Here is a 55,386-nt window from a genome sequence, read left to right as displayed (position 1 = left end):
CGCCGGTAGTGTTCGAGCCGCACCCGACCTACGACAATCTGTTCGGTCGCATTGAATACAGCACCGACCAGGGCGCGCTGTACACCTCCTACCGCCAGTTGCGTCCAGGTGCCTTGCACCGGGCCAATGGCGGCTTCCTGATCCTTGAAGCAGAGAAGATGCTCGGCGAGCCGTACGTCTGGGACGGCCTCAAGCGTGCGTTGCAGTCGCGCAAGCTGAAGATGGAATCGCCGCTGGGTGAGCTGGGCCGCGTAGCCACGGTCAGCCTCGCGCCGCAGATGATCCCGCTCAACGTCAAGTTGGTGATCATTGGCTCGCGTCAGCTGTACTACGCGCTGCAAGACCATGATTCGGACTTCCAGGAGATGTTCCGGGTGCTGGTCGACTTCGACGAAGACATGCCCATGGTCGACGAGAACCTTGAGCAGTTCGCCCAGTTGCTGCGTACCCGCACCAACGAAGAGGGCATGGCGCCGTTGACCAGCGACGCGGTTGCGCGTCTGGCCACCTACAGCGCTCGCCTGGCAGAAAACCAGTCACGCCTCTCGGCGCGCATCGGCGACCTGTTCCAGTTGGTCAGTGAGGCGGACTTCATCCGCCAGTTGGCCAACGGCGAAATGACTGATGCCGGGCACATCGAACGAGCCCTGAAAGCCAAGGCGACTCGTACCGGGCGCGTCTCGCAGCGGGTGCTCGACGACATGCTGGCCGGGATCATCCTGATCGACACAGAAGGTGCGGCGATCGGCAAGTGCAACGGCCTGACCGTGCTTGAGGTGGGTGATTCGGCGTTCGGTATGCCGGCGCGGATCTCGGCCACGGTGTATCCGGGGGGGAGCGGTATCGTCGACATCGAGCGTGAGGTCAATCTGGGCCAGCCGATTCACTCCAAGGGGGTGATGATCCTAACCGGGTATCTGGGCAGCCGGTACGCCCAGGAATTCCCTCTGGCGATCTCGGCGAGCATCGCCCTTGAGCAGTCCTACGGCTATGTCGATGGCGACAGTGCGTCGCTGGGCGAGGCCTGTACGCTGATCTCGGCGCTGTCGCGCACGCCGCTCAAGCAGTGTTTCGCCATCACCGGCTCGATCAACCAGTTTGGCGAGGTGCAGGCGGTTGGCGGGGTCAACGAGAAGATCGAGGGCTTCTTCCGCCTGTGCGAAGCGCGCGGCCTGACCGGCGAGCAAGGGGTGATCATCCCGCGCGCCAACGTCGCCACGTTGATGCTCGATGAGCGTGTGTTGCAGGCAGTGGAGGCGGGTCAGTTCAACGTCTACGCGGTCAGCCAGGCGGATGAAGCGTTGAGCCTGCTGGTCGGCACCGATGCCGGTACGCCGGATGAGAACGGTGAATTCCCCGAGGGCAGTGTCAACGCCCGAGTGGTCGAGCGGCTCAGCGAGATTGCCGAAATGATCAGCGAGGAAGACATCAAGGACGCTGAGAAGGAGCGTATGGAGGAGATGATCGCTCAAGCTAAACCGGCGTAAGTCAAAAAAACGGCGCTGAAGGCAATGTGCTACCGTTCGGCGCCGGTTTTCCATCTTTTTCCGTTGATCTTCTATGCTGGAACTTAGGGAGAGCAACAGCGTTCAGGATGGAAACAGCCTGCAGTGATTGGCTGAAATGGTTACCTCGGAGGGGACGCCGCCATGCGCAACCTCAGCCTCACCCGCCAGTGCCTTGGCCTGGTGACTCGTATTGAATGCAGCATTCGTCCGCTGTCTGGCGACAACGGCATGTGGACGCTGCTGTTTGCGGCCGGCATGGCCGGTGAACAGCCCTCGGCGATCAAGGCCCAGGGGCCGTTCCATGGACCGCTGGTGGCCGAGTCGGTGCTCAACGCGATTGTCGACAGCCTGACCTTGCATGGTTATCACGTCGCTGAAGACCCGCAGATCTGGTGTGTGCACCTGCAAGGGCAACTGCGCAAGATCAACGGCGAACGCTGCCGCAATCTGGGCGACTATCAGTTTCATCCTGAAACCTGACCCGCCCGCTTGAGCGATTTGTACCCTGCGGCAACCGACCGCAGGCTTTTGCTGTAACAGGTGGGTGGCTATACTCGCGATCGCTTTCCGCTCACCTGACGAGTTTTATCCTCCATGGAACGTTTTCTCGAGAACGCGATGTACGCATCGCGTTGGTTGCTTGCCCCGATCTACTTCGGCCTGTCGCTTGGCCTGCTGGCGCTGGCGCTGAAGTTCTTCCAAGAAGTCCTGCATGTACTGCCCAATGTGTTCGCTCTCAGCGAGGCCGACCTGATCCTGGTCATCCTGTCGCTGATCGACATGTCGCTGGTTGGCGGCCTGCTGGTGATGGTGATGATCTCTGGCTACGAGAACTTCGTCTCGCAGCTGGACATCGACGACAGCAAGGAAAAGCTCAGCTGGCTGGGCAAGATGGACTCGACCTCGCTGAAGATGAAAGTCGCCGCGTCGATCGTGGCAATTTCTTCGATTCATCTGCTGCGGGTGTTCATGGATGCGCAGAACATCTCCACCGACAAGCTGATGTGGTACGTGATCATCCACATGACCTTTGTCATTTCGGCATTTGTCATGGGTTATCTGGACAAGCTGACCAAGCACTAAGCATTGCTCTGCCGCATTGCCCATGCCGCCCGACCGTTGCCCAACGGCCGGGCGGTTGTGTATCTGCGGTGCGCAGTGGCCCGGTAGCTGATCTGCTGCGCTGCAGTGTGCTAGGCTGCTCGCCCTTTTGATCAAGGGCGCGGCTGCACTGCGCCCTGCTGCGGAGCAAGTCAATGTCCGAACTCATTCTGTCCACCGACGAAACCCGCGTCAGCTACGGCATTGGCCGTCAGCTCGGCGGTCAGCTGCGTGACAACCCGCCACCAGGCGTCAGCCTGGAAGCCATCGTCGCCGGCCTGACCGACGCCTTCAATGGCGTTGAAAGCCGCGTCAACGAGGCCGACCTGTCGGCTGCGTTCAAGACCATCCGCGACATCATGCAAGCCGAAGCCGCTGCCAAGGCTGAAGTCGCTGCTGCTGTGGGCGTCGAGTTCCTGGCTGAAAACGCCAAGCGCGAAGGCATCACCACCCTGGCTTCGGGCCTGCAGTTCGAAGTGCTGACCGCCGGTGTTGGCGCCAAGCCAAGCCGCGACGACACTGTACGCACCCACTACCACGGCACCCTGATCGACGGCACTGTATTCGACAGTTCCTACGATCGTGGTCAGCCTGCTGAATTCCCGGTTGGTGGCGTGATCGCCGGCTGGACCGAAGCTCTGCAGCTGATGAATGCCGGCAGCAAATGGCGCCTGTATGTGCCGAGCGAGCTGGCTTACGGCGCTCAAGGCGTTGGCAGCATCCCGCCGCACAGCGTTCTGGTGTTCGACGTCGAGCTGCTCGACGTTCTGTAAGACCGTCTGGGCCGCCTGGTGCGGCCCTTTCGCTTGACCTTCAGTTCCAGTCCGTCCCGCCAGGGCGCAATGCCCGTGCATAGCAGAACAGAAACAAATTGCGTACCAGCTCCTTGAGCACCACCGGCTCGCTTGAATTAAGCCCATGCAGGTCCAGGTCACCCTGGTCGCGTAGCTCGTTGAGGGCGTCCTGTTCAAGTACCGCGCACACTTCACCGGTCTCGCGGTGGAGGATTCTCAGGTAGGGATGGGGGCGGTCCAGCCAGGCGTCGATCAGATAAGTCATGGCTATTCTCCTTGGATAGCGGTTTCCAATGAGAATAATTCTTATTATCAAAATAGCAAGTAACTATTGGTTTTTTTCGCCAATGGTCGGTCGATCCTGTTGCAGGATCTGTCGGGGCCACCGAGGGCAGCCCCAGACCAGAGCAAGTCAGACCTTGCGCACGAACTCGGACTTGAGCTTCATCGGGCCGATGCCGTCGATCTTGCAGTCGATGTCATGGTCGCCGTCGCACAGGCGGATGTTCTTGACCTTGGTGCCGACCTTGACCACCAGCGAGGTGCCCTTGACCTTGAGGTCCTTGATCACGGTGATGGTATCGCCGTCCTGCAGGACGTTACCGACCGAATCCTTCTTCACCACGTCATCGCTGGCTGCTTCGGCATCGCCGCTGGCCGACCACTCGTGGGCGCATTCAGGGCAGATCAGCTGGGTGCCGTCTTCGTAGGTATATTCGGAATTGCATTTGGGGCAGGCAGGCAGAGTGCTCACTACGGGTCCTTTGGCAGGGCTGGAAAAGCCTACATTGTATAAGGTTTTGCCGGTGAGCGGGGCGGTGAGATTCGCTCTCATCGCCCTCTGCTGGCGCGATCCGTGTTGGAGCGCCCGATTAGTGAGTACGGGCTACCGCAAACTCGCTGAGTTCGACCAGTGCATCGCGGTATTCGCTGGCTGGCAGTACTTCCAGGCAGGCGATGGCGCGGGCGACGTAGTCGCGGGCCATCTGCGCGGTGTAGGCGAGGGCGCCTGAGTCGTGCACGGCAGCGCGAATCTGCTCGAGATCTTCCAGGCCACCCTTCTGGATCGCCTTGCGCACCAGTGCGGCCTGCTCGGGCGAGCCTTCGCGCATGGTGTAGATCAGCGGCAGGGTCGGCTTGCCTTCGGCCAGATCGTCGCCGACGTTCTTGCCAAGTGTCTCCGAGTCGCCCTGATAGTCGAGCAGGTCGTCGACCAGCTGGAAGGCCACGCCAAGGTGATCACCAAAGGTGCGCAGCGCTTCACGTTGCTCGTCGCTGGCACCGGCCAGCGCAGCGGCGCTGTGGGTCGAGGCTTCGAAGAGCATCGCGGTCTTGCCGCGGATGACTTCCATGTACACCTCTTCGCTGGTGCTCGCGTCACGCACCCGCGACAGCTGCAGCACTTCGCCTTCGGCGATCACGCGAGTGGCCTTGGCGAGGATCTGCATCACCGACATCGAACCCAGTTCGACCATCATTTCGAACGAGCGCGAATAAAGGAAGTCGCCCACCAGCACGCTCGGCGCGTTGCCCCACAGCGCGTTGGCGGTGGAGCGGCCACGGCGCATGCCGGACATGTCGACCACATCGTCGTGCAGCAGGGTGGCGGTGTGGAGGAACTCGATGGTCGCTGCCAGCAGGCGCAGGTCGTCGCTTTCGCGACCCAGCGCCTTGCCGCAGAGCAGTACCAGCAAGGGCCGCAGGCGTTTGCCGCCGGCCGACGTGATATAGTCGCCGATCTTCGATACCAGCGGCACGCGCGAGGTCAGCTGCTTCTTGATGATCTCGTCGACGGCGCTGAAATCATCAGCTACCGCGCGGTAGAAGGTTTGGGGTTGCATCGGCTGCTCCATTGGGGTTGCGCGGCATGCTAGGTCGAGGGTTGCGGTGTGTCAAGGCACGCTGCCTGCCGCGCCGGGGCGGGACTTGCAAGGCCATCCTGGGTTGCGTACAATCGCGCACCCTAACTTTCCTGGGCAGCACCTGCCTTACGCAATTGCGCCGGGCCGTTCCAGCCTTGTGCAGCCATGCCAGCCAATACTCAATATATAAAGAGCTGGGTGAGCAGGATTATCGGAGAAATACCATGTCTTACGCAGTAATTGTTACCGGCGGCAAGCAGTACAAAGTCGCTGAAGGTGAATACCTGAAGATCGAGAAACTGGAAATCGCCACTGGCGAATCCGTGACCTTCGATCGCGTCCTGCTGGTTGCCAATGGCGACGCAGTCACCATCGGTGCTCCAGTTGTTGCTGGCGCTACCGTGGTTGCCGAGGTCATCTCGCAAGGCCGTCACGACAAGGTTCGCATCATCAAGTTCCGTCGTCGTAAGCACCACATGAAGCGTATGGGCCACCGCCAGTGGTTCACCGAGATCAAAATCACCGGCATCCAGGCTTAATTTCCTAGATCCCCTGAATTTATTTGGAGAATTGAACCATGGCTCACAAGAAGGCTGGTGGTAGTACTCGTAACGGTCGCGACTCAGAATCGAAACGCCTTGGCGTGAAGATGTATGGCGGCCAGGTCATCAAGGCCGGCAACATCATCGTCCGTCAGCGTGGCACCCAGTTCCACGCCGGCTACGGCGTTGGCATGGGCAAGGATCACACCTTGTTCGCCAAGATCGAAGGCGTGATCAAGTTCGAGAAGAAAGGCGAATTCAACCGCCGTTACGTGAGCGTCGTCGCGGGCTAATCGCGCTGTCGCTGGAGAAGCCCCGTCACGCGACGGGGCTTTTTCGTTTGTGGTGAGCCTCTTGCAAAGCTGTTTGTCTGGGCTGCCGGCGTCGGTCTCTGCGTCTCGGGGTCGCCGCGCTCATTTTTGCAAGAGCCTCATGTTTTTGAGTCATTTCAACTCGTCTGCTGACGAGAGGCGGTTTCTATGAAGTTTGTTGACGAAGTATCGATCCGGGTCAAAGCCGGTGATGGCGGTAACGGTTGCATGAGCTTCCGCCGCGAGAAGTTCATCGAGAACGGTGGCCCCAACGGTGGTGATGGCGGCGACGGTGGCTCGGTGTACATGATTGCCGACGAAAACCTCAACACCCTGGTCGACTATCGCTACACCCGTCACTTCGACGCCCAGCGCGGCGCCAACGGCGGCAGCACCGACTGCACCGGCAAGAAGGGCGAAGACATGATCCTGCGGGTGCCGGTTGGCACCACCGTGATCGATGCCTCGACCCAGGAAGTGATCGGCGACCTGGTCAAGGCCGGGCAAAAGCTGATGGTCGCCCAAGGCGGCTGGCACGGCCTGGGCAACACCCGTTTCAAGTCCAGCACCAACCGTGCGCCACGCCAGACCACCCCAGGCAAGCCGGGTGATCAGCGTGACCTGAAACTGGAAATGAAAGTCCTCGCTGACGTCGGCCTGCTCGGCCTGCCCAACGCTGGCAAAAGTACCTTCATCCGTTCGGTATCGGCCGCCAAGCCGAAAGTCGCCGACTACCCGTTCACCACCCTGGTGCCAAACCTGGGCGTGGTCAGCGTCGACCGCTGGAAGAGCTTCGTCATCGCCGACATCCCCGGCCTGATCGAAGGCGCCTCGGAAGGTGCCGGCCTGGGTATCCGCTTCCTCAAGCACCTGGCGCGTACTCGCATCCTGCTGCATCTGGTTGACCTGGCGCCGCTGGACGAGACCAACTCGGCCGACGCTGCCGAAGTCATCGTCAACGAGCTGACCCGCTTCAGCCCGTCGCTGGCCGAGCGTGAGCGCTGGCTGGTGCTGAACAAGTCGGACATGCTGATGGACGACGAGCGTGACGAGCGGGTCAAGGAAGTGGTCGAGCGCCTGCAGTGGAAGGGCCCGGTCTATGTGATCTCGGCAATCTCCAAGCAGGGTACCGAAGCCCTCAGCCGCGACATCATGCGCTACCTCGAAGACCGCGCCGACCGCCTGGCCGCCGACCCGGCCTACGCCGCGCAGCTGGCCAGCCTCGATCAGCGCATCGAAGACGAAGCACGTGCTCAGTTGCAGGCCCTGGACGATGCCCGTACCTTGCGCCGCACTGGCGTCAAGAGCGTGCACAGCGTTGGCGAAGACGATGTCTGGGATGATGATTTCGAGGACGACGAAGACGGCCCGGAAATCATTTACGTGCGCGACTGACCGCTTGCAGTACACTAAACGCCGCTCTCAGGAGCGGCGTTTTAGTATCTACGAATCGACATGGGTTGGATGAAGATGCGAAGCAAGGTGACGGGCGCGAAGCGCTGGGTCGTGAAGATCGGCAGCGCCCTGCTGACCGCCGATGGCAAGGGCCTGGACCGCGGTGCCATGGGCGTTTGGGTCGAGCAGATGGTGGCCCTGCGTGAAGCAGGGGTGGAGTTGGTGCTGGTCTCTTCCGGGGCCGTAGCAGCGGGCATGAGCCAGCTTGGCTGGAACAAGCGACCGAGTGCCATGAACGAGCTGCAGGCCGCCGCCTCGCTGGGCCAGATGCGCCTGGTGCAGGCGTGGGAGTCGAGCTTTGGTGAGCACGGCAAGCACACCGCGCAGATCCTCCTGACCCACGACGATCTGTCTGACCGCAAGCGTTACCTGAATGCCCGCAGCACCCTGCGCACTCTGGTCGATCTGGGTGTGGTGCCGGTGATCAACGAGAACGACACGGTGGTCACCGACGAGATCCGTTTCGGCGACAACGACACCCTTGCAGCGCTGGTGGCCAACTTGGTCGAGGCGGACCTGCTGGTGATCCTCACCGACCGCGATGGCATGTTCGATGCCGACCCACGGCACAACCCCGACGCCCAGCTGATCTTCGAAGCGCGCGCCGATGACCCGGCGCTCGACGCCGTGGCCGGCAGCACCGGCGGTGCGCTGGGGCGCGGCGGCATGCAGACCAAACTGCGTGCGGCGCGCCTGGCGGCGCGTTCCGGTGCGCACACCATCATCATTGGCGGGCGCATCGAGCGCGTGCTGGATCGGCTCAAGGCCGGTGAGCGCCTCGGCACGCTGCTGTCGCCAGAGCGCGGCATGCTCGCGGCGCGCAAGCAGTGGCTGGCAGGCCACCTGCAGACCCGCGGCACGCTGGTGCTCGACGAGGGTGCCGTGCAGGCACTGCGCCAGGCCAACAAGAGCCTGCTGCCGGTTGGGGTCAAGACTGTTCAGGGCAGCTTCCGTCGCGGCGAGATGGTGATCTGCGTCGGCCCGGACGGCCATGAAGTGGCCCGCGGGCTGGCCAATTACAGTGCATTGGAAGCGCAGAAGATCATCGGCCAACCGTCCGATGCAATCGAAGCGTTGCTTGGCTACAGCGCGGAGCCCGAGCTGGTGCACCGCGACAACCTGGTTCTGGTGTAAGGGGATGACTGTGCTGAAAAAGCTGTTTGCCGTGGCGGTGTTGATGCTGCCGATGGTTGCGGGCGCTGAAGAAATCGGCCAGGTCTCGACCGTGTTCAAGTTTGTCGGGCCGAATGACCGGATCGTCGTCGAAGCCTTCGATGACCCCAAGGTCGAGGGTGTGACCTGCTACCTGTCGCGGGCCAAGACCGGCGGCGTCAAGGGTGGCCTGGGCCTGGCCGAGGACCGTGCAGAAGCATCGATCGCCTGCCGTCAGGTTGGGCCGATCAACTTCAAGGGTGAACTCAAGGACGGTGACGAGGTGTTCAAGGAGCGTACCTCGCTGGTGTTCAAGACCATGCAGGTGGTGCGTTTTCTCGACAAGAAGCGCAACACCCTGGTGTACCTGGTCTACAGCGATCGCATGATCGAAGGCAGCCCGCAGAACGCGGTGACCGCGATTCCAATCCTGCCTTGGGCGCAGTAGCAGGTAGTACTTATTTTGGGGCTGCTTTGCAGCCCTTTCGCGACACAAGGCCGCTCCTACAACAGCAGATCGCTGCTTTCCTGTAGGAGCGGCCTTGTGTCGCGAAAGGGCCGCGCAGCGGCCCCACTAGCGCAGATCACAGATCAGGCCAACTCTTCGGCCACATCCTCACGCACAATCGCCTTCTCTGCATCGATCCGGCTGATGTACTTCCAGTCCGATTCGTCGATGTAGATGCCATTCGGTCCGCTACCACCTTCCAGATCGATCGCCACGTGCGCCGACACCTGTGGCTTGACGCTGGCCAGAATCGGCACGAAGCCCAGCTGCTGGCTGGTCTCGAGCAGCGCCGCCTGGTTGCGTTCGTCGATGTCGGCGGCCTCGTCGAGGTAGTACGGCAAGCGAATGCGCCCGGCCAGGTCGCGGTCCATCAGGTGCAGCAACAAGTACATGTTGGTCAGCGCCTTGATGGTCATGGTGGTGCCGTTGGAGGCAGCGCCATCGATGTCGGCGTGGATCACCGGCTGGCTGTTGATCTTGGTGATCTCGAACGCCAGCTCGAACAGGTCCTTGAGGCCCAGTTGGTTGTGGTTGGCTGCCACCAGCCGGGCCAGGTACTCCTTGGCCTCTTCGTTCTTGTGATCCTGGTCGCTGTTTTGGGTCAGGTCGAACACCGACAGGGTCTCGCCTTCTTCGTACTGGCCGGCGCTGTGGATGATCTGGTCGATGTGCTTGAGCGCTTCCTTGTTCGGCGCCAGCACCACGCGGAAGCTTTCCAGGTTGGACACCTGGCGCTTGTTGATCTCGCGGTTGAACAGCGCCAGCTGGTGCTCGAGGCTGTCGTAGTCGCTACGGATGTTGCGCAGGGTCCGGGCGATGTCGGTAACCGCCGCACGGCGCGCCTTGGCCAGGGTCAGGGCTTCTTCGGTGCGGTGCGAGTAGGCGTTGATCAGCAGCTGCAGGCGGCGCTCCATGTCGTCTTCGCTGTCGAACTTGGCCACCCCTTTGAGGCGTACCTGGGCGTACAGCGCCTCGATCTGGTTATCCGCCCGTTGCAGCGCCTGCCAGCTGTCCTGGTAGTCATTGAGCAGCGGCAGCAGGTTGTCCATCGAGTCGTCCACCGCTTCCATGAACGGCGTGCCGAACGGCATATCGTTGGGTAGCAGCTGACGGCGGCGCAGTGCGTCTTCGAGGGTGCGCTGCTTGGCTTCGAGGTCGGCCAACTGACGGCCGACCAGTTGCAGCTTGGCCGACAGTTGCTGGACGCGCTCGGTGAAAGCGTCGCTGGAGCGCTTGAGCTCGTCCTGGGCCGCTTCAAGCTGGGCCAGTTGCTCAAGCTTTTCTGGCTCTTCGGCGGCCAGGGTTTCGCTGCGGCGGAAGTCTTCCAGGGCCTTTTGCGCATCCAGTACCTGCTGGTACAGGGCTTCGGTCTGGGCCTTGCTGGCGGTGCGGTCGGCGGCGACCGCCTGCTGGGTCTTGAGCTGCTTGAGCTCGCGGTCGAGGCGGTCTTTCTGGTCGCGCAGAGCCGCGCGGTCAGCCAACGCTTGCAGCGCCGGCGGCTCGATGTGCGAGAGGTCGATGGACAGGCCCGGGGCTTCGAAACGCTCGCCCTTGAAGCTGTCGAGCACCGCTTCCAGTGACTTGACCCAGAGGTCGCTGTCATCCAGTTCGATGCCGCGCTCGCCCAGCGGCAGGCTGAACAGTGCGCCGTTGAACAGGCGCATCAGGCGGTCGACGTCGCCTTGCGAGAACTCTTCGCGCAGGCGTGCGTAGCTGTTGTTGTCGGCATGATCGAGCTGCTGCTTGACCACCTTGACCCGCTTCTCCAGATCCCGCACACGTTCGTCGAGGTCTTCGGCGGAGAACTGCCGCGATTGCGCCAGGGCGCCGGCAAGTTCGTCGTGGGCGTCCTTGGCGGCAAGCAACTGCTGCTCGAGGACGCGTACATCATCGACCAGCGCAAAGCGATTCTTCAGCACCGACAGTTCGCCCAGCCAGCGCTGGATACCGCTGATCTCGCGCTCCAGGCGCATCAGCTCCTGGGTACCGCCGCGTTGGTCGTTCTGCAGGCGGTCCTGCTCACTGCGGTAATGCTCGGACTGGATCACCAGTTCTTCTTTACGCGCCATGGCATATTCCTGCCAGGTGCCGAGCAGGTTATCCAGCAGCGGCGACAGGCGATGCAGCTTGCCACGCAGGATGTCGCGCTGGGCGACGCCGCCGGCCAGGGCTTCGACCAACGGCCCGGCGGCGACCAGGGCGTTGTAATCGCCTTCCATGCGGCGTACGTCGCGGAAGGCCTCTTCGCAGGCAGCGATGTAGTCGACGCTGCCCGAGCGCAGGCTGTGCTCGAAGGCATCGAGGAACAGCTGCTTGAGCTTGGCTGCAGTGATTTCGCGCATGTGCAGCAGGTTGATGAACAGGGCGCGGAAGGTCTTCAGGCTCTGCTCGCTGGTCGAGCGCAGCGGGATCAGGGTCAGGTCCAGTGGCACCGAAGTATGGCCACCGACCAGCAGACGGCGCAGTTCGTCGGGCTTCAGCTCGTAAGCCTTGAGGCCATTGCGCTCAAGGTTGGTGAACAGCTCCTTTTGGCGAAGGCAGGTGTCGTCTTTCTGGTAGTGAGCCAGGTCCAGCTGGCCTTGGTAGGCAAAGAACTGGTGACCGAAGCCGCCGCCCGGGCCGCGGCCGACCACGCCGATCACGTGCGGGCCATGGGGCAGGTCCAGCTCGCAGAGGATGTAGCTGGTGTCGCTGGCGAAGTAGAAGCGGCGTGACTGCTCGAGGCTGTACTTGCCGAAGCTCATGTCCGACATGCGCGCCAGAATCGGGAACTGCAGGGCGTTGATCGACGCCGACTTACCCAGGTTGTTGGCGCCATAGACCGACAGCGGGTGCTCCAGCGGGAACAGGCCGAGGCTGTAGCCGGCGGTGTTGAGCAAGGCGAAGCGGCGGATGCCGTAGCGTTGCTGGCTCATGCGTCAATCTCCTGTTGCTCTTCGCGGATGGCGCGGGCAAGGGCGTCTTCTTCGCTCTCGTCGCCGGCAAACGGGCTGAGGTCGAGCGGGTCGTCGGTTTCCAGTTGCTCGGCGCTGTCGTCGTCGGCCAGCACCGGTACCGGCAGCGGCAGGGCGCTGTGCAGGGTCGCGGCCAGGTCGCGGTCCTGCTGCACCGACAGGCACACATCGATGAAGCGGTGCATCGGCGGCAGGAAGCGGTAGATGCCGCCTTCTTCATGGGCGAAGCCCAGTTGGGTCATGCGCCGGAGGATCTTTTCTTCAAGCTCGTCGACGGTCTGTACTTCGGCCTGGATGAACAGGTCGCGGTACTTTTCCAGCAGCGACGGCAGCTCATCGCGGCCGATGCTGCCGCCATCGAGCACGGCGATCGGGTCGCGGCCCTGGTCAGCCAGGTGCTCGACCAGGATGAAGGTGAACAGCGAAAGGCGCTGGGCGGTCTTGTTGACCTGCGCAGCGGCCAGCTCTGGCACGAAGTAATAGAAACCGCGGGTATCGCACACCAGCTCGAAGCCAAGCGCCTTGAACAGGGTGCGGTACTGGTCCTGGAAGTTCGACAGCTGGGCGTACAACTCGGGGTCGCGGCGGCTGACGTGGAAACCTTTGAACAGCTCGCGGAAGATCGGCGCGAGCTGGGACAGTTCGGAGAGATCAAGATGCATTGGCTGGGCTCGCAGTGGATGCAGGCGATGATTCGGTCAGGGCGAAGGAGCGCAGACTCACCCGGTGTTCGGCGGTGAGATAGTCGCGCCGTTCGAGGCGCTCGCGGCTGAAGCGCTTCTCGCGCGACAGGCGCGAGAACCAGTACAGCAGCTCGTCGGTGGCGCCTTCGGGCTCCTGCTCCAGCAGCCAGACCATCAGGTCGGGCAGCGGCAGGGCGCTGGCACAGCGTTCGAGCATCTCCTTGACCGTGCGCGGGGCACGTGGCGTCGGGCCCTTGTCGGTGCGGTGGGCCTTGGGGAAGCGCGCCGGCTTGGGCTCGAAGCGGGCCAGCGCGTAAACGTAGGCCTCGACCTGGCTGGCGCTGCCGAGAAAGGTGCTTTGCGGTCGAGTGAACATCGGCATGGCCGCGTGCGGCACGGCATCGATGCCCTTGCGCCGGATCACCGACAGGGCCAGCGCCGCGCCGCGGGTCACGGCGTTGTGCCGGCGCGCTTCTTCGCGCAGCGGCAGCAGCAGTTCGCGGGCATGGCGCAGGGTCAGCTGGGCGCTGGTCTGCATCTCGAGGATGCGCGCATGGGTGCGCAGGAGCATGTCGTCGTCGACCAGGTGGCCGAGCCGCGCCTGCTCGCCGAGCAGGCGCAGCAGCACTGTCTCGACCTTGCGCACGCCTTGCTCGAAGGCGCCGTCGGCGTTGACCAGCTGGATCATCGGCTCGACGTACTCGTCCCAGGTTGCCAGTACTTCGGCGTAGCGCTGGCGCAGCGGGATCTGCCGGTTGCTGGTCTTGGCCCGTTCGGCTACCGCGACCAGCGCCTGCTCGTCGTTGTCGAGTTTCTTCAACACGTCGCGCACGCGCATGTCGAGCAAGCGCAGCTGGCGCGCCAGGTCATCGCTGTCGCGGTTGTCGAAAGCGTCCTGAATATGCCCGGCCAGGCGCTCCAGGTGGCGCAGATAGGCTTCGATTTCCAGGCACAGGCCGAGCCGGTGCTCGCGGCGCAGGTAGGCCAGGAAGTCGTGGATCTGCGCATTCAGCTCGAAGCGGTTCGGGCTTTTTGCCACCGGTACCAGAATATCCAGGCGGATCCACACATCGAGCAGCTGGGTGATGTCCTGCGGGGTGCTTTCTACCTGCTGGCGGCCGAGTTGCTGGCGCAGTTCGATCAGGCTCAATGTGCCCTGGTCGAAACGCTCGCACAGCGGCTCGATCAATGCCCAGTGTTCAGCGAGGGCGCGCAGGACGCGCTTGGGTTCGATCATTGGCGGGTCGACTCGTTGCCAAATTAAAGCCGGCGATTGTACTGCATCCGGGGGGGAGGAATTCACCCCTTGGTCTGTAATGAGATTGCGTCAGGGATTTACCGGATTGGCTCAGGGTTTTGCCGGCTGGCAAATTTCCGCCAACCTGTAGCGGCGCGGGGCGGTCAACGGCGTTAGAATGCGCGACTGACTTTTCCCGGATGACCGTGCTGTGCTGATCGAGTCCCGCCGCCGCGCTTACCTGTCCGCCATGCAAGTGGTGCACTGGCTGCCGCGTGCCGAACTGCCGTTCGCCGCGCCGTCGCGCCCCGAGCTGCTGCTGCCGCAGGCGCCGGTCGAGGAGGTCGAACTCGAAGCCCTGGCGCCAGCGCCCGCCGCCGCACCGATCGCGCCGCAGGCACGCAGCATCGAACGGCCGAAAATCGAGATTCCGCGCCCAGCCAGCAGCGTCAAGCCAGCGGTCAAGCCGACCGAGACCGAGGCTGAGCCAGTGGTGGCCCGTGCGGCGCCGGTGCCACCGCCACGGTTTGCCCTGCAGTTGCTGCGCGCCGGCAGTTGCCTGGTGCTGGTCGAGCTGGCCACCGGGCAGCCGTTCCAGAGCCGCGACCCATCCTACCTGCTGCTCAAGGACATGCTCCGCGCCGCCGGCCTGCCGGATGCGCCGCAGATCATCGGCGAGCCGATCCGTTGGCCGCTGCTGGTGCGCGGCAACATGGACCAAGGCCCCGAGGCTGCGCGTGACTTCGTCCAAGGCTTTATCCAGGCACGCCTGGAAGAATCAGCCTGCACCTGCCTGTGGCTGATCGGCCTGCCGGCGCTGCGCTTTGCCGCCCAGGCCGAGGCACCGGCCTATTACCAAGAACTGCAGGTCGAAGCGCTGGGCACTGCCTGGGCGCTGCCTGGCCTGGAACTGTTGATGGACGAGCCGCAGCGCAAGGCGGACGTCTGGCAAGCGATGCGCCAGCTGATGGCGCGCTGGAAGAGCGTTGAATGAGTGATTCGATCAGTTTCCGCCCGATGACCGAGGCGGACCTGGATGCGGTGCTGAAGATCGAGTACGCCGCGTTCAGCCATCCCTGGACCCGCGGGATTTTTCTGGATGCGCTCAAGTCATACCAGATCTGGTTGATGTTCGATGGCGCCCAGCAGGTGGGTCATGGTGTGATCAACGTGATCATCGACGAAGCGCACCTGCTCAACATCACCGTAAAACCGGAAAACCAGGGCCGCGGCCTGGGCCTGCGCCTGCTGGAAAAACTCATGGCCGAGGCCTACAAGCTCAATGGCCGCGAGTGCTTCCTCGAGCTGCGCGCGAGCAACCAGTCGGCCTATCGTCTGTATGAACGCTTCGGCTTCAACGAGATTGGCCGGCGCCGCGACTACTATCCAATGGCTGGTGGCCGCGAAGATGCCCTGGTAATGGCCTGCACCCTGTTCGACGAGTGACCTTGCGCCGTCAGGTCCAGTCACACAGGCATAACCTGATGAGGCAAGACCATGCACGACCTGCAGGAACTGATCGACAACAACGAGCGCTGGGCTGACGCGATCACCCAGCGTGACCCGGACTTCTTCGCCAAGCTGGCCCGTCAGCAGACGCCGGAGTTTCTCTGGATCGGCTGCTCCGACGCACGCGTGCCGGCCAACGAGATCGTCGGCATGCTACCGGGCGATCTGTTCGTCCACCGCAACGTCGCCAACGTGGTGCTGCACACCGACCTTAACTGCCTGTCGGTGATTCAGTACGCGGTCGAAGTGCTCAAGGTCAAACACATCCTGGTCACTGGCCACTATGGCTGCGGCGGCGTGCGCGCGGCCATGCAGGACCGTCAACTCGGACTGATCGACGGCTGGCTGCGCTCGATTCGTGACCTCTACTACGAAAAACGCGGTGAGCTGGCCAAGCTCGACACGGACGAGGCGCGGGTCGACCGCATGTGCGAGCTGAACGTGATCCAGCAGGTGGCCAACGTTGCCCACACCAGCATCATCCAGAACGCCTGGCATCGCGGTCAGGAGCTGTCTATCCATGGTTGCATCTATGGCATCAAGGATGGCCGCTGGAAGAGCCTGGACACCACCATAAGCGGCTTTGCCCAATTGCCGCCGCAATACCGCCTGCGCCCGCAGGAGTAGGCTTAACTCTAAACCAGTAGCGGCCAACTGGCTGAAGGGGTGAGCAATGAAAACAGCAAGGATGCTGCTCTGTGCAGCTGGCTTGAGCATCGCCAGTGTTGCTCAGGCCGACCCGCGCGACCTGTGGATGTTCGCCCAGTGGGCCGGCGACCATCAGACTCGGCCGTTTCGCGAAATGCTGGTCGAGGCACGGCTGTATGGTGTGGTGCCGATCCATCAACTACTACGCTCGGCATCGGACTGGCGCCAGTGTCGTGCCTCGCCGTTCGCGGTGCCGCCACAGGCGCAATGGCCGGCGGTGCGCTCGACCCTGGCATTGCTGAAAACCTTGGGTGGGCAGGGCGCCCTGGGTCAGTTCGAGGTGGTCTCGGCATACCGCGATCCGCAACTCAACGCCTGCGCTGGCGGCGCGGTGGACAGTGCCCACATGCGCGCCTTTGCCGTTGATCTGTTGCTGCCGGTATGGGCCGACCCCAATCCGCTGTGCCGCTTCTGGCAGCAGCATGGTCAGGCTTGGAACATGGGCCTGGGCCGCTACCCGTCGGGGCGCATCCATATCGACACGGCCGGCTATCGCACCTGGGGCGGTGATGGCCGCTCGGGTTCGTCGTTTTGTGCCAAACCCAGCTGAGCCAGGCAGGCCTGAGATTGGCAGCGCACCCAGTCGGCAAAGCGCTGGCGCTTGCAGCCGGGCAGAAACGCCTGCGGGCTGAGCAGGTGATACGCCGAGCCATCCGCGATAAACCCGGCGGGCGCGTGCAATTGGCCGCTGGCAATCTCGTCGCTGACCATCAAGGCTGACGCCATGGCCAGCCCAAGGCCGGCGCTGGCCGCCTGGATCGACAGATAGAAGTGCTCATACTCGCTGCCTGCGCGGTGCCGTACCCCTTCGCCGCGCAACCGATGCCAGTCAGACCAAGCCTTGGGACGGGTGCGGCTGTGCAGCAAACGAGGGTTTTGCGCCGCTTGCTGGCTGCTCGCTCGACAGACCGGCCCCATCCATTCATCGCAGATCTTCACGCTGTGCAGCGTGCGTTCCCAGTGAAAATCGTCACGCCGCAAGGCCAGGTCAATGCCGCTACGGGCAAAGTCCACCGCTCCGCCAGCTGCGACCAGTTGCAGCTGGATATCCGGGTGCGCGGCATGAAAGTCCGGCAGCCGTGGGATCAGCCAGCGCATGGCGATGGTCGGCTCGCAGGACAGCACCAGCACGTTGTCCTGAAGCGGTTGTTGCAAGCGCTGCACGGTGTCTTCGATCTGCTCGAAGATGGCCTGGGTGGTGCTCTGCAGGGCGCGCCCGGCGGCTGTCAAAAACAGCGCCCGGTTGCGCCGCTCGAACAGTTCGACCCCCAGACTTTGCTCTAGCAAGCGTACTTGCCGGCTAACCGCGCCATGGGTGACGTGCAGGCGCTCGGCCGCGCGCACAAAGCTCTCGGTCTGGGCGGCAACGTCGAAAAAACGCAGGGTGTTGAGCGGCGGCAGTTTCATTGAAAATCTCGGCGCAAGTGAACGCTGCATATCTGTGAGAAAAACTAGCGGATCTGCACGACTATAAATCGATTTTGACCTGTGGATAAGCCCTCGATAATCGACGATCTGTGGATTTTCATCGTCTATCGAGGTTGCCTGAGTGAATGAACTGATTGCCGTCGCCGTGTTTACCGTACTTGCCGTGATCAGCCCCGGCGCTGACTTTGCCATGGTCACCCGCAGCAGTTATGCACAGGGGCGCAAGGCCGGCCTGGCCGCTGCGGTCGGCATTGCCTTGGGTGTGCAGGTGCATGTGCTGTACACGGTGCTGGGCATTGCCGTGATCATCAGCCGAAGCCCGGCGCTGTTCATGGCAATGAAGGTGCTGGGCGCGGGCTACCTGATTTATCTGGGCTACCAGTCGCTGACCAATACCAAGCGGATCCACCTCGATGACGTCGGCCAAGGGCAGGGCAGGGGTAGCCTGAGGGCGTTACGCACCGGCTTTTTCACCAACGCGCTGAACCCCAAGACCATGCTGTTTGTGATCAGCGCCTACACCCAGGTGGTGCAGCCGGGCAGCTCGCTGGCGCAGGACTTTGCCTACGGCGCGTTCATGTCCTTCGCCCATTGGCTGTGGTTCAGCCTGGTGGCGGTGTTTTTTTCCAGCGCAGCGCTGCGCCTGGCCATGATCGAGCGCCAGCGAGTGGTTGATCGGCTGATCGGCGTGGCGCTGATCAGCCTGGGTCTGACCGTGCTGGTGGCGGGCGTGCGCTGAGCTCAGCTGGCGCGCGCCTGGCTCAGCGTCAGTTCGGCGCAGAGCCCGCCTTGGCGCAGGTTGTACAGACGCAAGTCGCAGCCGATCTTGTCGACAATCATTTCCACGATCGCCAGGCCCAGCCCGGCGCCATTGGCGTTGCCCCGGCTGTAGAAGCGTTCGAACAGGCGCTCCATGTCTGCCTCGTCAATACCCGGGCCCTGATCCTCGACGCTGAGGCGGTTGTCGCCGATCACTACCTTCACTTCGCTGCCCGGCGGGGAGAAGTTGAGTGCGTTGGTCACCAGGTTCTGCAGGGCGATGGCCAGTGCCACCGGCTCGGTCTCGACCCAGCACTCTTCGTCACCTTCGAGGACCAGGTCGACACCCTTGTTCAGCGCCAGCGGGGTCAACTCGGCCAACTCTTCACGCACCAGCTCGGTCAATTGCACGCGGCTGCGCTGGGGGTCGCTCAGTTGCGGCTCGATACGGGCCATGGTCAGCAACTGGCTGCCGATGCGGGTAGCGCGGTCGACGCCGCTGACCAGAAAATCCAACGCTTCGTGGCGTTGCTCGGCGGTGGCGGCGTTGCGTGCGTTTTGTGCGTGAATGCGCAGAATCGCCAGCGGCGTGCGCAGTTCGTGGGCGGCGTCGGCGATAAAACGGCGCTCGCGTGCGAGCAGCTCTTCGACTTGCAGCAACAGCCGGTTGAGCGCGGTCTGCATCGGTTCCAGATCGCTCGGCAGCGGCTTGAGGCGCAGTGGATGGAGGCTGCCGGTCTGCCGCACGCGGAGCTTACGGGCCATGCTGCGCAAGGGCTTGAGGCCCCAGCCGATCACCAGCCAGATCACCAGCGTCAGCAACGGCACGCCGATCAGGGTTGGCCACAGAGTGTGACGCATGATGCGCTGGATCAGGTCCTGACGAATGTCGTCGCGCTCGCCCACCCAGATCAGCAAGCCTTGCTGCGAGTCGGCGAGGAGAAACGCGCACCACTCGTTGCCGTTATCGAGCAAGTCATGGGCACCGAGGGTCGCGGGCGGCGCCGCCAGCACCGGCGCCTCGGCCGAGCGCACCAGCAACTCGCCATCGCTGCGCCAGACCTGGAAGGTGAGGCGGGTTTCGTAAGGGTGGGCGACGCCGTCGACACCGACCCGGCTCATGGCCTGGTCGAAGGCCTGATACAAGCGCTCCCAGTCGGCCTCGCCAGCATCGCCCTGGCGCAGTACACCCTGCAGCAGACGGGCGCTCTGGGCGAGCTGGGCGTCGTAGACTTCTTCGATTTCGTGATGGCTGTCGCGCAGCACCAGCCAGCTGATCAACGCGTCGCCGAGCAGGATCATCACCAGTACCGGGACCAGAATGCGCGCGCGGACCGAGATCATGCCTGCACCGCCAGCACATAACCGACACCGCGTACGGTGCGGATCAGCTCGCTGCAGAGCTTTTTGCGCAGGTTATGAATCAGCACTTCGAGGGTATTGCTCTCGACCCGATCCTGCCAGCCATACAGCGCACGGGACAGGCGCTCGCGGGTGACGACCTTGCCGGGGCGCACCATCAGTTGATGCAGCAATTGGTACTCCATGGGCGTGACGATGACCTCGGCGTGCAGGTAGTGCACTTGTTGTGTGGCTGGGTCGAGGCTGATCCCGGCGTGCTCCAGCAGCGGTTGCGCACGGCCCTGACTGCGGCGCAGCAGGGCGCGCACGCGGGCCTTGAGTTCGTCGACGTCGAACGGTTTGATCAGGTAGTCGTCGGCGCCGGCATCCAGCCCGGCGATACGCGCGGCGGTGCCATCGCGGGCGGTCAGGATCAGCACCGGCAGGTCCTGCTGCTCGGCGCGCAATTGCTGCAACAGGTCGAGGCCGTCCAGGCGTGGCAGGCCGAGGTCGAGCAACAACAGATCGAAGCTCTCGGTGCGTAAAGCGTGCAAGGCGGCCACCCCATCCTGCAGCCAGTCGAGGGTATAGCCTTCGGCGCCCAAGGCCACGCGAATACCCTGGCCGAGGGCTCGATCATCTTCGACGAGGAGTAGGCGCATGGTGCAGTCTCTGAAGTAATCGGCGGCATCATGCCGGGTTCTGCACAGGCGGATTTCAGCAAAGATGTAACTGCTCGTTACCGGCTAAGGTTGGCCTAAGGTTGCTTTTGCATTGTGGGCCCACCCACATCTGCCGAGAGCTTTTCCATGCGCAAAATTCTTCTGCTGTCCCTGATCATCGCCAGCCCCCTGGCCGTCGCCGGCCCGCAGTGCACCACCGCCGAACGCTCGCAGTGGCAGGACCAAACTGCCTTCCAGGAAAAGCTCAAAGCCGAGGGTTACCAGATCAGCAAGTTCAAGGTCACCGACGGCAACTGCTACGAGATCTACGGCTTCGACAAGGACAAGCGCAAGGTCGAAATCTACCATGACCCGGTCACCGGCAAGGCAATCAAGACCGAGATCAAAGACTGATGCAGGGCGAATCCCTGCGCCTGTGGGACCCTTTGGTAAGGCTGTTTCATCTGTCTATCGCTGGGGTCTTCGTCGCCAACTACTTCTTCAATGAAGCCGGCGACGACTGGCATGTCTGGCTCGGCTACTACGCCACGGCCTGGCTGCTGGTACGCAGCGTGTGGGGATTCGTCGGGCCGCGCAGTGCGCGCTGGGCAGACTTCTGGCCGACCCCGCAACGGCTCGCCGCGCACCTGCGCTCACTGCTCAAGGGCAAGCCGCAACACCGTCTTGGCCATTCGCCTATTGGCGCGCTGGTGATGTTGTTAATGCTGCTGGCGCTGCTGGTGATTGGCAGCAGCGGGTTCCTGATGCGAGAAGTCGATGCCCTGTGGGGCGCCGATTGGCCGCTGCAAGTCCACGAGACTGCCGCCGATGTGTTGTTGGCGCTGGTCTGTGTGCATGTGCTGGCCGCAGTGTTTGAAAGTATCCAGGTGCGGGACAACCTGCCGCTCTCCATGCTCACCGGCCGCAGGAAGCGCCTGCCGGACGAGCGTGCGCAGTAATACTCCCATCGACAGGTTCTCTATGCGCTCTGCCTTAATGATCTGCGGCGTGCTGGCGGTGTTTTTTGCTGCCTGGCAAAGCCATCCGCCCCATGTGCTGGCGCCGTTTGCCCAGCTCAGCTCGAACGACACAGGCACGCCGGCCCCGGCGCAATTCAGTAGCCGCTTCGTCTCCAGCCAGCTGACTGACTTTGTCCATTCATCCTCGGTCACAGCCATGCCCGATGGTGGCTTGATGGCCGTGTGGTTTGCCGGTTCGCGCGAAGGTGCGGCCGATGTTCAGGTGCGCACGGCGCGCTTTGATCCGCGCACTGACGAGTGGGGCGCCGAACAGGTGCTGGCTACCCGTGAAAGCACCCGCGACGGCACCCAGCGCTATATCCGCAAGCTCGGCAATCCGGTGATCGCGCTCGGCCCGGACAACCGCTTGTGGATGTTTTATGTCTCGGTTTCCGTGGGTGGCTGGGCCACCAGTGCGATCAACCTGATGGTCTCCGATGACCTCGGAAGCAGCTGGTCGGCGCCACGGCAACTGGTGACTTCGCCGTTTTTCAATATCAGCACCCTGGTGCGCGCCGCGCCGGTGTTTCACGCCGATGGCTCGATCGGCCTGCCGGTGTACCACGAGTTCATGGGCAAGTTTGCCGAGTACCTGTACTTGAGCGCCGAGGGTGAGGTGGTCGACAAATTCCGCATAAGCCGCGGCAAGCACTCGCTGCAACCGACCATCGTCCCGCTCGATGGCCAGCGCGCCGTGGCGATGTTGCGCTATGCCGGCGAAACCCATCACCGCGTGCTGGCCAGCCGTACCGAAGACGCCGGCCAGACCTGGAGCGAACCGTACCCGCTGGAACCGGCCAACCCCAATTCGTCGCTGGCCGCAGTCGGCACTGACGACGACGGTCTGCTGGTAGCCCTGAACGACCTGCAGGATGGCCGCTTCAAGCTCAGCCTGTACGGCACTGATGCCGACCTCAACGAGTGGCGCAGTGTGGTGGAGCTGGACCAGTCGCCGGATCCGCTTGGCCAGCCGTTCTCGCCCGAGGCCTATAAAGCGATCATTGGTGAGGGCTTTCGCGCCTCCAGCGGTGCGCGCCGGCTGCCGCTCGAACAGCGCTTCCTGAGTAACCTCGACTACCGCGTATGCAAACCGCGTGGCTGCGATTTCGAGTACGAGTACCCGTACTTCAGCCGCAGTGCAGATGGCATGTACCACCTGGTCTACTCGTGGAACAACACCTTCATCAAACATGTCAGCTTCAACCAAGCCTGGCTGGCGGGGCGCCTGTGATGGTTTCGGTATGGCAGGCCCACTTGAGTTTCGTCCTGATCGGCTTTGTCGCGTTCAGCGCGCTGCGTTTTACCGCGCCGTGGCGGCCCTGGCTGCTGCCGCTGTTGGTGGTGGCCAGCTTCATTCCGCTCAGCCAATTGTCGCTGGCGATCTATGTGCGCAGCTTTACCGATGATCTGGCGTTCAGCACGCTGGTCCTGCTGGCCTGGGTGAGCCTGACCCGCCTGGGTCTGCTGCAACCACTCGAGCGCGCGCAGCGGATGCAGTTGCTGCTGGCGTTCACGCTGCTGAGCCTGCTGCTGTACCCGGCCACGCTGGGGCTGACCTATTTTGATCCGTACCGCTGGGGTTTCAATCCGCGGCCAATGATTGTGCTGGTGGCAGGGCTGGCGCTGCTGATGCTGTGGCTGCGCAACACGCTGGCCGTCGCGATGCTGGCACTGGGCACCCTGGCGTTCGCCCTGCGCCTGAAACCTTCGGAAAACTACTGGGATTACCTGCTCGACCCGTTGCTGACGGGGTACTGCCTGATCGCCGCAACCGCGCTGCTGATCGGCAGTGCATGGCGGCCCCTGATGAAATGGCATAGAGGTCAATGATGGGAGTGTTGCAGTCTCGCCGCCTGCGCTACGGCGTGGGCGCAATCGGTTTGGTGTTCGCGTTGCTGGTGGCCTTGCGGCTGGTGTTTCTGCTGGGTTTTTCCGGGCTTGAACTGACCACCCCGGCGCTGCTGGAGACCCTGGGCATCGGCCTGCGCTTCGACCTGCGCCTGGCGCTGCTGATCCTGCTGCCGCTGGCCGTGCTGGCGTGGCTGCCACGCTGGAACCTGACTACCCTGCCGGCCATGCGCTGGCTGGCGCGGGTTTATCTGGCCGTGGTGCTGGCCGCGGTGGGCCTGGTCTATATCATCGACTTCGGCCACTACGCATACCTCGGCGTGCGGATCAACGCGACGGTGCTGCGCTATCTGCAGGACGCGCAAATCTCGCAGCAGATGGTCTGGGAAACCTATCCGGTGCTGTGGATAACTGCCTGTTGGCTGGCAGCAGTCGGCTTGTGGGTATGGGCCTTGGTTTGCCTGGAACGGCTGACCCTGGACGCTGTGCGCAAGCCGATCAAGCGCTGGGCGCTGGCCTCGGTTTCGTTGATTGGGGTAGTTGCAGTGCTGCTGGCCCTGCTCGGGCGGGTTGCCAACCTCAACCTGGAAAACCCGGTGCCTTTGCGCTGGAGCGATGCATTCTTCTCCGGCAACAGTCAGGTTGCAGCGGTGGGTCTGAACCCGGTGCTGTTCCTCTATGACACGCTTAAGGCCGGCCAGGCTCAGTACGATGAAGCCAAAGTGCGTGAGTACTATCCGCAGATCGCCCAGTACCTGAGCGTGGATCAACCAGACGCTGGCCGTCTCGACTTCATCCGCAAGCAGCCGGTGCAGCCCTACAAGATGGCCGGCGAGCGCCCGCCGAATGTCATCTTCGTCATGCTCGAATCACTCGGCACCAGCGCCGTCGGCGCCTACGGCAACCCGCTCAATCCAACGCCGAACCTGGACAAGCTGGCCAGCCAGAGCTGGTTCTTCAAACACTTCTATGTGCCCGTCACCGGCACTGCAAAAACGGTGTGGGCGAGCATTACTGGCGTGCCTGACGTCACCCGGCAAGAGACGGCCACGCGCAATCCGCTGATCACTCGGCAACACACCTTGATCAACGCCTTCGAGGGTTATCAGAAGTTCTACATGATCGGCGGCAATGCCGGCTGGGCCAACATCAACGCGCTGATCCGCCAGAGCATCGACGGCGTGCAGTTGTATGAAGAGAGCGACTGGCAATCGCCGCGGGTCGACGTCTGGGGGATTTCCGATCTGGATCTGTTCAAGGAAAGCGACGCGCTGTTGCGTGCCGTGCCCAAGGACCAGCCGTTCTTCGCCTATCTGCAGACCTCCGGCAACCACCGGCCCTTCACCATCCCCAGGCACAACGACGGTTTCCAGGTGGTCGACGTAACCCTTGAGCAAGTCAATGCTGCCGGCTCGCGCAGTGTCGAGCAGTACAACGCCGTGCGCCTGCTCGACTACAACATTGGCCGCCTGATGGAGATAGCCAAGGCCGGTGGTTACTACGACAACAGCATCTTTGTGTTCTTCGGTGACCACAACACGCGCATCAGCCAGATCCCGCACATGGCGCCGGCGTTTGAACAGCTGGGCCTGGAAAGCAACAATGTGCCGTTGCTGATTCATGCCCCAGGTCTTGAGCCGCGGGTGATCGAACAAGCGGTGGGCCTGGTTGACCTGTTGCCGACCGTAGCCGGCATGGCCGGCGTGCCCTTCGTCAACGGCGCGCTGGGCCGCGACATCCAGCAGCCAGCGCCGGAAGGCGAGCGGGTGGTGCCGCTGGTATTGCGCGAGGGCACCTTCCCGATCATCGGCGGCGTGACCAGGGACTTCCTGCTGCAGATGCAGCACGACGGCAGCGCACCGACCCTGCACGATCTGGCCTCGGCAACGCCGCGTGATGATGTCGCCGCGCAGTATCCCGAGGAATTCCAGCGTCTGCGCACGCTCACCCATGGGCTGCATGAAAGCGCGCGGTTGATGCTCCATCGAAATGTCCGCTAGCTGCGCCCAGCGCTGTACCGGCCGCTCCAGGCAGATCGGCGCTGCGCCGGGCAAGCGCTGTCAGAACTTGGCCCGCACATCGCCAGCGTGCTTCTGACTCAAAGGGACCACTTCACGGTCAATGCGGCATTGCGCGGTTCGCCATAAACGTTGAAACCGTTCCAGGTATTGCTGTTGATGCTCTGGTAGTACTTCTTGTCGAAGACGTTATTGACATTCAAGCGCAGGTCGACGTTGTCCGAGACTTTGTAGCCGGCCATCAGGTCGAGCACCTGGTAGGCCTTCTGCTCGATGCGGTAGCCGCTGCCCTGGTTGTAGATGGTGTTCTGCGCGCTGATGGCGCCGCCGACACGCCAGCGTTCGAGCGTGCCAGGCAGTTGGTAGGTAGTGCTGGCCTTGAACAAATGGCGGGGCAGGTCGCTGGCGAACAGCCGGCCTTCGTTGTCCGGGTTGGCATCCTTGCGGTACTTGGCGGCGTTGTAGGTGTAGCCAGCCGCCATTTGCCAGCGCTCGTTCAGTGCGCCGCTGACTTCGAGTTCCAGGCCTTGGCTGCGCACTTCGCCGGAGGCCTGGTAGCAGGCGACACCGGCGGGTGTCTGGCACATGCCTGGGGTATTGATTACCGAGGCGCGGTTTTGCTGGTCGATCCGGAAGACCGCGGCGCTGGCGTTCAAGGCTCCGTCGAAGTATTCGGCCTTGATGCCGGCTTCATAGTTCTTGCCAACGATGGGTTGGATGGCCTTGTTCTGGCTATCGACCACACCTTGCGGGGTGAAGATATCGGTGTAGCTGACGTACACCGAGTAAGTGTCGTCGAGGTCGTAGATGAGCCCGGCGTACTTGGTCAGGTTACGGCTGACGTCGTATTGGCTGGAGGTCGGCTGGACTCCGGCAATATTGCTCGAGTTGTCGATCTGGTAGTCGTACCAGTCCAGGCGTGCACCCAGAATCAGGTGCAGCGGTTCGGCCAGGCTGAAGCGGCCAGTGAGGTACGCGCCGGTTTGTTCGGTTTCGCTTTGTTGCTGCCAGGCGCCCATGTTGAACGCTGGAATCGCGGTTACGTGGGGGTTCCAGTTGTAAATGTTGATATCGGCAGCCGACAAGACTGTGGTGCCGTTGCCGTGGAAGGTTTCCTTGCGGCGGCTGGCGCCGATCACCAGTTCATGTTCGCGCTCGAACAAGCTGAACGGGCCGCTGGCAAATGCGTCATAGCTGCTCTGCTCATTGCTGTATTTGAACTTGCCGGTCATCTGGTTGAAGCTGCCGTCGACTGCACCGGCACTGACGTAGGACGCCAGCAGATCAAGCTTGGACCACATCCTGGTCGCTGCCAGGCGCAGCTTCCAGCCATTGTCGAAGCGCTGTTCGAGCTCACTGAAGAGGCTGTTGTTGTCCTGATCCCAGCGGCCCCAGTCATTGCCCAGATAGGTCGAGCGCGACAGCTTGAGGTCGCCGCCATCGCTGGCGGTGGGCACGCCGCCCCAGGCGGTGTTGTTGTTCAGGTTCTGATTCGAGGCGCCTACGGTCAGGGTAGTGCTGTCGCTCAGGTCTGCCTCGGCGATGCCGTAGAACAGTGCGTGCTCTTTGTTGACCACGTCCTGGAAGCTGTCCTTGACCTGATAGCTGGTGACCGCCCGGCCGCGCAGGCTGGCGCTGTCGTTGAGGGCGCTGGAGGCATCCAGCTCGCCGCGATAGTTGTCCCAGCTGCCGGCACTGGCAGTCACGCTGACCTGAGCGTCCTTGGTCGGGCGCTTGCGCACCAGGTTGATTGCCGCAGAGGGACTGCCGGAACCACTCATCAAGCCGGTGGCGCCGCGTACCACTTCGACCCGATCGAGCATGGCGGTGTCGGCGGCGGCGATGGTGTCCCGGGCGGTGTAGCTGGACACGGTGGTCGGCAGGCCGTCGTACATGATGTTGTCGACCTGAAAACCACGGGCGTAGTAGGTCGGGCGCTCGGGGCCGTCCTTTTCCACGGTGACCCCGGGGACGTCCTTGATCACGTCGTGCAGGTCCTGCATGCCACGGTCATCCATGCGCTGGCGGGTAACTACCGAGACCGACTGTGGCGTCTGGCGCATGCTCAAGGCCAGCTTGGTGGCGGTCTGCATAGGGCCGGTCGTATAGGAGCCGGTATGTTCGCTGGTGGCGCCAAGAGTCGCGCCGGTGATGGTGGTGGCACCAAGTTCCAGCGCTGCATCGCTTGGCGCGCTGACCAGGGTGTAGCGTTGCGGCCCTTCCTGGCGTGCCTGTAATCCACTGTTGGCTAGCAGCCGGGCAATACCCTCGGCAAACGTGTGACGACCGTTCAGACCGGGGCTGAACAAGCCTTCGGTTTGAGTCGACGCGAACGATAACGTCACCCCGTTGCTGGCGGCAAAGTGGCTGAGCGCGGTATCCAGAGGCCCGGCTGCAATTGCATATTCACGTTGTTCCGCAGCTTGTTGCGACCAGGCCGGAGTGGCTACCGCGCCAGCACAAAGCGCACCGCCGAGGCTGATGCGCAGCAGTGTGGAGTTGAGGCGAAAGCGCAAAGCTGCGAGAGGGGTGGGGGGGCTCATGCGTGACTTCCTATGCCGTTGCAGTAATGGCGGCTGAATGACCGCTCTACTGATGAGCCGAACGAAACTCGCAATCGGCAAGCTGCAACGGGTGAAATCTGTTTACGCTTCTATCCGTACCCAGTACCGCGAAAGCTGGCGCACCTTCACCGGCAACGAAACCTGCAGGTTGGCCAGTACTCCATCGATATCATCCAGGCGAAACGCGCCGGATATTCTCAAGTCCGCGACCTGCTCGGCGCAGCCCAGATAGCCCGCACGGTAGCGCGACAGCTCGCCAATGAAGTCCGCCAGGCGCCAGTCAATCGCCACCAGCACGCCTTGGGTCCAGGCGCTGTTGCCGGCAGAGCCAAGGCGTAGATTGCCCATGTGGGCCGCGCCAAAGGTTAGCGCCTGGCCGTGCTCGACCCGTTGCACCTGACGGGGCGCGTCGCGGCTGCTGACCTCGACTGCATGCTGCTCCACCTCAACCGTGCTGAAACCTGACAGCACGCGGACATCAAAGCGGGTTCCTAGCGCAAGAACCCTTCCGTGAGGTGTCTGCACTGCAAGCGGTCGCGCGGGCGCCTGCTCGGACGCAGTCGTCACAAAGATTTCGCCCTGACGTAGAACGATCAATCGCTGCTGTGCGCTGTAGGCGATATCAACCTGAGTGTCGGTGTTCAAATCCAGGCGGCTGCCATCAGGCAACTTCACGTGCCGGCGCTGGCCAGTACCAGTGGCGAAGTCGGCGCTGTAGGGCGAGCTGCGATAACCGGCGAAAGTTGCGGCGCCAGTGGCCAGCAGGAGTAGCAGCTTGAGACCTTGGCGGCGCTGCACGCCCATCTGCGACAACACCGGCAAGGCCAGCTCACCAGGCACGCCGCGCAATTGTTGCTGGAGCTTTTCTATCCGCGCCCAGGCATTGACGTGTGCAGGGTCAGCATCGAGCCAGCGTTGCCAGGCCTGATGCTGGTCTGGCGTGACCTCGTTGTCATTGAGCGCGAGATACCACGCTACTGCCGCCTGCAGATGATTTTTGTCGGGCACAGAGGCGGGTGCGCTGGTCATGCGTCCATCAACACAATGCACTGCATCAATGCCTTGCTCAGGTGGTTCTTGACCGTTGTCACCGAGAGGCCAAGACGCTTGCCCACCTCGACATAGCTCAGGCCTTCGAGTTGCACCATGAGGAAGATCTGCCGGGTGCGCTGGCCCAGGCCATCGAGCAGGGTGTCGATGGCCAGCAGCGATTCGATGATCAGGTGGTAGGTTTCCGGCGAAACCTCAAGCGGCTCCGGTCGCGCCGCCAATACCTCCAGGTACGCCCGCTCAAGGGTTTGCCGACGGGCTTTGTCGATCAGCAGGCCTCGAGCGATAGTTACCAGGTAATGACGGGGTTCGCGCAGAGCAGGCATTTGCCGCAAAGTCAGCATACGCATGAAGGTATCCTGAGCCAGGTCGGCTGCATCGGCGCTGTTGCAAGTGCGCGTGCGCAGCCAGCCTTTGAGCCAGCCATGGTGCTCGCCATAAAGGTGGCCGATATTCAGTGAGTTTGAAGCCTTGAGCCCTGCGTCCATGACTGATCGCTACGGATGATAATATATCTCATTATTATCCAGGCGAGGGTGCATGACAATCTGCTATTGGCACTGGAGCGGTGGTGAGCCCACATCAGCATTTGCAGCCCTGTGCTCAGCTAGGCATATACCGAGCGCCAGCAGCAGGGCAATAGTTGCGAACCCAGCCGCCAGCCAAAGATTCCCTGTAAGGCCTACCTTGTCCAAAACCAGGCCACCGGCCCATGCCCCCAATGCGATGGCAACATTGAAAACCCCTACATAAAGCGCCGTAGCGACTTCCACGGCACCTGGTGCGGCCTTCATCATCCACGTCATCAGGCCTACCGACACACCGCCATAGGCCAGCCCCCAGACCAGCAACAGCATGCCGCCGCCGAGGTTGGAATTGCCGATGAGCAGGAACAGCACCGGCGTCAGCAACAGCCCGGTCGAGATCGCCAGCAACGTGCGTGCTGTGCGCCGCGCGGCGATGACGCCGGCAAGGAAGTTGCCGACGATGCCGGCGAAGCCATAGGCGAACAGCAGTGCGCTGACCCATTGGCTATCGAAGCCTGACACCGACATCAGCAATGGCCGCACGTAGGTGAACAGCATGAAGTGCCCGGCGACCAGTGCCAGCGTCAGCAGCAACCCCACTTGCAGTTTGCGGCTACCCAGCTGCTGGGCAAACTGGCGCATGGTCACCGAACTGGTTACCGGTAGCCCGGGGATCACCGCAAGGTGCAGCGCCAGCACCAATGCGCTGAACAGGGCCATGCCGGCAAAGGCCCAGCGCCACCCGGCATAGTCGCCGATCAACGCACCCAGCGGCACGCCCAGCACCGAAGCAGCGGCCACCCCGCCGAAGATGATCGAGGTCGCCAGGCCAACCGAGTGCGCCGCCACCAGCCGCCCCGCCAGCCCCCCGGCGATCGCCCAGATCCCCCCCATGCAAAAGCCGACCAGTACACGCGCGGCCAGCATCCAGGCCATGCTCGGGGCCAACGCCGAGGCGATGTTGACGATCACCAACAGCCCCAGCAAGCCGCAGAGGATCCTGCGCCGATCAATGCCGCCGGATGCGATGACCACCAGCGGGGCAAAAAACGCTGCCAGTAGTGCAGGCAGTGAGATCATCAGCCCTGCCGTGCCGGTGGAAGTATTCAGCGATTCGGCAATCGGTGGCAGCAGCCCGACCGGGAGCATTTCAGTGGTGACCACGGAAAATGTCGCAAGGCCGACTGCGCTGACGGCCAGCCAGGGGTGCTGCGCGGAGGTTGCTGTGAGTTCGGATGAAGACGTGCTCATGGTTCAGGTCCTTTGAATTTTCAAGCAAGCCTTGTCGTCTGGCAGTGTTACCTGGAGCAGAACATACGCGGCGTATGAAAGGGACCCTATATTGATACGTGCTGAATGTAAATAATCATACGCACTGAATGTAAGTGCGTTGACTTCTCGCGGCATCGGCACTGAGAGGGCAGGCGGGGAAATTTGCCCAGAGGAATACGCAGAGGAGTTGCAGGGCGATTCAAGGACAGAACGCCAGAAACAAGAAAGCCCGCACTAGGCGGGCTTCTTGTTAGATCTACAGACCTCGTGAGAAATCTGTAGATCTGAAGGGTGGTGGCTACACAGGGACTTGAACCCCGGACCCCAGCATTATGAATGCTATGCTCTAACCAACTGAGCTATGTAGCCAACTGGCGCGCATTATTCGCTTCAGACGCCCCTCTGTCAACACCCGGATCAAAAAAAATTTACACGGTTTCAACCGCTTAGCCTGCACGTGCGGTTTCAGCGGGCGATCAGCCACTGGCCGAACAGGCTATACAGCTGCAATTGCTGCTCGGCGGCGAGCTGATCGAGGCTGGCCTGGGCGCGGTCGAGGTTGAAATCACCGCTGACCCGGCGATAAGCGGTTTGCTCATCCATCAGCCAGACGCGCTGGCCTTGATAGCCGGCCAGGCGCTCGAGCACGCTGGCCAGGGGCTGATCCTTGACCTGCAAGTGCCCGCTGCGCCAGGCCTCGACGCGCTGCACGTCGATTTTTTGCACAGGGTCGATGCGCTGTTCAGTGAAGGTTACCCGTTCGCCGGCCGAGAGCAGGCGTTGATCGCCGCCTTGAATGATCATGGCTTTGCCGTTGAGCACGACCAGTTCGTCACGCTGGCTGCTGCGGGCGATCATCAGGCGAGTGCCATAGACCTGAATGCGCGCCTGGCCGACCTGCACTTCCAGGGCGCGGCCATCAAGCACCACTTCGAGCGAAACCTGACCTTGCACCAGTTGCAACTGGCGGGTGCGCCCACGCAGGTCGGCGTTCATCGCGCTGGCGCTGTCCAGGTGCATCGTTGAACCGTCGGCCAGACGCACACTGCGGCGCTCGCCGCTGGCGGTGTGCAGTTCACTGGCCAGGCGCTGCATCAATGGCCAATACAGATAGGCAAGGGCGGCGAGGATCAACAGAAACAGCGCGGCGAGGGTTTTGCCGAGATAGCTGCGGCGGGTTTTCAACTGACGCGGGCGCGGCCTTGCCGGGGGAGGCGTGAGTTGCTGCCAGTAGGCTTCCAGTTCAGCGTAGGCGCGGGCGTTGGCTGGGTCCTGCTGCTGCCACGTGGCGAACGCCTGCCGCTGCTGCTCATCGCAACCTGGCTGACGGAGCATGGAAAACCACTCCAGTGCCTCGCGATCGGCGTCGGGCGTGGGCTGCTGGGCGGGCATTGGGTTCATTGATCGGTCTGCTCGCAGGTGAGGCGGAAGCGGCGAAAGGGAGTGGGGCAATGTGCCATGGATGCTAATTATATTGAGAACCATTTACAAGCACGTGTCGGACCGATGGTAAAAAAGCTAGCTATGTATCGATTTGTTTCCCGATAATCGGATCCCAAACCCGCGGACGGATGTCGAGCCCATGGCCATCAGCAGTTCTCAAACCACCTCCAGCGCAACTACGGCTTCAGGTGCCAACCCTCTGGTGATGCGCATCATCGGCTTCTGTGCGCTGGCGCACCTGATCAATGACCTGATCCAGGCCGTGCTGCCGGCGATCTACCCAATGCTCAAGGCCAATTACAACTTGAGCTTCGCCCAGATCGGCCTGATCACTCTGACGTTCCAGATCACTGCGTCACTGTTGCAGCCGTGGGTGGGCTTTTTCACCGACAAGCGGCCGACGCCGAATCTGCTACCGCTAGGCACCCTGTGCACCTTGGTCGGGATCGTGATGCTGGCATTTGTTGGCAGCTTCCCGATGATTCTGGTGGCTTCGGCGCTGGTCGGCATCGGTTCGTCAGCATTCCACCCCGAGACATCGCGGATTGCCCGGCTGGCTTCGGGTGGGCGCTTTGGCCTGGCCCAGTCGACCTTCCAGGTCGGCGGTAATGCCGGCTCGGCGCTGGGCCCGCTGCTGGCAGCAGCGATCGTCATTCCGTTCGGCCAGACCCATGTCGCCTGGTTCGGCCTGGCTGGCTTGTTCTTCTTCGGCGTAACCCTGCTGCTGCGCCGCTGGTACAAGGAGCACCTCAACCAGGCCAAGGCGCGCAAGGCGGTAGAAGCGACCCATGGCCTGTCGCGCCAGCGCGTGATTGGCGCATTGGTGGTGTTGGGCTTGCTGGTGTTTTCCAAGTACTTCTACATGGCCAGCTTCACCAGCTATTTCACCTTCTACCTGATCGAAAAGTTCGACGTTTCGGTGGCCAGCTCGCAGTTGCACCTGTTCCTTTTCCTTGGCGCGGTGGCGGCGGGGACGTTCTTTGGTGGGCCGATTGGCGACCGCTTCGGGCGCAAGGCGGTGATCTGGTTCTCGATTCTCGGAGTAGCGCCGTTCACCCTGGCGCTGCCGTACGCCGATCAGTTCTGGACCACCATCCTCAGTGTGGTGATCGGCTTTATCCTCGCTTCGGCATTCTCGGCCATCGTCGTTTACGCCCAGGAGCTGGTGCCGGGCAATGTTGGCATGATCGCCGGGATCTTCTTCGGCCTGATGTTCGGCTTTGGCGGCATCGGCGCGGCGCTGCTGGGCTATGTGGCCGACCTGCGCGGGATCGAATACGTGTATGCGCTTTGTTCGTATCTGCCGCTGTTTGGCCTGCTGGCAATATTGCTGCCGTCTACCGGCAAACGCTGACAAGTGCAGTGGGGTCGCAATGCGGCCTCACTGCAAGTTAATAAGAGTCATTATCAATCTTATTCCTATAACGCTCACTTTCACTTAGAATCCGCCCCGCTGGCCGCAACGAGCAGTGGGCCTGCGCAAAACAACAATATCTGGCGTAGTGGAGCGGGTCGTGAATTTCAAGAAGAATACGCTTGCCCTGGCTGTGGGCGCTGCCGCGTGCCTGGCTAATAGCGGCTGGGCCGCTGAAACATCGAACGCTGCATCACCAAACGTGGTCGAGATGGCGCCAATCACGGTGACCGGCGAGAAGATCGACCGCACCCTCGAGCAGACCCAGTCCAGCGTTGTGGTCGTCACCGAGCAGCAACTGCGCGACAAGGCCGATCACAGCCTGGTTGATGTGTTTGCGCGAACGCCTGGGGTATACAGCCAGGCCGGCAACGAGAACTGGGGCATCCGTGGTGTGCCGGTGTCCGGTTTCGATGACCAGGGGCCGTCGACCATGAACGGTGCCGTGTCGGTCTATATCGATGGCGCTGTGCAGCCCAACCGGGCGCTGACCTTGAGCCCGAACCCGCTGTGGGATACCGAGCAGGTCGAGGTGTTTCTCGGCCCGCAGTCCACCACTCAAGGGCGCAACTCGCTGGCCGGTGCAGTGGTGATCAAGACCAAGGATCCGACCTTCGCCCCAAGCTTCTCTGCCCAGACCAACGTTGGCAACTACGGTGAAAAAGGCCTGGCCGTTGCTGGTGGTGGCGCCATTGTCGAGGGCAAGGTCGCCGGGCGTATCGCTGTGGACCGCCAGGACGGCGACGGCTATATCGACAATATCGCACTGGGCAAGGATGCCAACCCGCATCGCACCAGCAATGCCCGCGGCAAGTTGCTGATCCTGCCCAATGACGACCTCGATGTACTGCTGACTTATGCCCACAGCGAGCACCGTCAGGGCGACAACTCGGTCATGCGCGAGAACGACAAAGTCCGCTACTACAAGGTGTCGTCCAATACCCAGGCCTTTGACAACCTCAAGCAGGACACCGTCAGCGCCAAGGTCGACTATCGCCTGAGTGATGCCTGGTCGCTGACCAGCATGACCGTCAACACCCGCTCCGATTACAGCAACCGCCTGGACTTCGACCAGACCGCCGAGAGCAACGACGTCATCCTCCGTGCACACGATGGCAATTTATTCAGCCAGGAACTGCGGCTGAACTACAGCTCGGATGACGTGAAGAGTTTCATCGGCGCCTATTACGGCCACAGCACCAACAAATTCCATGACCGCCTGTTGTTCGATGACACCTTGTTCGCCACCGTCAAAGGCGACACGACAATCGATAACAAGGCTGTATTCGGTGAGGTTAACTGGACCTTCGCGCCGCGCTGGACGTTGATCACCGGCCTGCGTTACGACCACGAAACCAATGACACCGACGTCAAGCAGGATGACCTGTCCAGTCCGGGGCAAGTCAGCGAATCGTTTAACGCCCTGTTGCCCAAGCTGGGTCTGAACTATGAACTGGCGGCCAATCAGTTCCTCGGCTTCATGGTGCAGAAAGGCTATCGCGGCGGCGGCGTCAACGTGCGCTCCGGCAGTGGTCACGAGTCGTATGACCCGGAATACACCACCAACTATGAGCTGTCCTATCGCGGGACGTTCATGGAAGGCAGCCTGCGCACTCGCGCCAACCTCTACTACACGGACTGGAAAGACCAGCAGGTCAGCGTACGCCAGGACAACAGCAACGTAATCAATGTGTATAACGCCGGTCGCAGCACCATCAAAGGCCTGGAAGTGTTTGTCGAAAAAGACCTCAGCGAGCAACTGACGCTGACCTTGGGTGGCTCGGTCACCGATGGCAAGTACAAGGACTTCGTTGCCGGCAACGGCCAGGACCGCAGTGGCGAGGCGTTCCTCTATGCGCCCAAGTACAAGATGTCGCTGGGCGCGCTGTATCGGGTCAATGAACGCCTTACCTTCAACACCGACCTGACTTACCAAAGCACGGCGCCGTCGCAATACGACTTCAATACCGCGGGCCAGGTTATCGGTGAGCGCAGAAGCGACAACTACGTGCTGGCCAACTTCAGCAGCGAGTACAAGCTCACCAAGAACATCGCGGTGTCCGGCTTTGTCAAAAACGCCTTCGACAAGGAGTACGTGACCAACAACCGTAGCGGCGACATCATCGATGCCGGTGCGCCACGTACCTTTGGCCTGGCGCTGCGTTACGACATGTAAGCCTGGAGGCGGTGAAGCGCACGGTTCGCTTCACCGCCCTTGCATGCCCCGGATTGACGCGCTCGCCAGCCTTGGCCTAGAGTTCTGCTTCCTCTTTACCTGCGTAGTCGATGCAATGCGCCGTAGTCAGCGTCTCCTCCAAGCCCTTCAGCCTGCAGCCCAGGCCTGTCGGCGTGCCTGGCCGAGCGACACGGTGCTCAAGCGGCGGCGCAGCGTGCTGTTTGCCTTCACCTTCTCGCCACACCTTGCCCTGAACTGATTCGCGCCGCTGCGACCAGCGCCCTTTGCGCCTGGCCATGGGCGCCTGTGTGCAGTCATTTTTCAGGGTTATCAGCCGACGCGGCCGCAGGTGCCGCCGTGCCGGCATGCAAGGAGTGGGTAATGAACATGCGTTTGCTGGCGGGCCTTCTGTTCGCCGTATCGGTCGTGGGTTTCAGCCTCGGGGCGAGCCTGCCGCTGGTGTCGTTGCGGCTGCAGGACAGCGGTGCCAACACCCTGCAGATCGGCATCATGGCGGCGATACCGGCGGCGGGGATGATGCTCTCGGCGTTTCTGGTCGATGCCTGCTGCCGCTACCTGACCCGACGCACCATCTATTTGCTGTGCTTCAGCCTGTGCGCGCTGTCCATCGGCCTGTTGGAGTGGGCGTTCTCATCGATCTGGCTGCTGGCCTTGTTGCGACTGGGGCTTGGCCTGGGCATGGGGATCGCCATCATTCTGGGTGAATCGTGGGTCAACGAGCTTTGCCCGGAGCACAACCGCGGCAAGATCATGGCGCTGTACGCCACCAGTTTTACCGGCTTTCAGGTGCTTGGCCCGGCGATGCTGGCGCTGGTCGGCGCGCATAGCCCGTGGATCACCGGGGTGGTCACGGCCTGTTATGGCCTGGCCCTGCTGTGCATCGTGCTGACCGTACCCAACGACCACGTCGAACACGCTGAAGAAGACGACAAGAGCTTTACCCTGGCGGGTTTCTTCCGGGTCGCGCCGGCGCTGTGTGTGGCGGTGCTGTTCTTCTCGTTCTTCGATGCGGTGGTGCTGTCGTTGCTGCCGGTGTATGCCACCACTCATGGCTTTGCCGTGGCCGTAGCGGCGCTGATGGTGACCGTGGTGTTTGCCGGGGACATGCTGTTCCAGCTGCCGCTGGGCTGGTTGGCGGATCGGGTCGAGCGCACCGGCCTGCATTTGCTGTGCGGGGTGGTAGCAATGCTGATCGGTATTGGCTTGCCGTGGTTGCTGCAGATGAGCTGGCTGTTATGGCCGATGCTGGTGCTGCTGGGCGCAGTGGCTGGCGGCATCTACACCTTGGCGCTGGTGCTGATCGGCCAGCGCTTCAGGGGCCGCGACCTGGTCACGGCCAATGCCAGCGTCGGCCTGCTGTGGGGCGTCGGCAGCCTGATCGGGCCGCTGCTCAGCGGCGCCGCGATGGGCGCCGCACCGCATGGCCTGCCGATGGCGCTGGCACTGATGGCAGGGCTGTTCGTGTGCTTTGCCCGGCAGTCATACCGCCGCGCCGGCAAGCTCAAGGCAGCCGCCGAGTAAGCCCTCGGCGAAGGCTCAGAAGCTGCCGCGCAGGGTCACCGAGACGTTGCGCGGATCACCCCAGTAATAGCCGGTTGGCGTCGGCGCGACCTGGCGGTAGTACTTCTTGTCGAAGATGTTGTTGGCGTTGAGCTGCAGCGAGTACTGCTGGTTGAAGCGGTAGTTGACCATGCCGTTGTACACCGCATAGCCCGCCTGTGACGCTTCGGCAGTGCCATTGCGGTTGTAGATATCGCTCTGCGCCTGCACCCCGCCGCCAATGGTCCACGCCTCCAGCTCGCCCGGCAGGCGGTAGCTGGTGAACAGGCGCAACATGCGCTTGGGGTCGGTGGTGCGGATCGGGTTGCCGGTGCTGTTGCTGGTGTCCTTCAGGTACTCGGTGGTGTTGTAGGTGTAGCCACCGCCAACGTTCCAGCCCGGCAGCACTTCACCGGAAATCTCCAGCTCGAAGCCCTGGCTGCGGTTCTTGCCGGCAGCGACCTTGCAGTAGCCGCTGGTGTAGTTAGGCAGGCACGGGTTAGGGCCGCTGATGTCATCCAGGGCGTTGCCGACCTGATAGATGCGGAAGAACGCCAGCGAGGTATTCAACCGCCCTTCGTAGAACTCTCCCTTGATCCCGGTTTCGTAGGCTTCACCAGTAGTCGGCTCGAGCACCGCGCCGCTGACCCCGGTGGCGGTCTGCGGGTTGAAGATCTCGGTGTAGCTGGCGTAGGTACTGAAGTTGTCGTTGATGTCATAGATCAGCGCGGCATACGGCACGATCTTGTTGTCGACGGCGAACTTGCCGTTGGATTTGACGTTGTTTTCCTGCTCGTAGTCGTACCAGTTGTTGCGCGCACCGATGATCGCCGTCAGCGGCTCGGCCAGCGAAATGCGCCAGGTGGCATAGGCCGCCTGCTGGGTGGTACGGGTGCGCACCGGGTGCGCGAAGATGGTGATATCCGGCTCCGGCAGGCTGGTCTTCGGGTCCCAGTCGCGCAGATCGAACTGCCCCGAGGCGACGTTGTTGGTGGCCGAAGCGTATGAGTCGTTGCGGATGCGTTCGACGCCGAGCATCAATTCATGGGTGCGACCGAGCAGCTCGAACGGGCCGTTGAGGGTGGCGCTGAGGTTGTTCTGGATGCTCTCGCCGCCATCCCCTTCGGTGACCTGGTAATTCATCAGGTAGGGATTGCTGGTGCCAGCGGGCCGGCTGAAGAAGGTCTGCTTGAAGCCGTGGTCGTCAAGCTCGAAATGCGTACGCTGAGCCATCAGCTTGAGCTTCCAGTCGTTGTCGAAGCGGTGCTCCAGCTCGGCGAAAGTCTGCAGATTGCTGCGGTCCCAGCGGTTCCAGTCCGAACCCAGATAGGTGCTGCGGCCAAACGGCAGCGGCTTGCCGTCGAAGTCGGCGGGCAGGTTGCCCCAGGCGCCGGTGGCGTCGAGCTTGGTCCATTCCAGGCCGGTGGTCAGCGTTGTGCTGTCGCTGAGGTCGAAGGCGAGTACGCCGTACAGCACCTCTTTGCGCTCCATGCGCGAGTTCTGGAAGTGATCCTTGTCGTCGTGCACGGCAATCATCCGCCCACGTACGTTGCCGGTTTCGGTCAGCGGGCCGGACACATCGGCCACATAGCGCTGGGCATCCCAGCTGCCCAGGGTCACGCTGCCTTCACCCTGAAACTCGGCAGTAGGGCGCTTGCGCACCAGGTTGACCGTACCGGACGGGTTGCCGGCACCGCGCAGCATGCCGGTGGCGCCGCGCAGGATCTCGGCGCGGTCGATGATCGCCGAGTCGCTCTGGATGAACGAGCCACCGCCGCTGCCTTGCACCACGGTGGCGCCGTCGTACTGAATGGCGTCGATCGCGTAGCCGCGGGAGTAGTACTGCACGCGCTCGCTGTCGGTCATGTTGACCACCACACCCGGGGTCTGCTCGAGCAGGTTGGTCAGGTTGGTGATGTTCTGGTCGTCGATCCGCTGGCGAGTGACCACGGTGACCGATTGCGGGGTGCGGCGGATGCTCTGGGCGGTTTTGCCGATGGTCACCGCGCCGGTGGTGTAGGAGCCGGAATGCTCGGTGGTCTCGCCCAGGCGGTCGCTGGAGATGCTGGTCGCGCCCAGCTCGAGCGCGCCGCCGGCGTCGATTGCCGGGATCAGCAGGAAGCTGCTGGGGCTCTCCTGCTGGACCTGCACGTCACTGCCCTGCAGTACGATCGACAAGGCCTGGGCACTGTCATACCGGCCTTGCACGCCTCGGGTGGTCTTGCCTTGCAGGCTGTTGGCGTCGAACGACAGACTCAGGCCGCCTTGCCGGGCCAACTGGTCCAGTGCGCTGGCCAGCGGGCCGGCGGCGATGTCCCAGTCACGTTGCTGGTTCTGACTGACGGGGGCGGCCTGGACCAGCACGGGCAGAGCGGCGGCGCTCAGGCCGAGGCCGAGCAGGGCGGCCTGGACGGCATGCCGCAGGCGATCGGGGCGGTGGGGACGGCGGTGAATCATGCAGCGCTCCTGAAGATGATCAAGTCCACTTTTCGGGCTTTGTTCCTTCAGGCCGAGCGAGAATGAGATTCCACCTCATTTATTTTGAGTTTTTTCAGGCCGCACCGATGCTGACCCAGTAGCGTGTGCGGTAGTCGATCCGCACCGGCAGGGTGCGCGCCAGCAGCAACAGAATTTGTTCGGTATCGGCCAATTGGTAGGTACCGGACACCCTCAACCGAGCAACCTCATCTGCACAGCGCAACAGCCCTGGCCGGTAGCGCGACAGCTCGCTGATGAACTCGCCAAGGGGCATCTGCTGCACGCTGAGCACGCCGTCGGTCCAGGCCCAGGGATCGCCATGCAGTTGCACCGCTGACGCGGCGCCAGACATCGACAATTGCACTACCTGGCCCGCCTGCACCTGTCGCAACGGGTTGCTCTGCGAGTCAACAGTGACTGAGCCACGACGCACCGCCAGCAACAAGCCGGCATCGTTTTCGCGCAACAACAATTGCCCGTTCTGCGTGCTCAGCTGACCCACCCGAGTACTGACGATGAAAGGCCGGTTATCGGCGCCATTGCTGTCCAGCGTCAGCTCGCCACGCAGCAGGCTCAACTGGCGCTGATCGCTGCTGTAGCGCAGGTCGATGGCGCTGGCGGTGTTGAGCTGGATTGTGCTGCCGTCGCTGCCTTGCACCTGGCGTTGCTCGCCGGTGCCGGTACTGCTGTCGGCGAGCAATGCCTGCAGGCCGAGGGGTTCACGCGCCGCCCAGCCGAGGCTGCCGCCAACCGCCAGCACGGCCATCAGCTTGAGCTGATCGCGGCGGCTGATGCGCTGCCGGCGGCTGCCATCGAGGGTGCGCCGGCTCAAGTCGCTGGGCAGGCCGGCCAGCTCTTCGCTCAGCTCGCTGACCCGTTGCCAGGCCAGGGCATTATGCGGATGGCTGGCAAGCCATTGCTGGAACTGGCGCTGGGTGCGTGCACTCGGCTCGTCGAAACGCAGCTTGACCAGCCAGTCGATGGCCTGATCGACCTGGGCCTGCGCCGGCGTGCGCTCAGAGGTCGGCATAGCGCAACCGGTAGCAGACGCCAAGTGCCTTGGCCAGGTCGCGTTCGATGGTGGCGCGGGAAACCTCCAGGCGCAGGGCGATTTGGGTAATGCTCAGGCCATCCAGCTGCGCCAGCAAAAACGCCTGGCGCACCCGCGGCTTGAGTTGCTGCAGGGCGCGATCCAGGCGTTCGAGGGTATCGAGAATGATTAGCCGGTACTCTTCGCTGGGCGCTTCGCCCTCGGGCAGGCAGGCCAGGCTGTCCTGATAGGCCCGCTCCAGTGCACGGCGGCGAAACTGATCGATCATCAGGCCACGGGCGATGCTGCTCAGATAAGCGCGGGGTTCCTTCAGCGGTGATACCTGGCGTGCCCGCAACAGGCGGACGAAGGTGTCCTGGGCCAGGTCGGCAGCGTTTTCCATGCAGCCGACTCTAGTCCGCAGCCAGCCACGCAGCCAGGCGTGGTGGGTTTGATAGAGCAGATCGACCTCGGACGGCTTGAGCGTGTCGTTCATCTGCATCTGATCAATCGCCCTGAACTAGAGTTATATGCGTTTGTTAATGGTTCTCAATTCTATGGGTGAAGTAGGGTTCAGGTAAAGGCCTGGGCTAAGATGGGCGATCAGGCTCAACACAGGTTTTTGCCAATGATTGTGTCCGACCTCAGCGCGGCGGGGCTGCAGCAGGCCAGCGTTCATCTGGCCAGCATTGATGCTGACTGGGCCCGTCATGTTGCGACGATAGGCCCTTGCCTGCATCGCGCTACGCCCGGGCGTGAGCCCTATGAGGCGTTGGTGCGGGCGATTGCCTACCAGCAGTTGCACGCGCGCGCGGCCGAGGCGATCTTGCAGCGGATGCTCGCGTTATATCCGGAGGCGGCGTTTCCCAGCCCTCAGCAGTTGCTGGCGACCACTCCGTTGGCGCTGCGCGGGTGTGGTTTTTCGGCGAACAAGTTGGCCACTGTGCAGGGCATTGCCCAGGCCCGCCTCGACGGCCTGGTGCCAAGCCGGGCCGAGGCGCTGGGTATGGCCGATGACGAATTGATCGAGCGGCTGGTGACGTTGCGTGGGGTCGGCCGCTGGACGGTAGAGATGCTGCTGATCTACTGCCTGGAGCGCTCGGATATCCTTCCGGTCGATGATTTTGGTGTGCGCGAGGGTTATCGGCGCATCAAGGGTCTGGACAAGGCGCCGACGCCTGCGCAGATGCGCGCGTTGGCACTACCCTTGAGCCCCTATCGGACCGCTGCGGCGTGGTATCTGTGGCGTGCAGTAGGCTGACCAGTGGAACAAGCGCAAGAATCGGAGTGAACGCTGGCTGAGGCTCTGCCACGCTTTGCCCATCCCAGCCAGGAGACTGCGACATGCAGCCTGTCGACACTACCAGCGCCCGGCGTACCGCATTGATTGCGCGCGCCTGCCGCCTGATCGAAACCAGTGAGAGCCTGCCCAGCCTTGACCAACTGGCGGCCGAGCTCGCGGTCAGCCGGTTTCATCTGCACCGCCTGTTCAAGGCCGAGACCGGCCTTACCCCCAAGGCCTATGCCTCGGCATTTCGCGCCCAGCGCCTGCGCGAGCGCTTGCAAGGCGAGGCGGCGACCGTGACCGAAGCGCTGTTCGATGCCGGCTACAACTCCAACAGCCGCTTCTACGAAGGCGCCGGCCAACGCCTGGGCATGTTGCCCAAGCAGTACCGCGCACGTGGTGCAGGCGCGACCATCTACTTTGCCGTTGGGCAGTGCGCGCTGGGCGCGATTCTGGTGGCGCAGAGTGCGCGTGGGGTCTGCGCGATATTTCTTGGCGATGACCCTGCGCAGTTGCTGAATGACCTGCAGGATCAGTTCGCCAACGCCGAACTGATCGGTGCAGACAGCCGCTTCGAGCAGTTGATCGCGCAGGTAGTGGGCTTTGTTGAACAACCCGCACTGGGCCTTAACCTGCCGCTGGATGTGCAGGGCACGGCGTTTCAGGAGCGGGTCTGGCAGGCCTTGCGTGAAGTCCCGGCAGGCCAGCGCGTCAGCTATACCGATATCGCCGAGCGCATCGGTGCGCCAAAAGCCGTGCGGGCAGTAGCACTCGCTTGTGCAGCCAACCGCATCGCCGTGGCCATCCCCTGTCATCGGGTCGTTCGCCGTGACGGTGATCTGAGCGGCTACCGCTGGGGAGTTGAGCGTAAACGGCAGTTGCTGGAGCGAGAAACGGCACTTCCCTAAGCCGGCAAGCGGCGTAGAATTCGCCGCCAGCAGAGTCTGTCTATAGGTGATTTCGATGAGGCGTGTAAGCCTTGACCGTTTGTGTGTGGGGTTACTGGCCCTGCTTATGTGGGTGGCGACTCCGGCCTGGTCGGCGGGCGCTACGCCGGTATCGCAACTGCTGGCCGGGGAAATGCCGGCGCTGGAAGAAAACGCCAGCCTGGAGCAGTTGACCGATCGGCTCGACCAGATCCGCCAGGGCGTTACCAGCAATGCCAATGACGACCAGCTGTCACAGCTGCGTCAGGCGGCCATGCAGGTGCAGCGCCAGGCCGATGCGCTGACCACCGTGCGCACCACCGACATTACTCGCCTGGATGATCAGCTCAAGGTGCTTGGCGATGTGCTGCCCGACGAGGGCGAAAGCATCACCCGCCAGCGTCAGCAGCTCACCAGTGACAAGAAGAAGCTACTGGCCGAGCAGAAGAACGCCACCCAGCTGACTCAGTCAGCGCGTGACTTGTCGACCCAGATCGTCAACCTGCGCCGCAGCCAGTTCAACTCGCAGGTCACCAGCCGCGCCGCCAGCCCGCTGAGCCCGGCGTTCTGGTCAAGCATGATTCGCCCGACCGACGATGACGTCGCCCGCTTGCAGGCCTTGAAGACCGAGGCCAGTGATGCCCTGGCCAGCGCGCTCAGCCCTGAACACCGCTGGCTGTTCATCGCCAGCCTGGTCGCCGCGCTGCTGGTATGGACATTGGCGCGTTTGCTGGTCGAGCGTCTGCTGGCCGATGCGATGGTCCGTTGGCTGCCTGAAGGCCGCCTGCGCCGCAGCGCCCTGGCGCTGGGCGTCAGCCTGGCCACGCTGGCGACCATTGCCGGTTCGGTGTCGCTGGTGCGCTGGGGGCTGGAGACCAGCGCCGAGCTGGGCGCCGATATCGCCAGCCTGATCAACCACGTGCTGACGCTGGTGGTGTTCAGTGCCTTCATCACCGGCCTGGGCCGGGCCATGCTGATGCTGCAGCGGCCGTCCTGGCGGCTGCCGCCGATTCCCGACGAAGTGGCCAGCGCGCTGGGCTGGTTCCCCAAGGTGCTGGCCGTAGCGCTGATGGTGCTGTTGACCCAGGAGCGGATCAACAGTGTGATTGGCACCAGCCTGGCGTTGACCGTTGCCACCAATGGCCTGACCGCTTTGGTGGTGTCGCTGGTGTTCTTCGCCGCCCTGGTGCGCTACCGCCGCACCCGACGCAAGCACCAGATCGAGCGACCAAGCGGCCTCGCCGGGCTGATCCCGTTCGTGATCGTGGTCTGGGTGTTGCTGATCCTGCTGGCATTGCTGGCGGGCTACCTGACCCTGGCGTACTTCCTCGCGGCGAAAATGCTCTGGATCAGCGTGGTCGTCACCTGCGCGTACCTGCTGGTGACGGTATTCGGCGACCTCTGCGAAACCCTGCTCTCGCCACGCCAGCCTGGTGGCCTGGCGTTGGCTTCGACGCTCGGCTTGAAGCCGCGTCATCAAGCCCAGGCCAGCACTGTTCTGGCTGGCATCGGTCGCACCCTGTTGCTGTTCCTCGCCGCGCTGCTGGCGCTGATGCCGTCCGGCACCAGCCCTAGCGAGCTGCTGATGAGCCTGGCTGATTGGGACGGCAGCGGCGGCAAGGTGCTCGGCAATCTGAACATCGTGCCGCAGGATATTTTCATCGCTGTGGCGATGTTCCTCGGTGGGCTGTTTGCCATTCGTGTGGTCAAGCGCTGGCTGAGCGAGCGTCTGCTGCCCGAGACCGATATGGACGCCGGCATGCGTGCCTCGCTGGTGACCCTGGTCGGCTATCTGGGCTTCCTGTTCCTGGCGATGCTGGTGATGACGACCCTGCGCATCAACCTGACCAGCCTGACCTGGGTGGTCAGTGCGTTGTCGGTGGGTATCGGTTTCGGCCTGCAGCAGATCGTGCAGAACTTCATCTCCGGCCTGATCCTGCTCACCGAGCGCCCGGTCAAGGTCGGCGACTGGGTCAGCCTGGCTGGCGTCGAAGGCGATATCCGCCGGATCAACGTGCGCGCCACCGAGATCCAGATGTCCGACCGTTCGACGGTGATCGTGCCGAATTCGCAGTTCATCTCGCAGAACGTGCGCAACGTGACCATGGGCAATGCGCTGGGTGTGGTGGGTATCACCCTGACCCTGCCGCTGGAAACCGACCCTGATCAGGTGCGCGACCTGCTGATGGCGGCGTACCACGAGCACGAGGCGATTCTGGATGCGCCGGCGCCCTCGGTGACCTTCAAGGACCTTACCGCCAGTGGCATGACGCTGAGCGTCAGCGGCTATGTGGCCAGCCCGCGGCAGGTCTCCGGCACCCGCAGCGACCTGCTGTTCACCGTGCTCGGCCGCTTGCGCGATGCCGACATTCCGCTGTCTTCGCCGCAGAGCATGGTGCTGGTGCAGGAAGCGCCCAAGCCCGCCGACGAACCCGCCTGATCGTGGTAGCGGCGCGCCCCTTGCTGGCCAAGGGGCGCGTCGGCTAGCCCAGGCAGCGGGTCACATGCTTGACTGCCTGATAGGCCGACAACCCCCATGGCCCCAGCTCGCGGCCAATGCCGCTGGCCTTGGTACCGCCCCAGGACGTTTCGACGAACACCGCTTGCACCGAGTTGATCCAGACATGGCCGACTTCAAGGCTGTCGGTGACCCGTTCGGCGCGCTGCAGGTCGCTGGAGCATACCGTGGCTACGAGGCCGAAGCGGCTGTCATTGGCTAGCTCGATTGCCTGCTGTTCGGTGCTGAAACGCCGCGCGCAGAGTACCGGGCCGAAGATCTCTTCCTGCCACAGGCGGCTGCTCGCGGGCACATCGACATACAGCGTCGGGCTGACAAACCAGCCGTCGCGGTCCAGCGCCTTGCCGCCGGCCAGGCAGCGCAGGCCTTCATCGCGCGCGCTGGCAAAGTAACCTGCCACTTTCAGCCACTGCGCCTGGCTGGTCAGCGGGCCCATGTCGACTTCTTCGCGTGACGGATTCCCCACCCGCAGTTGAGTCAAAGCACGCTGCAAGTTGCTGAGCAGCGCGTCGGCGATGCCTTCCTGCACCAGCAAACGCGAGGTCGCCGAGCACATCTGGCCGGCGTTCCAGGTGATGCCGGCGATTATCCAGTCAACTGCCTGCTGCACGTCGCAATCGTCGAACACAATGATTGCCGACTTGCCGCCCAGCTCCAGTGTCAGCGGCCGGCAGTGCACTGCCGAAGCGCGCATGACCTGGCTGCCAACGCCATTGCTGCCGGTGAATGACAGCTTGTCCAGGCCGGGGTGGCCGCTCAGTGCGGCACCAGTCTCGGCCTTGCCATTGACGATGTTCAGCACGCCTGCGGGCAGGCCGATCTGACTGGCGATTTCGCCGTAGGCCAGCTCCACCAGTGGCGTGACTTCGGAGGGCTTGAGCACCACCGTGCAGCCTGCCGCCAGGGCCGGGGCGAGCTTCCAGGCGCTGGTGACCAGCGGGAAGTTCCACGGCACGACCAGGCCAACCACACCGATCGGTTCCAGCCGCGTACGCGAGGTGAAGCCTGGCACTGCCAAGGGTACTTCGCGGTTGCTCGCCGGCGATTGCTCGGCCAGCGCTGCGTAATAGGTGAAAGTCGCAACGGCGTCATCGAGGTCGACTTCAGCCTCGTGGCGGGGCTTGCCGTTGTTGCGCATCTGCAGGGCGACCAACGCTTCACGACGCGCCGTCAGCTGCTCGGCGAAGCCGTGCAAGAGGCGGGCGCGCTCACTTGCCGGGGTGGCTTTCCAGGCCGGCAGCGCCTGTCGCGCGGCGGTAACCGCCAGGTCAACCTGGGCCGTGCTGGCGGCCATCAGCTCGGCGAATGGCACGCCCAGCGCGGGGTCGTGGACGGTGATGCAGTCAGTGCCTTGGCCTTCGACCCAGCAGCCATCGATGTAGTTGAACGTGTTCATGGGCAGATTCCAGTCAGGCCATTTCGGCGGCAGAAGTTACCGGTTGCGGCGCGCTGTTTTTGCAGCGCACCCAGCGTGGGCCGTTCGGCCCATACACGCCCGCGGGTTCGGGGAACAGCCGGAGCAGGCTGAGGTAGAGCAGGGCGGCCACGCCCAGGGTTACCGGCAGGCTGACGTCGATGCCGCCTGCCAGTTCACCCAGCGGGCCGACAAATTGCCCCGGCAGATTGACGAAGCACAGGCCCAGCGCCGCGCTGGGCAGCCAGGCGCCCATGCCGCGCCAGTTCCAGCCATGCAGAAACCAGTAGTGGCCGCCGCGCTGGCCGCGGGTGAACACTTGCAGGTCGTCGGCATGGTAGAAGCCACGGCGGGTGATCAGGCCAAGAATCATGATCACCATCCATGGGCTGGTGCAGGTGATGATCAGCACGGCGAAGGTCGACACACTTTGCACCAGGTTGAAGGTGAAGCGGCCAAGGAAGATAAAGCCGATCGCCGCCACGCCAATCAGCAGCGTGGCCGCCGCGCGGCTGAGCAGCCGCGGGAACACGCTGGACATGTCCAGCCCGGTGCCATACAGCGCGGTGGTACCGGTCGACATGCCGCCGATTACCGCAATCAGGCACACCGGCAAGAAGAACCAGCTCGGCGAGATCGCCAGCAGGCCGCCGACATAGTTGTTGGCAGCGATGTAGTCAGGCGCCTGGCTGGCGACCAGTGTGGCCGTGCACAGGCCGAACAGAAACGGGATCAAGGTGGCGGCCTGGGCGCCAATCACGGCCAGCATGATCCGCGCTTTTGGCGTTTCGCGCGGGATGTAGCGTGACCAGTCGCCGAGAAACGCACCGAACGACACCGGGTTGCTCATGGCCAGGATCGCCGCGCCGACAAACGCCGCCCAGAAGCCCGCCTGGCCGACATTGACGCTACCCGCGTAGCCCGCGTCGAAGGGCCCGGCGAAGGCGAAGATGCCCAGCAGAAACAGCAGGCTCGAGGCCCACACGGCGATCTTGTTGACCCACAGCATGAAGCGAAAACCGTAGATGCACACCACCAGCACCAGCACCGCGAACAGGCCATAGGCAAGGCCCAGAGTCAGGTCGGTTTCCGGCAGCCCGATCAGCCTTTTGGCGCCACCGACCAAGGCATCGCCGGAGCTCCACACCGACAGGGAAAAGAACGCGACGGCGGTCAGCAATGACAGAAATGAGCCGACAATGCGCCCGTGTACGCCAAAGTGTGCACCGGACGATACAGCGTTGTTGGTGCCATTGAGTGCTCCGAACAGGCCCATGGGCGCAAGGATCACGGCACCGATGCCAACGCCCAGCAGAATCGCCCAGACGCCGGCCTGGAATGACAGCCCGAACAGCACCGGGAAGCTGCCGAGCACGGCAGTGGCAAAGGTATTGGCGCCGCCGAAGATCAGGCGGAACAGGTCCAGCGGGGTGGCATGGCGTTGCTCGTCGGGGATTTGCTCGACGCCATTGCTCTCGATACCGGTCGAGTGGCTCATGTTGATGCTCCAGCGCGGTTGTTGTTGGTCGGCGCAAGGCGCGGACGCTTTTGTGGGTGCGTTGGCAGAAGCGGCAGGGCCGCAAGGTGTGCTGCTGGGTCAGGCTGGCGAAACGACCGAGAGATGCTCATGGCACGCCAGCCAGCGGCAGTCGTGACGGCGGAACAGGATGGTCTCGCGCTCGGCCAGTTGTTGTTCTTCACCGTTCAGGCTGATGCGCGTGTCGACATCGTGGATGAAGATTGCCAGGTCGCCCTGAAGGGTGATGCTGGCGTTGCTCGATTGGCAATCGAGCACTTTGAAGCCATCGGCCTGCCACTGCTGCCAGAGGGTTTGGTATTGCTGACGCGAGAACAGAGGCTGGGGGAGGGTGTGGAAGACGAAACTGGCGTCTTCGCTGAAGCAGGCGAAGTAGCGCTGGGTGTCGTTGCTGGCAAAGGCGGCTACCAGCTCGGCGGCGGCCTGGCTTACCTGGAGGGTCTGGTCCACTGCGGTGGCCTCACGGTTATTGTGATTATGGTGGGCGGATTTTGCGCAGGGTTTGCGGGGCGAAGAATCTGCTGGGAGAAATAATTAGTTCAGGGATTTGTGAACTGATGCGGTGGGCTGATCGCCGTCTGGTCAGCCGGCTGATGATCAGCCTTTATGCGTGCTGCTCCAGATGACCGAGAAATGGGGGCCAAAATTGTACCGATCTGCTGCTGTCAGGGTTCAATCCGCTGAATTGATAATGCGCCTGCACGATTTAGGAATTGTCTTATTCGAGAGTGGCCTGCAACTAAATAAAGTAGTGGTCCGTGTTGTGGAAGTCTCCAGGAAATGCCCGTCCTTCGACAGTGTCTTGTTCAAACTGGAGGTAGTGTGCGGAGTCAACCGCTTCGCAGTTAACGACGTTTAAATGAGAGTGAGTGATGCTAAGGAAACTTACATTATATGTGTTGTTGGGTGCGGTACTGTCCGGGTGCGGCACCATCAATACGGTATTTAGTTCGGATGCCGACACGATAAACTCGCTGAGAAAAGCAAAGACCCGGTGCGAGACTGTTCCGCGTGTTTATAGTGGGCTGTCGTATGACTTGTGTGTGATGCATGGCCCACCGCAGGTGACTGAGCGGGACCCTGCCGCGCCGGCCATGATTCCCCTCCAGATCATCGACTTGATCCCATCCGGGGTTATCGACACCCTGTTGCTGCCCTATACAATTTATCTGCAAAGCTCGCAGGGTAGCCTCGACTTATGAGGGGCGCGTGCCGGGCTGAGTGGCCCCGTGGGATGACAGTCAGAGAGATCCGGGCTTTTCTTTCCGAGCAGTACGGAACAGAGGTCTCGCCCGACTTCATCAGCTCCGTGACCGATGAGGTCATGGAAGAAATTGGCGCATGGCACCAGCGGCCACTGGAGCCGATGTATCCGGTGATTTTCTTTGATGCTTTGCGGGTCAAAATTCGGATAAGCCCCCACAACAACCGTAAGCAAAAACTACTCAGCTGCGGCGATACACCACAGCACTCCAATACCGACTATCACCGGACGCCTGCAGCACCCAGCCTGCAGCCCGCAACCGCTTGCCAATCAACCGATTCATGATGCCGTGCCCAACCAACAACACCGGCCCACCCTCAGCCATCGACTGCAACCGCCGAGCCCCGTCATCCGCCCGCGCCCCGGCTGCCTTGGCCGACTCAACCCCCGCCGAATAGCCGCACAACCACAGCACTCGCAGCACAGCCGCCCAGGTAAACGGCGAAAGCTTCGCCAACCGCCCACGGCCACCCGGCAACTGCGCCTCGCAGAACACCGCATCAACCACAGCAGGCTCGACCCCCAGCGCCTGCGCCGAGCTCAGCGCACGCGGCGCGCTGCTGCAGGCAATTACCTGCGCACCAGCCGCCAACTGCACGCTGGCAGCAGGTGCAGGGTCTTGGGTGATGACTGAGCGATCATAGTCTTCGATCCAACCCCGCATGTCACCGAGGGCAACTCGACTGGTCACAGCCAGTTGCGGCTGGCCATGACGCATAAGAATAATCTGCTGTTCCATGCTGCTCTGCTTCCTTGTTGAATTCGCCACAAAAAAAATCCGACGCCAAGGCATCGGATTTTTCACATCAACCTGAAACCAATCAGACGTTGAAGCGGAAGTGCATCACATCGCCGTCTTTGACGATGTAATCCTTACCTTCCAGGCGCCACTTGCCTGCTTCCTTGGCGCCGCTCTCACCTTTGAACTGAATGAAGTCGTCATAGGCGACTACTTCAGCACGGATGAAGCCTTTCTCGAAGTCGGTGTGGATCACGCCAGCCGCCTGCGGTGCGGTAGCACCGATGCGCACAGTCCAGGCGCGTACTTCCTGCACACCGGCGGTGAAGTAGGTCTGCAGGTTGAGCAGCTCGTAACCGGCGCGAATCACCCGGTTCAGGCCAGGCTCTTCCAGGCCCAGGGCTTCGAGGAACATGTCCTTCTCTTCGCCGTCATCGAGCTCGGCAATCTCGGCCTCGATCTTGTTGCATACCGGCACCACCACCGCGCCTTCTTCTTCAGCAATCGCGCGCACTACATCCAGGTGCGGATTGTTGTCGAAGCCGTCTTCAGCAACGTTGGCGATGTACATCACCGGCTTGCTGGTCAGCAGATGGAAGCCACGGATCACGGCCTTCTCGTCGTCACCCATGGTCTTCATCAGGCTGCGCGCTGGTTTGCCTTCAGTGAAGTGCGGGATCAGCTTCTCGAGGATGGCCTTCTGCGCGAGGGCCTCCTTGTCACCGCCCTTGGCATTGCGGGTGACTTTCTGCAGTTGCTTCTCGCAGCTGTCGAGGTCGGCGAAGATCAGCTCGAGGTCGATGATCTCGATGTCACGCTTGGGGTCGACGCTGTTGGAGACGTGAATCACGTTCTCGTCTTCGAAGCAGCGCACCACGTGGGCGATGGCGTCGGTCTCGCGGATGTTGGCGAGGAACTTGTTGCCCAGGCCTTCACCTTTGGAGGCACCAGCAACCAGGCCGGCGATGTCGACGAACTCCATGGTGGTCGGCAGGATGCGGTTCGGCTTGACGATTTCAGCCAGAGCCGCGAGGCGCGCATCCGGCATCGGCACGATACCGCTGTTCGGCTCGATGGTGCAGAAGGGGAAGTTCTCAGCCGCGATGCCGGACTTGGTCAGCGCGTTGAACAGGGTGGACTTGCCGACGTTGGGCAGGCCGACGATGCCGCAATTGAAACCCATGGAAATTCCCCTCTTGGTGAGATCAGGCCTTCTGGCAGTGCAGCTCGCGCATGGCCTTGGCGAAGTCGCCGGCGAGCACGTCCGGCAGCACGCCGAGGGCAAAGTCGATGCTGGCGTCGAGCTTGTCCTGTTCGGCGCGCGGTGCGCGGCCAAGGACGAAGTTGGAGACCAGCTTGGCGTCACCTGGGTGGCCGATGCCAAGCCGCAGGCGATGGAAGTCGTTCTGGTTGCCGAGTTGCGCGATGATGTCGCGCAGCCCGTTGTGCCCACCGTGGCCGCCACCTCGTTTGAGTTTGGCGACGCCCGGAGGCAAGTCGAGTTCGTCGTGAGCCACCAGAATGGCCTCCGGTTTGATCCGGAAGAAATTGGCCAAGGCCGCCACGGACTGGCCGCTGCGGTTCATGTAGGTGGTGGGGATCAACAGACGAACGTCGTTGCCCTGATGGCTGAATTTTGCCGTCAGGCCGAAATATTTGCGGTCAGCAGTGAGTGAAACCCGCTGGGCGCTGGCAATGCGTTCAACGAAAAGAGCCCCTGCGTTATGCCGGGTCTGTTCGTATTCGGGGCCGGGGTTACCCAGGCCGACGATCAACTGGATGGCGGTCACGTAGGGGCTCTTCCTTGGAGTTGGTGGGTCACAGTGCTGGGCACTGTAACCCGGTCAACACCGGCGCGCCGAGTAGATTACTCAGCAGCGCCTTCTTCAGCGTCAGCAACAACGCGCGGAGCGTGAACGTTGGCAACAGCTTTGTCATCACCGTGGGCCAGAGCTACGAACTCTACGCCTTTAGGAGCTTTCAGGTCCGACAGGTGGATGATGGTGCCGATTTCAGCGTTAGCCAGGTCAACTTCGATGAACTCTGGCAGGTCTTTGGCTTCGCAGGAAACTTCGATCTGAGCTTCAACGTGCGAGATCTCGCCGCCTTTCTTGATCGGTGCTTCTTCGTTGATGAAGTGCACTGGAACCTGAGCGGTCAGTTTCTGGCCAGCGACAACACGGATGAAGTCGGCGTGCATGATGAACTGCTTGACCGGGTGACGCTGCAGAGCCTTGACGATGACGTTCTGCTTGGCGCCGTCAACGTTCAGCTCGATCACGTGGCTGAAGGCAGCTTCGTTTTCGAACAGCTTGGCGATTTCCTTCAGAACGAAGGTCACGGACTCAGCTTCTTTGTTGCCACCGTAGATGACGGCAGGGATGCTCTGCGTGTGACGCAGGCGGCGGCTCGCACCTTTCCCCAGGTCAGTACGCTTGATTGCGTTCAGGGTAAAATCAGTCATTTTGTTTCTCCAAAATAGCCAGCACCCGCAGGCGTTTGCGACCAGCGCCAAACGGGGTGGGCAAAAAAGCCCCGCCCCGACATAAGGGTCGGGGCGGGGCGCTTTTCGTCAACGGGGTTCCGCTTAGCGGAACATCGCGCTGATCGATTCTTCGTTGCTGATGCGGCGAACCGCTTCAGCGACAACCGGTGCAATATCCAACTGGCGGATACGGTCACAGGCTTGAGCAGCGGCCGACAGCGGGATGGTGTTGGTCACCACCAGCTCGTCGAGTACCGACTTCTCGATGTTCTCGATCGCTCGGCCCGACAGAACCGGGTGCGTGCAATAGGCGTAAACCTTGGCAGCGCCGTGTTCTTTCAGAGCCTTGGCCGCGTGGCACAGTGTGCCGGCGGTGTCGACCATGTCGTCTACCAGGATGCAAGTGCGCCCTTCGACGTCGCCGATGATGTGCATCACTTCGGAGTGATTAGCCTTTTCACGGCGTTTGTCGATGATACCCAGATCGACACCCAGCGACTTGGCAACAGCCCGTGCACGCACGACGCCACCGATGTCTGGGGAGACGATCATCAGGTTCTCGAAACGCTGGTCTTCGATATCGTCGACCAATACGGGCGAGCCGTAGATGTTGTCGACCGGGATATCGAAGAAACCCTGGATCTGGTCAGCGTGCAGGTCGACAGTGAGAACACGGTCGATACCCACGACAGTGAGCATGTCAGCGACAACTTTGGCGCTGATGGCTACACGTGCCGAACGCGGACGGCGGTCCTGGCGGGCGTATCCGAAGTAAGGAATCACGGCGGTGATTCGGGAGGCTGAGGAGCGGCGGAAGGCGTCGGCCATCACTACCAGTTCCATCAGATTATCGTTGGTCGGAGCGCAAGTCGGCTGAATGATGAAGACGTCTTTACCGCGGACGTTTTCATTGATCTCAGTGCTGATCTCACCGTCGGAGAACTTACCGACAGAAACATCACCAAGTGGGATATGCAGCTGACGTACGACACGTCGAGCCAGATCGGGGTTAGCGTTCCCCGTAAAGACCATCATCTTGGACACGCGCAGTACCTGAAGGCTGAGGGTATACCTGGATGAGTATAGGAAAATGGCAGGGGCGGCTGGATTCGAACCAACGCATGGCAGGATCAAAACCTGCTGCCTTACCGCTTGGCGACGCCCCTGTATCTGTTGCTGCGAGTACTGTGTACTCGACTTCTAGAGCAGACTCTGTAGCTTGCGATGCAACATCGAAACGTTGCTTCCTTTTGCCACAAACCCTGTTTGAGTCTCTGAAAGAAGGGCCAGAACTTTATCAGCTTCGGCTTTGCTTGGGAAGGCCCCAAACACGCAACTTCCAGTACCGGTTAATCGAGCTTCAGTATATTTACCAAGAAGATTCAACGCATTGCGAACTTCCGGGTAACTTTGCTCTACCACCGGTTGGCAGTCATTTCGACTGTTTCCCTCGGGAACGGGGCGCATCTTAAGGGGGAGGGAATCACGTGTCAACTGCGGATGTGAAAAAATTTCCGCTGTGCTGACAGACACTTGCGGCACCAGCACGACATACCACGGCTCGGCCGGATCGACCGGGGTGAGCTGCTCGCCAACACCTTGGGCGAAGGCCGCATGGCCGCGCACGAACACCGGTACATCGGCGCCCAGGCTCAGTCCCAGCGCAGCCAGGCGATCAAGGTCCCAGCCCAGTTGCCACAGATGGTTGAGGCCGAGCAAGGTGGTCGCGGCGTCGGAGCTGCCGCCGCCAATGCCGCCGCCCATGGGCAGAAGCTTCTCCAGCCAGATATCCACACCTTGAGTGCAGCCTGACTGCTGCTGCAATTGGCGCGCAGCGCGCACGATCAGGTTGCTGTCGTGGTCGACTCCGGGGACGTCCGTGTGCAGGCGCACCTGATCGTCGTCGCGCAGGGCAAAGCGCAACTGGTCAGCGTGGTCAAGAAACTGAAACACGGTTTCCAGCTCATGGTAACCGTCATCGCGGCGGCCAATGATATGCAGCCACAGGTTCAGCTTGGCCGGTGCCGGCAGGCTCAGCGTGGTCATCTATCAATGCCCCAGTTGCCGCGGTTGCCAGTCTTTGACCACCAGGGTGACGTCGATGTCCTTGCCATGCAGCTTGATTCGCTCCGGCAGCCAGTAGCCATTCTGCTCGGTGTAGCTCAGGTACTGCACCTGCCAGCCATCCTGGTTCAGGCTGGCCAGGCGGCTGTCCTGGTCGAGGGTCAGTTGGCTCTTGCTGTCGGGGGCGGGCAGGCCGCGCACCCACCAGACCAGATGCGACACCGGCAATTCCCAGCCAAGC

General features: G+C 62.3%; 52 protein-coding genes, 2 tRNA genes and 2 pseudogenes (2 of these 56 cut by a window edge). 27 read left to right on the top strand and 29 right to left on the bottom strand.

Annotated features, from left to right (window positions below; translation table 11 throughout):
• From ACIOAU_RS22285 to ACIOAU_RS22270, 4 genes are all read left to right on the top strand, one after another.
• Positions 1–1,487, top strand: partial view of a Lon protease family protein gene (locus tag ACIOAU_RS22285; protein WP_103436004.1) — the 3' portion only. The gene continues 952 nt to the left of window position 1, outside the view; the window shows 1,487 of its 2,439 coding nt (coding positions 953–2,439); its start codon lies beyond the left edge, outside the window; its stop codon occupies positions 1,485–1,487.
• 162 nt (positions 1,488–1,649) lie between these two features.
• Positions 1,650–1,988, top strand: coding sequence for a hypothetical protein (locus ACIOAU_RS22280; protein ID WP_101316388.1), 339 nt, complete (start codon positions 1,650–1,652; stop codon positions 1,986–1,988).
• A gap of 114 nt (positions 1,989–2,102) precedes the next feature.
• Positions 2,103–2,591 (top strand): TIGR00645 family protein, encoded by a 489-nt coding sequence (locus ACIOAU_RS22275; RefSeq protein WP_101316390.1) that lies wholly within the window; start codon positions 2,103–2,105, stop codon positions 2,589–2,591.
• A gap of 173 nt (positions 2,592–2,764) precedes the next feature.
• Positions 2,765–3,382 (top strand): FKBP-type peptidyl-prolyl cis-trans isomerase, encoded by a 618-nt coding sequence (locus ACIOAU_RS22270; protein ID WP_101316392.1) that lies wholly within the window; start codon positions 2,765–2,767, stop codon positions 3,380–3,382.
• Positions 3,383–3,422: 40 nt separating this feature from the next.
• Here ACIOAU_RS22270 and ACIOAU_RS22265 read toward each other — a convergent pair whose 3' ends face one another.
• The 3 genes from ACIOAU_RS22265 to ACIOAU_RS22255 all read right to left on the bottom strand — a co-directional run bounded on the left by ACIOAU_RS22265 (position 3,423) and on the right by ACIOAU_RS22255 (position 5,244).
• On the bottom strand, positions 3,423–3,668 hold the full coding sequence (locus tag ACIOAU_RS22265; RefSeq protein WP_101316394.1) for a hypothetical protein: 246 nt from the start codon (positions 3,666–3,668) through the stop codon (positions 3,423–3,425).
• 147 nt (positions 3,669–3,815) lie between these two features.
• Positions 3,816–4,157 (bottom strand): zinc ribbon domain-containing protein YjdM, encoded by a 342-nt coding sequence (locus ACIOAU_RS22260; protein WP_101316396.1) that lies wholly within the window; start codon positions 4,155–4,157, stop codon positions 3,816–3,818.
• Positions 4,158–4,275: 118 nt separating this feature from the next.
• Positions 4,276–5,244: a polyprenyl synthetase family protein gene (locus ACIOAU_RS22255; RefSeq protein ID WP_101316398.1), complete on the bottom strand. Its 969-nt coding sequence runs from the start codon at positions 5,242–5,244 to the stop codon at positions 4,276–4,278.
• A 245-nt stretch (positions 5,245–5,489) separates the two neighbouring features.
• Here ACIOAU_RS22255 and rplU point away from each other — a divergent pair, with 245 nt between their 5' ends.
• The 5 genes from rplU (at position 5,490) to ACIOAU_RS22230 (ending at position 9,173) form a co-directional block, all read left to right on the top strand.
• Positions 5,490–5,804, top strand: a complete 315-nt coding sequence (gene rplU, locus ACIOAU_RS22250; protein ID WP_101316400.1) for a 50S ribosomal protein L21 — start codon at positions 5,490–5,492, stop codon at positions 5,802–5,804.
• Positions 5,805–5,842: 38 nt separating this feature from the next.
• Positions 5,843–6,100: a 50S ribosomal protein L27 gene (rpmA, locus tag ACIOAU_RS22245; protein ID WP_101316402.1), complete on the top strand. Its 258-nt coding sequence runs from the start codon at positions 5,843–5,845 to the stop codon at positions 6,098–6,100.
• A 186-nt stretch (positions 6,101–6,286) separates the two neighbouring features.
• Positions 6,287–7,513, top strand: a complete 1,227-nt coding sequence (cgtA, locus tag ACIOAU_RS22240; RefSeq protein ID WP_101316404.1) for an Obg family GTPase CgtA — start codon at positions 6,287–6,289, stop codon at positions 7,511–7,513.
• Between the two features lie 75 nt (positions 7,514–7,588).
• Positions 7,589–8,707: a glutamate 5-kinase gene (gene proB, locus ACIOAU_RS22235; RefSeq protein ID WP_101322938.1), complete on the top strand. Its 1,119-nt coding sequence runs from the start codon at positions 7,589–7,591 to the stop codon at positions 8,705–8,707.
• 4 nt (positions 8,708–8,711) lie between these two features.
• Positions 8,712–9,173 (top strand): CreA family protein, encoded by a 462-nt coding sequence (locus ACIOAU_RS22230; RefSeq protein ID WP_150570020.1) that lies wholly within the window; start codon positions 8,712–8,714, stop codon positions 9,171–9,173.
• Positions 9,174–9,316: 143 nt separating this feature from the next.
• Here the strand turns inward: ACIOAU_RS22230 and mksF are convergent, their stop codons facing one another.
• Genes mksF through mksB form a run of 3 tightly spaced genes read right to left on the bottom strand, consistent with a single transcriptional unit; the run spans position 9,317 to position 14,107 of the window.
• Positions 9,317–12,148 (bottom strand): Mks condensin complex protein MksF, encoded by a 2,832-nt coding sequence (gene mksF, locus ACIOAU_RS22225; RefSeq protein ID WP_401184659.1) that lies wholly within the window; start codon positions 12,146–12,148, stop codon positions 9,317–9,319.
• The gene (mksE, locus tag ACIOAU_RS22220) at positions 12,145–12,849 is read right to left on the bottom strand and encodes an Mks condensin complex protein MksE (RefSeq protein WP_101316410.1); all 705 of its coding nucleotides are present in this window, start codon (positions 12,847–12,849) and stop codon (positions 12,145–12,147) included. The genes mksF and mksE overlap by 4 nt, the downstream gene beginning before the upstream one ends.
• On the bottom strand, positions 12,839–14,107 hold the full coding sequence (gene mksB, locus ACIOAU_RS22215; protein WP_181089112.1) for an Mks condensin complex protein MksB: 1,269 nt from the start codon (positions 14,105–14,107) through the stop codon (positions 12,839–12,841). Before mksB ends, mksE begins: the two co-directional genes overlap by 11 nt.
• Before the next feature lie 211 nt (positions 14,108–14,318).
• Here mksB and ACIOAU_RS22210 point away from each other — a divergent pair, with 211 nt between their 5' ends.
• The 4 genes from ACIOAU_RS22210 to ACIOAU_RS22195 are packed head-to-tail and all read left to right on the top strand — an operon-like array spanning position 14,319 to position 16,874.
• Positions 14,319–15,101: an energy transducer TonB gene (locus ACIOAU_RS22210; RefSeq protein ID WP_401184655.1), complete on the top strand. Its 783-nt coding sequence runs from the start codon at positions 14,319–14,321 to the stop codon at positions 15,099–15,101.
• Positions 15,098–15,553: a ribosomal protein S18-alanine N-acetyltransferase gene (rimI, locus tag ACIOAU_RS22205; protein ID WP_101316416.1), complete on the top strand. Its 456-nt coding sequence runs from the start codon at positions 15,098–15,100 to the stop codon at positions 15,551–15,553. The genes ACIOAU_RS22210 and rimI overlap by 4 nt, the downstream gene beginning before the upstream one ends.
• Positions 15,554–15,604: 51 nt before the next feature.
• Positions 15,605–16,243: a carbonate dehydratase gene (can, locus tag ACIOAU_RS22200; protein ID WP_101316418.1), complete on the top strand. Its 639-nt coding sequence runs from the start codon at positions 15,605–15,607 to the stop codon at positions 16,241–16,243.
• A 46-nt stretch (positions 16,244–16,289) separates the two neighbouring features.
• A complete protein-coding gene (locus ACIOAU_RS22195) occupies positions 16,290–16,874 on the top strand; it encodes a D-Ala-D-Ala carboxypeptidase family metallohydrolase (RefSeq protein ID WP_401184651.1) in 585 nt (194 codons plus the stop codon).
• Here the strand turns inward: ACIOAU_RS22195 and ACIOAU_RS22190 are convergent.
• Positions 16,814–17,731, bottom strand: a complete 918-nt coding sequence (locus ACIOAU_RS22190; RefSeq protein WP_188035326.1) for a LysR substrate-binding domain-containing protein — start codon at positions 17,729–17,731, stop codon at positions 16,814–16,816. The genes ACIOAU_RS22195 and ACIOAU_RS22190 overlap by 61 nt on opposite strands.
• Positions 17,732–17,873: 142 nt before the next feature.
• Between ACIOAU_RS22190 and ACIOAU_RS22185 the strand changes: the two genes are divergently transcribed.
• Positions 17,874–18,491 carry a LysE family translocator gene (locus tag ACIOAU_RS22185; protein WP_188035327.1) on the top strand — a complete coding sequence of 206 codons (618 nt, stop codon included), beginning with the start codon at positions 17,874–17,876 and terminating at the stop codon, positions 18,489–18,491.
• 2 nt (positions 18,492–18,493) lie between these two features.
• Here the strand turns inward: ACIOAU_RS22185 and ACIOAU_RS22180 are convergent, their stop codons facing one another.
• Both ACIOAU_RS22180 and ACIOAU_RS22175 read right to left on the bottom strand, forming a co-directional pair.
• On the bottom strand, positions 18,494–19,855 hold the full coding sequence (locus ACIOAU_RS22180) for a sensor histidine kinase (protein ID WP_188035328.1): 1,362 nt from the start codon (positions 19,853–19,855) through the stop codon (positions 18,494–18,496).
• On the bottom strand, positions 19,852–20,514 hold the full coding sequence (locus ACIOAU_RS22175; protein WP_150570026.1) for a response regulator: 663 nt from the start codon (positions 20,512–20,514) through the stop codon (positions 19,852–19,854). Before ACIOAU_RS22175 ends, ACIOAU_RS22180 begins: the two co-directional genes overlap by 4 nt.
• 147 nt (positions 20,515–20,661) lie before the next feature.
• Between ACIOAU_RS22175 and ACIOAU_RS22170 the strand changes: the two genes are divergently transcribed.
• Genes ACIOAU_RS22170 through ACIOAU_RS22150 form a run of 5 tightly spaced genes read left to right on the top strand, consistent with a single transcriptional unit; the run spans position 20,662 to position 25,381 of the window.
• Positions 20,662–20,928 (top strand): PepSY domain-containing protein, encoded by a 267-nt coding sequence (locus tag ACIOAU_RS22170; RefSeq protein ID WP_188035329.1) that lies wholly within the window; start codon positions 20,662–20,664, stop codon positions 20,926–20,928.
• Positions 20,928–21,473 carry a cytochrome b/b6 domain-containing protein gene (locus ACIOAU_RS22165; RefSeq protein WP_401184645.1) on the top strand — a complete coding sequence of 182 codons (546 nt, stop codon included), beginning with the start codon at positions 20,928–20,930 and terminating at the stop codon, positions 21,471–21,473. Before ACIOAU_RS22170 ends, ACIOAU_RS22165 begins: the two co-directional genes overlap by 1 nt.
• 22 nt (positions 21,474–21,495) lie before the next feature.
• Positions 21,496–22,764 carry an exo-alpha-sialidase gene (locus ACIOAU_RS22160; RefSeq protein WP_188035331.1) on the top strand — a complete coding sequence of 423 codons (1,269 nt, stop codon included), beginning with the start codon at positions 21,496–21,498 and terminating at the stop codon, positions 22,762–22,764.
• Positions 22,764–23,363, top strand: a complete 600-nt coding sequence (locus ACIOAU_RS22155) for a hypothetical protein (protein ID WP_401184642.1) — start codon at positions 22,764–22,766, stop codon at positions 23,361–23,363. Before ACIOAU_RS22160 ends, ACIOAU_RS22155 begins: the two co-directional genes overlap by 1 nt.
• Positions 23,363–25,381 (top strand): LTA synthase family protein, encoded by a 2,019-nt coding sequence (locus ACIOAU_RS22150; protein ID WP_401184639.1) that lies wholly within the window; start codon positions 23,363–23,365, stop codon positions 25,379–25,381. Before ACIOAU_RS22155 ends, ACIOAU_RS22150 begins: the two co-directional genes overlap by 1 nt.
• Positions 25,382–25,479: 98 nt before the next feature.
• Here ACIOAU_RS22150 and ACIOAU_RS22145 read toward each other — a convergent pair whose 3' ends face one another.
• The 6 genes from ACIOAU_RS22145 to ACIOAU_RS22120 all read right to left on the bottom strand — a co-directional run bounded on the left by ACIOAU_RS22145 (position 25,480) and on the right by ACIOAU_RS22120 (position 32,204).
• Positions 25,480–27,942: a TonB-dependent siderophore receptor gene (locus ACIOAU_RS22145; protein WP_401184636.1), complete on the bottom strand. Its 2,463-nt coding sequence runs from the start codon at positions 27,940–27,942 to the stop codon at positions 25,480–25,482.
• Positions 27,943–28,044: 102 nt separating this feature from the next.
• Complete coding sequence (locus ACIOAU_RS22140) at positions 28,045–28,992, bottom strand: FecR domain-containing protein (protein WP_188035334.1); 948 nt, start codon at positions 28,990–28,992, stop codon at positions 28,045–28,047.
• On the bottom strand, positions 28,989–29,501 hold the full coding sequence (locus ACIOAU_RS22135) for a sigma-70 family RNA polymerase sigma factor (RefSeq protein ID WP_101316443.1): 513 nt from the start codon (positions 29,499–29,501) through the stop codon (positions 28,989–28,991). Before ACIOAU_RS22135 ends, ACIOAU_RS22140 begins: the two co-directional genes overlap by 4 nt.
• Positions 29,502–29,564: 63 nt before the next feature.
• On the bottom strand, positions 29,565–30,791 hold the full coding sequence (locus ACIOAU_RS22130) for an MFS transporter (protein ID WP_401184632.1): 1,227 nt from the start codon (positions 30,789–30,791) through the stop codon (positions 29,565–29,567).
• A gap of 313 nt (positions 30,792–31,104) precedes the next feature.
• Positions 31,105–31,181 (bottom strand) — tRNA-Met (locus ACIOAU_RS22125).
• A gap of 96 nt (positions 31,182–31,277) precedes the next feature.
• Positions 31,278–32,204 carry a FecR domain-containing protein gene (locus tag ACIOAU_RS22120; protein WP_101316448.1) on the bottom strand — a complete coding sequence of 309 codons (927 nt, stop codon included), beginning with the start codon at positions 32,202–32,204 and terminating at the stop codon, positions 31,278–31,280.
• A 190-nt stretch (positions 32,205–32,394) separates the two neighbouring features.
• Between ACIOAU_RS22120 and ACIOAU_RS22115 the strand changes: the two genes are divergently transcribed.
• The 3 genes from ACIOAU_RS22115 to ACIOAU_RS22105 all read left to right on the top strand — a co-directional run bounded on the left by ACIOAU_RS22115 (position 32,395) and on the right by ACIOAU_RS22105 (position 37,387).
• Entirely contained in the window at positions 32,395–33,609 is a 1,215-nt protein-coding gene (locus ACIOAU_RS22115; RefSeq protein WP_101316450.1) for an MFS transporter, read from the top strand.
• A gap of 160 nt (positions 33,610–33,769) precedes the next feature.
• A complete protein-coding gene (locus ACIOAU_RS22110; RefSeq protein ID WP_401184629.1) occupies positions 33,770–35,845 on the top strand; it encodes a TonB-dependent receptor in 2,076 nt (691 codons plus the stop codon).
• 381 nt (positions 35,846–36,226) lie between these two features.
• Positions 36,227–37,387: an MFS transporter gene (locus ACIOAU_RS22105; protein ID WP_150570037.1), complete on the top strand. Its 1,161-nt coding sequence runs from the start codon at positions 36,227–36,229 to the stop codon at positions 37,385–37,387.
• 15 nt (positions 37,388–37,402) lie between these two features.
• Here ACIOAU_RS22105 and ACIOAU_RS22100 read toward each other — a convergent pair whose 3' ends face one another.
• The 3 genes from ACIOAU_RS22100 to ACIOAU_RS22090 form a co-directional block, all read right to left on the bottom strand.
• Complete coding sequence (locus ACIOAU_RS22100) at positions 37,403–39,862, bottom strand: TonB-dependent siderophore receptor (protein WP_312390120.1); 2,460 nt, start codon at positions 39,860–39,862, stop codon at positions 37,403–37,405.
• A 94-nt stretch (positions 39,863–39,956) separates the two neighbouring features.
• Positions 39,957–40,913 (bottom strand): FecR domain-containing protein, encoded by a 957-nt coding sequence (locus ACIOAU_RS22095; RefSeq protein ID WP_101316459.1) that lies wholly within the window; start codon positions 40,911–40,913, stop codon positions 39,957–39,959.
• A complete protein-coding gene (locus ACIOAU_RS22090; protein WP_101316461.1) occupies positions 40,900–41,415 on the bottom strand; it encodes a sigma-70 family RNA polymerase sigma factor in 516 nt (171 codons plus the stop codon). The genes ACIOAU_RS22095 and ACIOAU_RS22090 overlap by 14 nt, the downstream gene beginning before the upstream one ends.
• A gap of 126 nt (positions 41,416–41,541) precedes the next feature.
• Here ACIOAU_RS22090 and ACIOAU_RS22085 point away from each other — a divergent pair, with 126 nt between their 5' ends.
• From ACIOAU_RS22085 to ACIOAU_RS22075, 3 genes and pseudogenes are all read left to right on the top strand, one after another.
• Entirely contained in the window at positions 41,542–42,174 is a 633-nt protein-coding gene (locus ACIOAU_RS22085) for a DNA-3-methyladenine glycosylase (RefSeq protein WP_150570039.1), read from the top strand.
• Positions 42,175–42,302: 128 nt separating this feature from the next.
• Positions 42,303–43,106 (top strand): annotated as a pseudogene (ada, locus tag ACIOAU_RS22080) (bifunctional DNA-binding transcriptional regulator/O6-methylguanine-DNA methyltransferase Ada); the annotation flags it as partial.
• A gap of 55 nt (positions 43,107–43,161) precedes the next feature.
• Entirely contained in the window at positions 43,162–45,564 is a 2,403-nt protein-coding gene (locus tag ACIOAU_RS22075) for a DUF3772 domain-containing protein (RefSeq protein ID WP_150570041.1), read from the top strand.
• Positions 45,565–45,607: 43 nt separating this feature from the next.
• On the opposite strand, the gene ACIOAU_RS22070 is transcribed toward ACIOAU_RS22075, so the two are convergent.
• The 3 genes from ACIOAU_RS22070 to ACIOAU_RS22060 all read right to left on the bottom strand — a co-directional run bounded on the left by ACIOAU_RS22070 (position 45,608) and on the right by ACIOAU_RS22060 (position 49,043).
• The gene (locus ACIOAU_RS22070; protein WP_401184622.1) at positions 45,608–47,038 is read right to left on the bottom strand and encodes an aldehyde dehydrogenase family protein; all 1,431 of its coding nucleotides are present in this window, start codon (positions 47,036–47,038) and stop codon (positions 45,608–45,610) included.
• A gap of 13 nt (positions 47,039–47,051) precedes the next feature.
• Positions 47,052–48,554, bottom strand: a complete 1,503-nt coding sequence (locus tag ACIOAU_RS22065; RefSeq protein ID WP_259077768.1) for a cytosine permease — start codon at positions 48,552–48,554, stop codon at positions 47,052–47,054.
• 99 nt (positions 48,555–48,653) lie between these two features.
• The gene (locus ACIOAU_RS22060; protein WP_188035343.1) at positions 48,654–49,043 is read right to left on the bottom strand and encodes a nuclear transport factor 2 family protein; all 390 of its coding nucleotides are present in this window, start codon (positions 49,041–49,043) and stop codon (positions 48,654–48,656) included.
• A 422-nt stretch (positions 49,044–49,465) separates the two neighbouring features.
• On the opposite strand from ACIOAU_RS22060, the gene ACIOAU_RS22055 reads away from it, so the two are divergent.
• Together ACIOAU_RS22055 and ACIOAU_RS22050 are read left to right on the top strand one after the other, a co-directional pair.
• Positions 49,466–49,795 carry a YceK/YidQ family lipoprotein gene (locus ACIOAU_RS22055; RefSeq protein WP_101316476.1) on the top strand — a complete coding sequence of 110 codons (330 nt, stop codon included), beginning with the start codon at positions 49,466–49,468 and terminating at the stop codon, positions 49,793–49,795.
• Positions 49,796–49,809: 14 nt separating this feature from the next.
• Positions 49,810–50,049: pseudogene (locus tag ACIOAU_RS22050) on the top strand (transposase); the annotation flags it as partial.
• Here ACIOAU_RS22050 and ACIOAU_RS22045 read toward each other — a convergent pair.
• From ACIOAU_RS22045 to lolB, 8 genes are all read right to left on the bottom strand, one after another.
• Complete coding sequence (locus ACIOAU_RS22045) at positions 50,039–50,596, bottom strand: histidine phosphatase family protein (protein ID WP_401184617.1); 558 nt, start codon at positions 50,594–50,596, stop codon at positions 50,039–50,041. The pseudogene ACIOAU_RS22050 and the gene ACIOAU_RS22045 sit on opposite strands and share 11 nt — an antisense overlap.
• 82 nt (positions 50,597–50,678) lie before the next feature.
• Positions 50,679–51,779, bottom strand: coding sequence for a redox-regulated ATPase YchF (gene ychF, locus ACIOAU_RS22040; RefSeq protein ID WP_101316480.1), 1,101 nt, complete (start codon positions 51,777–51,779; stop codon positions 50,679–50,681).
• A 22-nt stretch (positions 51,780–51,801) separates the two neighbouring features.
• Positions 51,802–52,386, bottom strand: coding sequence for an aminoacyl-tRNA hydrolase (gene pth / locus ACIOAU_RS22035; protein WP_101316482.1), 585 nt, complete (start codon positions 52,384–52,386; stop codon positions 51,802–51,804).
• Between the two features lie 77 nt (positions 52,387–52,463).
• Entirely contained in the window at positions 52,464–53,060 is a 597-nt protein-coding gene (locus ACIOAU_RS22030; RefSeq protein ID WP_150570046.1) for a 50S ribosomal protein L25/general stress protein Ctc, read from the bottom strand.
• 123 nt (positions 53,061–53,183) lie between these two features.
• Positions 53,184–54,125 carry a ribose-phosphate pyrophosphokinase gene (locus tag ACIOAU_RS22025; RefSeq protein ID WP_099773531.1) on the bottom strand — a complete coding sequence of 314 codons (942 nt, stop codon included), beginning with the start codon at positions 54,123–54,125 and terminating at the stop codon, positions 53,184–53,186.
• A gap of 47 nt (positions 54,126–54,172) precedes the next feature.
• A tRNA-Gln gene (locus tag ACIOAU_RS22020) sits at positions 54,173–54,247 on the bottom strand.
• Positions 54,248–54,281: 34 nt separating this feature from the next.
• Complete coding sequence (ispE, locus tag ACIOAU_RS22015) at positions 54,282–55,127, bottom strand: 4-(cytidine 5'-diphospho)-2-C-methyl-D-erythritol kinase (RefSeq protein WP_150572748.1); 846 nt, start codon at positions 55,125–55,127, stop codon at positions 54,282–54,284.
• 3 nt (positions 55,128–55,130) lie between these two features.
• A protein-coding gene (lolB, locus tag ACIOAU_RS22010) for a lipoprotein insertase outer membrane protein LolB (RefSeq protein WP_103436032.1) crosses the window boundary here: on the bottom strand, positions 55,131–55,386 show its final stretch. It continues 362 nt past the right edge of the window; the window shows 256 of its 618 coding nt (coding positions 363–618); the start codon falls outside the window, past its right edge; the stop codon is at positions 55,131–55,133.

This window comes from Pseudomonas sp. NPDC088322 (genome assembly GCF_044740745.1).
GTDB classification, from domain to species: Bacteria; Pseudomonadota; Gammaproteobacteria; order Pseudomonadales; family Pseudomonadaceae; genus Aquipseudomonas; species Aquipseudomonas shirazensis.
This window is presented reverse-complemented; position numbering and strand designations above follow the sequence as displayed.

Excerpts from the sequence above, each read along its gene's own strand:
- ACIOAU_RS22115 (WP_101316450.1), top strand. The coding sequence starts at position 32,395 with ATGGCCATCAGCAGTTCTCAAACCACCTCCAGCGCAACTACGGCTTCA.
- ACIOAU_RS22265 (WP_101316394.1), bottom strand. The coding sequence starts at position 3,668 with ATGACTTATCTGATCGACGCCTGGCTGGACCGCCCCCATCCCTACCTG.
- ACIOAU_RS22155 (WP_401184642.1), top strand. The coding sequence starts at position 22,764 with ATGGTTTCGGTATGGCAGGCCCACTTGAGTTTCGTCCTGATCGGCTTT.
- ACIOAU_RS22280 (WP_101316388.1), top strand. The coding sequence starts at position 1,650 with ATGCGCAACCTCAGCCTCACCCGCCAGTGCCTTGGCCTGGTGACTCGT.
- mksF (WP_401184659.1), bottom strand. The coding sequence starts at position 12,148 with ATGAGCCAGCAACGCTACGGCATCCGCCGCTTCGCCTTGCTCAACACC.
- ACIOAU_RS22085 (WP_150570039.1), top strand. The coding sequence starts at position 41,542 with ATGATTGTGTCCGACCTCAGCGCGGCGGGGCTGCAGCAGGCCAGCGTT.
- ACIOAU_RS22160 (WP_188035331.1), top strand. The coding sequence starts at position 21,496 with ATGCGCTCTGCCTTAATGATCTGCGGCGTGCTGGCGGTGTTTTTTGCT.
- ACIOAU_RS22045 (WP_401184617.1), bottom strand. The coding sequence starts at position 50,596 with ATGGAACAGCAGATTATTCTTATGCGTCATGGCCAGCCGCAACTGGCT.
- mksE (WP_101316410.1), bottom strand. The coding sequence starts at position 12,849 with ATGCATCTTGATCTCTCCGAACTGTCCCAGCTCGCGCCGATCTTCCGC.
- cgtA (WP_101316404.1), top strand. The coding sequence starts at position 6,287 with ATGAAGTTTGTTGACGAAGTATCGATCCGGGTCAAAGCCGGTGATGGC.
- ACIOAU_RS22145 (WP_401184636.1), bottom strand. The coding sequence starts at position 27,942 with ATGAGCCCCCCCACCCCTCTCGCAGCTTTGCGCTTTCGCCTCAACTCC.
- ychF (WP_101316480.1), bottom strand. The coding sequence starts at position 51,779 with ATGGGTTTCAATTGCGGCATCGTCGGCCTGCCCAACGTCGGCAAGTCC.
- ACIOAU_RS22070 (WP_401184622.1), bottom strand. The coding sequence starts at position 47,038 with ATGAACACGTTCAACTACATCGATGGCTGCTGGGTCGAAGGCCAAGGC.
- ACIOAU_RS22140 (WP_188035334.1), bottom strand. The coding sequence starts at position 28,992 with ATGACCAGCGCACCCGCCTCTGTGCCCGACAAAAATCATCTGCAGGCG.
- ACIOAU_RS22190 (WP_188035326.1), bottom strand. The coding sequence starts at position 17,731 with ATGAAACTGCCGCCGCTCAACACCCTGCGTTTTTTCGACGTTGCCGCC.
- ACIOAU_RS22135 (WP_101316443.1), bottom strand. The coding sequence starts at position 29,501 with ATGGACGCAGGGCTCAAGGCTTCAAACTCACTGAATATCGGCCACCTT.
- ACIOAU_RS22075 (WP_150570041.1), top strand. The coding sequence starts at position 43,162 with ATGAGGCGTGTAAGCCTTGACCGTTTGTGTGTGGGGTTACTGGCCCTG.
- ACIOAU_RS22105 (WP_150570037.1), top strand. The coding sequence starts at position 36,227 with ATGAACATGCGTTTGCTGGCGGGCCTTCTGTTCGCCGTATCGGTCGTG.
- ACIOAU_RS22180 (WP_188035328.1), bottom strand. The coding sequence starts at position 19,855 with ATGATCTCGGTCCGCGCGCGCATTCTGGTCCCGGTACTGGTGATGATC.
- proB (WP_101322938.1), top strand. The coding sequence starts at position 7,589 with ATGCGAAGCAAGGTGACGGGCGCGAAGCGCTGGGTCGTGAAGATCGGC.
- ACIOAU_RS22030 (WP_150570046.1), bottom strand. The coding sequence starts at position 53,060 with ATGACTGATTTTACCCTGAACGCAATCAAGCGTACTGACCTGGGGAAA.
- ACIOAU_RS22150 (WP_401184639.1), top strand. The coding sequence starts at position 23,363 with ATGGGAGTGTTGCAGTCTCGCCGCCTGCGCTACGGCGTGGGCGCAATC.
- ACIOAU_RS22055 (WP_101316476.1), top strand. The coding sequence starts at position 49,466 with ATGCTAAGGAAACTTACATTATATGTGTTGTTGGGTGCGGTACTGTCC.
- ACIOAU_RS22065 (WP_259077768.1), bottom strand. The coding sequence starts at position 48,554 with ATGAGCCACTCGACCGGTATCGAGAGCAATGGCGTCGAGCAAATCCCC.
- rpmA (WP_101316402.1), top strand. The coding sequence starts at position 5,843 with ATGGCTCACAAGAAGGCTGGTGGTAGTACTCGTAACGGTCGCGACTCA.
- ACIOAU_RS22275 (WP_101316390.1), top strand. The coding sequence starts at position 2,103 with ATGGAACGTTTTCTCGAGAACGCGATGTACGCATCGCGTTGGTTGCTT.
- ACIOAU_RS22100 (WP_312390120.1), bottom strand. The coding sequence starts at position 39,862 with ATGATTCACCGCCGTCCCCACCGCCCCGATCGCCTGCGGCATGCCGTC.
- mksB (WP_181089112.1), bottom strand. The coding sequence starts at position 14,107 with ATGATCGAACCCAAGCGCGTCCTGCGCGCCCTCGCTGAACACTGGGCA.
- ACIOAU_RS22195 (WP_401184651.1), top strand. The coding sequence starts at position 16,290 with ATGAAAACAGCAAGGATGCTGCTCTGTGCAGCTGGCTTGAGCATCGCC.
- ACIOAU_RS22170 (WP_188035329.1), top strand. The coding sequence starts at position 20,662 with ATGCGCAAAATTCTTCTGCTGTCCCTGATCATCGCCAGCCCCCTGGCC.
- can (WP_101316418.1), top strand. The coding sequence starts at position 15,605 with ATGCACGACCTGCAGGAACTGATCGACAACAACGAGCGCTGGGCTGAC.
- ispE (WP_150572748.1), bottom strand. The coding sequence starts at position 55,127 with ATGACCACGCTGAGCCTGCCGGCACCGGCCAAGCTGAACCTGTGGCTG.
- rplU (WP_101316400.1), top strand. The coding sequence starts at position 5,490 with ATGTCTTACGCAGTAATTGTTACCGGCGGCAAGCAGTACAAAGTCGCT.
- ACIOAU_RS22090 (WP_101316461.1), bottom strand. The coding sequence starts at position 41,415 with ATGCAGATGAACGACACGCTCAAGCCGTCCGAGGTCGATCTGCTCTAT.
- ACIOAU_RS22270 (WP_101316392.1), top strand. The coding sequence starts at position 2,765 with ATGTCCGAACTCATTCTGTCCACCGACGAAACCCGCGTCAGCTACGGC.
- ACIOAU_RS22230 (WP_150570020.1), top strand. The coding sequence starts at position 8,712 with ATGACTGTGCTGAAAAAGCTGTTTGCCGTGGCGGTGTTGATGCTGCCG.
- ACIOAU_RS22095 (WP_101316459.1), bottom strand. The coding sequence starts at position 40,913 with ATGCCGACCTCTGAGCGCACGCCGGCGCAGGCCCAGGTCGATCAGGCC.
- ACIOAU_RS22175 (WP_150570026.1), bottom strand. The coding sequence starts at position 20,514 with ATGCGCCTACTCCTCGTCGAAGATGATCGAGCCCTCGGCCAGGGTATT.
- ACIOAU_RS22165 (WP_401184645.1), top strand. The coding sequence starts at position 20,928 with ATGCAGGGCGAATCCCTGCGCCTGTGGGACCCTTTGGTAAGGCTGTTT.
- ACIOAU_RS22255 (WP_101316398.1), bottom strand. The coding sequence starts at position 5,244 with ATGCAACCCCAAACCTTCTACCGCGCGGTAGCTGATGATTTCAGCGCC.
- ACIOAU_RS22130 (WP_401184632.1), bottom strand. The coding sequence starts at position 30,791 with ATGAGCACGTCTTCATCCGAACTCACAGCAACCTCCGCGCAGCACCCC.
- rimI (WP_101316416.1), top strand. The coding sequence starts at position 15,098 with ATGAGTGATTCGATCAGTTTCCGCCCGATGACCGAGGCGGACCTGGAT.
- ACIOAU_RS22120 (WP_101316448.1), bottom strand. The coding sequence starts at position 32,204 with ATGCCCGCCCAGCAGCCCACGCCCGACGCCGATCGCGAGGCACTGGAG.